At 41.4% G+C, this 57,671-nt stretch carries 52 protein-coding genes, 1 pseudogene and 1 riboswitch (2 of these 54 cut by a window edge); of the genes and pseudogenes, 37 read left to right on the top strand and 16 right to left on the bottom strand.

Annotated elements, in window-relative coordinates; genetic code table 11:
• From C509_RS0102620 to C509_RS0102595, 6 genes and pseudogenes are all read left to right on the top strand, one after another.
• A protein-coding gene (locus C509_RS0102620) for an Nramp family divalent metal transporter (protein ID WP_018705349.1) crosses the window boundary here: on the top strand, positions 1 to 1,068 show its 3' portion. Its footprint begins 210 nt before the window's first position; 1,068 of the gene's 1,278 nt are visible here — the last part of the coding sequence; the start codon falls outside the window, past its left edge; it ends in the stop codon at positions 1,066 to 1,068.
• A gap of 458 nt (positions 1,069 to 1,526) precedes the next feature.
• Positions 1,527 to 2,407: pseudogene (locus tag C509_RS27415) on the top strand (DUF3100 domain-containing protein).
• A gap of 1 nt (position 2,408) precedes the next feature.
• The gene (locus C509_RS0102610; RefSeq protein ID WP_018705348.1) at positions 2,409 to 2,858 is read left to right on the top strand and encodes a hypothetical protein; all 450 of its coding nucleotides are present in this window, start codon (positions 2,409 to 2,411) and stop codon (positions 2,856 to 2,858) included.
• Positions 2,859 to 2,903: 45 nt separating this feature from the next.
• Entirely contained in the window at positions 2,904 to 4,241 is a 1,338-nt protein-coding gene (locus C509_RS0102605) for an amidohydrolase family protein (RefSeq protein ID WP_018705347.1), read from the top strand.
• A gap of 86 nt (positions 4,242 to 4,327) precedes the next feature.
• Entirely contained in the window at positions 4,328 to 5,113 is a 786-nt protein-coding gene (locus tag C509_RS0102600) for a sulfite exporter TauE/SafE family protein (RefSeq protein WP_083934511.1), read from the top strand.
• A gap of 31 nt (positions 5,114 to 5,144) precedes the next feature.
• Complete coding sequence (locus C509_RS0102595) at positions 5,145 to 5,885, top strand: GntR family transcriptional regulator (RefSeq protein WP_018705345.1); 741 nt, start codon at positions 5,145 to 5,147, stop codon at positions 5,883 to 5,885.
• A gap of 64 nt (positions 5,886 to 5,949) precedes the next feature.
• On the opposite strand, the gene C509_RS23240 is transcribed toward C509_RS0102595, so the two are convergent.
• The 3 genes from C509_RS23240 to C509_RS27320 form a co-directional block, all read right to left on the bottom strand.
• Positions 5,950 to 7,440, bottom strand: a complete 1,491-nt coding sequence (locus C509_RS23240) for an APC family permease (protein ID WP_018705344.1) — start codon at positions 7,438 to 7,440, stop codon at positions 5,950 to 5,952.
• Positions 7,441 to 7,696: 256 nt separating this feature from the next.
• Positions 7,697 to 9,052: an APC family permease gene (locus tag C509_RS24590; protein ID WP_306419632.1), complete on the bottom strand. Its 1,356-nt coding sequence runs from the start codon at positions 9,050 to 9,052 to the stop codon at positions 7,697 to 7,699.
• Positions 9,049 to 9,216, bottom strand: a complete 168-nt coding sequence (locus C509_RS27320) for a hypothetical protein (RefSeq protein ID WP_306419631.1) — start codon at positions 9,214 to 9,216, stop codon at positions 9,049 to 9,051. Before C509_RS27320 ends, C509_RS24590 begins: the two co-directional genes overlap by 4 nt.
• Positions 9,217 to 9,902: 686 nt before the next feature.
• On the opposite strand from C509_RS27320, the gene C509_RS0102570 reads away from it, so the two are divergent.
• The 7 genes from C509_RS0102570 (at position 9,903) to C509_RS0102535 (ending at position 22,118) form a co-directional block, all read left to right on the top strand.
• Positions 9,903 to 11,213, top strand: coding sequence for an FAD-binding oxidoreductase (locus tag C509_RS0102570; protein ID WP_026319644.1), 1,311 nt, complete (start codon positions 9,903 to 9,905; stop codon positions 11,211 to 11,213).
• Between the two features lie 50 nt (positions 11,214 to 11,263).
• Positions 11,264 to 12,568 carry a (Fe-S)-binding protein gene (locus tag C509_RS0102565; protein ID WP_154654323.1) on the top strand — a complete coding sequence of 435 codons (1,305 nt, stop codon included), beginning with the start codon at positions 11,264 to 11,266 and terminating at the stop codon, positions 12,566 to 12,568.
• Positions 12,565 to 14,016 carry an FAD-linked oxidase C-terminal domain-containing protein gene (locus C509_RS0102560; protein ID WP_018705340.1) on the top strand — a complete coding sequence of 484 codons (1,452 nt, stop codon included), beginning with the start codon at positions 12,565 to 12,567 and terminating at the stop codon, positions 14,014 to 14,016. Before C509_RS0102565 ends, C509_RS0102560 begins: the two co-directional genes overlap by 4 nt.
• A gap of 132 nt (positions 14,017 to 14,148) precedes the next feature.
• Positions 14,149 to 15,942, top strand: coding sequence for an L-lactate permease (locus C509_RS0102555; RefSeq protein WP_018705339.1), 1,794 nt, complete (start codon positions 14,149 to 14,151; stop codon positions 15,940 to 15,942).
• A 143-nt stretch (positions 15,943 to 16,085) separates the two neighbouring features.
• A complete protein-coding gene (locus C509_RS0102550; RefSeq protein ID WP_018705338.1) occupies positions 16,086 to 17,663 on the top strand; it encodes a peptide chain release factor 3 in 1,578 nt (525 codons plus the stop codon).
• A gap of 337 nt (positions 17,664 to 18,000) precedes the next feature.
• Positions 18,001 to 21,081: an efflux RND transporter permease subunit gene (locus tag C509_RS0102545; protein WP_018705337.1), complete on the top strand. Its 3,081-nt coding sequence runs from the start codon at positions 18,001 to 18,003 to the stop codon at positions 21,079 to 21,081.
• A gap of 65 nt (positions 21,082 to 21,146) precedes the next feature.
• Positions 21,147 to 21,252: riboswitch (yybP-ykoY riboswitch) on the top strand.
• Between the two features lie 95 nt (positions 21,253 to 21,347).
• Positions 21,348 to 22,118: a TerC family protein gene (locus C509_RS0102535; protein WP_018705335.1), complete on the top strand. Its 771-nt coding sequence runs from the start codon at positions 21,348 to 21,350 to the stop codon at positions 22,116 to 22,118.
• A gap of 45 nt (positions 22,119 to 22,163) precedes the next feature.
• On the opposite strand, the gene C509_RS0102530 is transcribed toward C509_RS0102535, so the two are convergent.
• On the bottom strand, positions 22,164 to 22,364 hold the full coding sequence (locus C509_RS0102530; protein ID WP_018705334.1) for an alpha/beta-type small acid-soluble spore protein: 201 nt from the start codon (positions 22,362 to 22,364) through the stop codon (positions 22,164 to 22,166).
• A 179-nt stretch (positions 22,365 to 22,543) separates the two neighbouring features.
• Between C509_RS0102530 and C509_RS0102525 the strand changes: the two genes are divergently transcribed.
• Complete coding sequence (locus C509_RS0102525; RefSeq protein ID WP_018705333.1) at positions 22,544 to 23,905, top strand: TrkH family potassium uptake protein; 1,362 nt, start codon at positions 22,544 to 22,546, stop codon at positions 23,903 to 23,905.
• Between the two features lie 31 nt (positions 23,906 to 23,936).
• Positions 23,937 to 24,923, top strand: a complete 987-nt coding sequence (locus C509_RS0102520; RefSeq protein WP_018705332.1) for a diaminopimelate dehydrogenase — start codon at positions 23,937 to 23,939, stop codon at positions 24,921 to 24,923.
• Between the two features lie 173 nt (positions 24,924 to 25,096).
• On the opposite strand, the gene C509_RS0102515 is transcribed toward C509_RS0102520, so the two are convergent.
• Together C509_RS0102515 and C509_RS0102510 are read right to left on the bottom strand one after the other, a co-directional pair.
• Positions 25,097 to 26,866 (bottom strand): B12-binding domain-containing radical SAM protein, encoded by a 1,770-nt coding sequence (locus C509_RS0102515; RefSeq protein WP_018705331.1) that lies wholly within the window; start codon positions 26,864 to 26,866, stop codon positions 25,097 to 25,099.
• A 161-nt stretch (positions 26,867 to 27,027) separates the two neighbouring features.
• Positions 27,028 to 28,050 carry an acyltransferase family protein gene (locus C509_RS0102510; RefSeq protein ID WP_018705330.1) on the bottom strand — a complete coding sequence of 341 codons (1,023 nt, stop codon included), beginning with the start codon at positions 28,048 to 28,050 and terminating at the stop codon, positions 27,028 to 27,030.
• A gap of 141 nt (positions 28,051 to 28,191) precedes the next feature.
• Between C509_RS0102510 and C509_RS0102505 the strand changes: the two genes are divergently transcribed.
• Both C509_RS0102505 and C509_RS24990 read left to right on the top strand, forming a co-directional pair.
• Complete coding sequence (locus tag C509_RS0102505; RefSeq protein ID WP_026319643.1) at positions 28,192 to 28,677, top strand: methylated-DNA--[protein]-cysteine S-methyltransferase; 486 nt, start codon at positions 28,192 to 28,194, stop codon at positions 28,675 to 28,677.
• Positions 28,674 to 29,066 carry an aspartyl-phosphate phosphatase Spo0E family protein gene (locus tag C509_RS24990; RefSeq protein WP_018705328.1) on the top strand — a complete coding sequence of 131 codons (393 nt, stop codon included), beginning with the start codon at positions 28,674 to 28,676 and terminating at the stop codon, positions 29,064 to 29,066. The genes C509_RS0102505 and C509_RS24990 overlap by 4 nt, the downstream gene beginning before the upstream one ends.
• Before the next feature lie 26 nt (positions 29,067 to 29,092).
• Here the strand turns inward: C509_RS24990 and C509_RS0102495 are convergent, their stop codons facing one another.
• Positions 29,093 to 31,249 (bottom strand): ATP-dependent Clp protease ATP-binding subunit, encoded by a 2,157-nt coding sequence (locus tag C509_RS0102495; RefSeq protein WP_018705327.1) that lies wholly within the window; start codon positions 31,247 to 31,249, stop codon positions 29,093 to 29,095.
• A gap of 205 nt (positions 31,250 to 31,454) precedes the next feature.
• On the opposite strand from C509_RS0102495, the gene C509_RS0102490 reads away from it, so the two are divergent.
• The gene (locus C509_RS0102490) at positions 31,455 to 32,492 is read left to right on the top strand and encodes a YkvI family membrane protein (protein WP_018705326.1); all 1,038 of its coding nucleotides are present in this window, start codon (positions 31,455 to 31,457) and stop codon (positions 32,490 to 32,492) included.
• A gap of 31 nt (positions 32,493 to 32,523) precedes the next feature.
• On the opposite strand, the gene C509_RS0102485 is transcribed toward C509_RS0102490, so the two are convergent.
• From C509_RS0102485 to C509_RS0102475, 3 genes are all read right to left on the bottom strand, one after another.
• Positions 32,524 to 33,237, bottom strand: a complete 714-nt coding sequence (locus tag C509_RS0102485) for a hypothetical protein (protein WP_018705325.1) — start codon at positions 33,235 to 33,237, stop codon at positions 32,524 to 32,526.
• 43 nt (positions 33,238 to 33,280) lie between these two features.
• On the bottom strand, positions 33,281 to 33,877 hold the full coding sequence (locus C509_RS0102480) for a CPBP family intramembrane glutamic endopeptidase (protein ID WP_245542411.1): 597 nt from the start codon (positions 33,875 to 33,877) through the stop codon (positions 33,281 to 33,283).
• 210 nt (positions 33,878 to 34,087) lie between these two features.
• Positions 34,088 to 34,279 (bottom strand): YkvS family protein, encoded by a 192-nt coding sequence (locus tag C509_RS0102475; protein ID WP_018705323.1) that lies wholly within the window; start codon positions 34,277 to 34,279, stop codon positions 34,088 to 34,090.
• Between the two features lie 657 nt (positions 34,280 to 34,936).
• Here C509_RS0102475 and C509_RS0102470 point away from each other — a divergent pair.
• Entirely contained in the window at positions 34,937 to 35,722 is a 786-nt protein-coding gene (locus C509_RS0102470; protein WP_018705322.1) for an SDR family oxidoreductase, read from the top strand.
• 24 nt (positions 35,723 to 35,746) lie between these two features.
• Positions 35,747 to 36,610 (top strand): NAD(P)-dependent oxidoreductase, encoded by an 864-nt coding sequence (locus C509_RS0102465; RefSeq protein WP_018705321.1) that lies wholly within the window; start codon positions 35,747 to 35,749, stop codon positions 36,608 to 36,610.
• A gap of 710 nt (positions 36,611 to 37,320) precedes the next feature.
• On the opposite strand, the gene C509_RS0102460 is transcribed toward C509_RS0102465, so the two are convergent.
• Entirely contained in the window at positions 37,321 to 37,782 is a 462-nt protein-coding gene (locus tag C509_RS0102460; protein WP_018705320.1) for a YkyB family protein, read from the bottom strand.
• Positions 37,783 to 38,002: 220 nt separating this feature from the next.
• On the opposite strand from C509_RS0102460, the gene C509_RS0102455 reads away from it, so the two are divergent.
• The 8 genes from C509_RS0102455 (at position 38,003) to C509_RS0102420 (ending at position 44,670) form a co-directional block, all read left to right on the top strand.
• On the top strand, positions 38,003 to 38,224 hold the full coding sequence (locus C509_RS0102455; RefSeq protein ID WP_018705319.1) for a hypothetical protein: 222 nt from the start codon (positions 38,003 to 38,005) through the stop codon (positions 38,222 to 38,224).
• A 190-nt stretch (positions 38,225 to 38,414) separates the two neighbouring features.
• On the top strand, positions 38,415 to 38,669 hold the full coding sequence (locus tag C509_RS0102450; RefSeq protein ID WP_018705318.1) for a YkuJ family protein: 255 nt from the start codon (positions 38,415 to 38,417) through the stop codon (positions 38,667 to 38,669).
• A 167-nt stretch (positions 38,670 to 38,836) separates the two neighbouring features.
• A complete protein-coding gene (cbpB, locus tag C509_RS0102445; RefSeq protein ID WP_018705316.1) occupies positions 38,837 to 39,265 on the top strand; it encodes a cyclic-di-AMP-binding protein CbpB in 429 nt (142 codons plus the stop codon).
• A gap of 74 nt (positions 39,266 to 39,339) precedes the next feature.
• On the top strand, positions 39,340 to 40,554 hold the full coding sequence (locus C509_RS0102440; protein WP_018705315.1) for a multidrug effflux MFS transporter: 1,215 nt from the start codon (positions 39,340 to 39,342) through the stop codon (positions 40,552 to 40,554).
• A 32-nt stretch (positions 40,555 to 40,586) separates the two neighbouring features.
• Complete coding sequence (locus C509_RS0102435; protein ID WP_018705314.1) at positions 40,587 to 42,092, top strand: MDR family MFS transporter; 1,506 nt, start codon at positions 40,587 to 40,589, stop codon at positions 42,090 to 42,092.
• Between the two features lie 30 nt (positions 42,093 to 42,122).
• Complete coding sequence (locus tag C509_RS0102430) at positions 42,123 to 43,004, top strand: transcriptional regulator CcpC (RefSeq protein WP_018705313.1); 882 nt, start codon at positions 42,123 to 42,125, stop codon at positions 43,002 to 43,004.
• A 328-nt stretch (positions 43,005 to 43,332) separates the two neighbouring features.
• Positions 43,333 to 43,881, top strand: a complete 549-nt coding sequence (locus C509_RS0102425) for a peroxiredoxin (protein ID WP_018705312.1) — start codon at positions 43,333 to 43,335, stop codon at positions 43,879 to 43,881.
• A gap of 333 nt (positions 43,882 to 44,214) precedes the next feature.
• Positions 44,215 to 44,670, top strand: coding sequence for a TlpA family protein disulfide reductase (locus C509_RS0102420; RefSeq protein WP_018705311.1), 456 nt, complete (start codon positions 44,215 to 44,217; stop codon positions 44,668 to 44,670).
• Between the two features lie 103 nt (positions 44,671 to 44,773).
• On the opposite strand, the gene fdhD is transcribed toward C509_RS0102420, so the two are convergent.
• The 4 genes from fdhD to C509_RS0102400 form a co-directional block, all read right to left on the bottom strand.
• Positions 44,774 to 45,559, bottom strand: a complete 786-nt coding sequence (fdhD, locus tag C509_RS0102415; protein ID WP_018705310.1) for a formate dehydrogenase accessory sulfurtransferase FdhD — start codon at positions 45,557 to 45,559, stop codon at positions 44,774 to 44,776.
• Between the two features lie 12 nt (positions 45,560 to 45,571).
• Positions 45,572 to 47,923, bottom strand: coding sequence for an FdhF/YdeP family oxidoreductase (locus C509_RS0102410; RefSeq protein WP_018705309.1), 2,352 nt, complete (start codon positions 47,921 to 47,923; stop codon positions 45,572 to 45,574).
• 126 nt (positions 47,924 to 48,049) lie between these two features.
• On the bottom strand, positions 48,050 to 48,412 hold the full coding sequence (locus tag C509_RS0102405) for a Na-translocating system protein MpsC family protein (protein WP_026319641.1): 363 nt from the start codon (positions 48,410 to 48,412) through the stop codon (positions 48,050 to 48,052).
• A gap of 70 nt (positions 48,413 to 48,482) precedes the next feature.
• Entirely contained in the window at positions 48,483 to 49,751 is a 1,269-nt protein-coding gene (locus tag C509_RS0102400) for an L-lactate MFS transporter (protein ID WP_018705307.1), read from the bottom strand.
• Positions 49,752 to 50,233: 482 nt separating this feature from the next.
• Between C509_RS0102400 and C509_RS0102395 the strand changes: the two genes are divergently transcribed.
• Positions 50,234 to 50,686 (top strand): general stress protein, encoded by a 453-nt coding sequence (locus C509_RS0102395; RefSeq protein WP_018705306.1) that lies wholly within the window; start codon positions 50,234 to 50,236, stop codon positions 50,684 to 50,686.
• 139 nt (positions 50,687 to 50,825) lie between these two features.
• Positions 50,826 to 51,695, top strand: coding sequence for a CvfB family protein (locus C509_RS0102390; protein ID WP_018705305.1), 870 nt, complete (start codon positions 50,826 to 50,828; stop codon positions 51,693 to 51,695).
• Here the strand turns inward: C509_RS0102390 and C509_RS0102385 are convergent.
• The gene (locus C509_RS0102385) at positions 51,692 to 52,393 is read right to left on the bottom strand and encodes a TrkA C-terminal domain-containing protein (protein WP_018705304.1); all 702 of its coding nucleotides are present in this window, start codon (positions 52,391 to 52,393) and stop codon (positions 51,692 to 51,694) included. The genes C509_RS0102390 and C509_RS0102385 overlap by 4 nt on opposite strands.
• Before the next feature lie 125 nt (positions 52,394 to 52,518).
• Here C509_RS0102385 and C509_RS23225 point away from each other — a divergent pair, with 125 nt between their 5' ends.
• The 7 genes from C509_RS23225 to C509_RS0102350 form a co-directional block, all read left to right on the top strand.
• Positions 52,519 to 53,466 carry a magnesium transporter CorA family protein gene (locus C509_RS23225; RefSeq protein WP_018705303.1) on the top strand — a complete coding sequence of 316 codons (948 nt, stop codon included), beginning with the start codon at positions 52,519 to 52,521 and terminating at the stop codon, positions 53,464 to 53,466.
• A 183-nt stretch (positions 53,467 to 53,649) separates the two neighbouring features.
• The gene (locus tag C509_RS0102375; RefSeq protein WP_018705302.1) at positions 53,650 to 54,009 is read left to right on the top strand and encodes a lmo0954 family membrane protein; all 360 of its coding nucleotides are present in this window, start codon (positions 53,650 to 53,652) and stop codon (positions 54,007 to 54,009) included.
• A 20-nt stretch (positions 54,010 to 54,029) separates the two neighbouring features.
• Complete coding sequence (locus tag C509_RS0102370; RefSeq protein WP_018705301.1) at positions 54,030 to 54,683, top strand: PspA/IM30 family protein; 654 nt, start codon at positions 54,030 to 54,032, stop codon at positions 54,681 to 54,683.
• Between the two features lie 110 nt (positions 54,684 to 54,793).
• Positions 54,794 to 55,516 (top strand): cell wall-active antibiotics response protein LiaF, encoded by a 723-nt coding sequence (gene liaF / locus C509_RS0102365; protein ID WP_018705300.1) that lies wholly within the window; start codon positions 54,794 to 54,796, stop codon positions 55,514 to 55,516.
• Positions 55,513 to 56,553, top strand: coding sequence for a sensor histidine kinase (locus C509_RS0102360; RefSeq protein WP_018705299.1), 1,041 nt, complete (start codon positions 55,513 to 55,515; stop codon positions 56,551 to 56,553). The genes liaF and C509_RS0102360 overlap by 4 nt, the downstream gene beginning before the upstream one ends.
• Positions 56,554 to 56,557: 4 nt before the next feature.
• Positions 56,558 to 57,193, top strand: coding sequence for a response regulator (locus C509_RS0102355; RefSeq protein WP_018705298.1), 636 nt, complete (start codon positions 56,558 to 56,560; stop codon positions 57,191 to 57,193).
• A 131-nt stretch (positions 57,194 to 57,324) separates the two neighbouring features.
• Positions 57,325 to 57,671: the 5' portion of a potassium channel family protein gene (locus C509_RS0102350; protein ID WP_033369606.1), read on the top strand. Its footprint extends 322 nt past the window's final position; 347 of the gene's 669 nt are visible here — the first part of the coding sequence; the start codon lies at positions 57,325 to 57,327; the stop codon falls past the right edge of the window.

Raw genomic sequence — 57,671 nt, 5'->3', positions numbered from 1 at the left:
ACTGAAGGAGTCGGAAGATGGACATTGTCTACTGGTAAAACAATTTTGGAAGGTTGGCGTTCCCTTGGAAGATGGACAATGGCATATTTTTTTGTTTATGTTTCACTTTTCGGGTTGATTTATGGAGCGGCAATTGCTACAGCTTGCGGTTTGATGATGACTATCATGTTTCCTGTTTTGCCGCTTTGGGCATGGGCGATTGTACATTCGGTGGCAGGCTTTATCTTAATTTGGTTTGGCAGATATAAAATCTTTGAAAAAGTCATAACGGTTTTGATTGGAATTATGTTCCTTGCTGTTGTCGGGTCTGCTGTATTCCTGCTTCCTAATTTATTCACATTGCCTCCGCAGGCAGTGACTCTGGGTATTCCTGACGGTGCTACATTTTTTAGAATACTGGGGCTTGTCGGCGGTATTGGAGGAACGATGGCACTTGCGGCTTATGGTTACTGGATTCGCGCAAGGGAATGGTCTGATCGATCTTGGATTCCGGTTATGCGCATGGATGTTGCGATCGCTTATATGATTACAGGTCTTTTTTCAATATCATTAATGAGTTTAAGCGCCCAGTTTTTATATGGTTCCGGCATTACGTTCAGCGGTGTGGAAGGTATACAGGACTTTCTGAATCTGTATGGGGAAAGGTTTGGCAAAGTCCCACAATTAATTTTGAACATCGGGTTTTGGTCGGCAACATTCAGCTCATTAATCGGTTCATGGAATGGGATTCCGTATTTGTTTGCAGATTTCATGAGAAACTTTAGAAAGAAAGTCGATGAAGTGAAAATCAAAAAGCCGCTTGATGAAAAAGATCCGGCTTACAGGGCTTTCCTCGCATGGCTGACATTTCCATCCCTGCTTCTTTTAATGTTTAATCAACCAATAGGTCTGGTTTTGCTGTATGCGGCACTGGGATCCCTGTTCCTGCCGTTTCTCGCTGTTACTCTTCTATTTTTGCTGAATTCAAAGGAAGTAAAGCCTGAATTTAGAAATAGATTTTGGAGTAACACAGCCTTGGTCCTTGTGATCGTTATCTTTTTAACACTTGGCGTCACTAAATTCATTTAAGTTTACTCTTTAATCGATAAGCCGGAAGATATCGGGGGAGTAATCAAATAAGTTATCGAAGAAAGAAAGCCAGCCAGCTACCCGTATCATCTATGTAGATGGAACACAACTCGCTCCACCGTTCCCAGAGATGCCGACGAAGTTCCTGGATAAGTATAAACACTTGGATTACGAAATTTGAAAGATAAATAAGATGACGAGGCACCAGCCTATTGGGTGAAAACCTAGCGGGCTGGTTTTTTGTTGATTCGTGTTTTTTATAAGAGAAGTAATTGAAAGTATTTTCTGTAAATAAACTTCTTTACTTATCTGATAAGTTGATAGTATAATAACTTATAGCTTTTTAGAAAAACTGAGTATTGACTTTTACAGCTAAAGCCACGCTAAATACTTCCATCGTTTTCGCATCACGAGAGAAAAACAGGTAGAAAAATGAAAAGTAAAAGGAGGAGAAATGAATGGAGAATGTGTCACAGCCGAATAAAATTTGGCAGGCAGTTAAAAGGGATTACCGACTCTACCTTGCAGCTTTTTTCATCGTGGTTATTGCAGAACTGATAGGAACCAAGAAAATACAATTGGGTTCAGGATTGATTGTTATTTATCCTATGCTGTTCGCGATTGTGATCGGCATCGTGCTGGGACGGGACGTACTAGGCTTTTTTAAAGAAAAGGAGTCAAAGAAGGCTTCATCACTTGTACTTGTAGCAATCACACCTTTCATGGCAAAAATCGTGTTCTTGCAGGATCAAATCTCCCCCAGTTAGTGGATGTGGGTCCTGCTTTGGCTTTTCAGGAATTGGGTCATGTAGGAACGATTTTCCTGGCTTTGCCTATTGCGCTTATGCTAGGTATTAAAAAAGAGGCAATCGGTGCGACTAGTTCAACAAATCGTGATAAAGATTACGGATTGATTTGCCACCTTTATGGAGCGGATTCTCCAGAAGCAAGAGGGTCTCTATCCATTTATATTATTGGCTTCTTAATTGGAACCGTTTACATAGGTTTTTTAGCCAGCAGCGTGGCAGCCTTGAATATTTTTAACCCATTGGCGCTTGGTATGGCTTGCGGGATCGGGAGTGGGGTGATGATGGCAGCTTGCTCAGGCACCTTGGCGACAATATATTCCCAACATTCTGACCAGATAATCATGTTGGCAGGTGCAAGTGATATGCTTGCCGCGATTACAGGGATTTATTTTACGTTATTTATTTCCCTTCCACTAACAAAAAAAATATACTATTGGCTTGAGCCAAGGATAAGTCCGAAGCACACAAGAGCTGCCGTACAGCGAAACATTACGTCCGAAAAGGGAAAAGATACGAAGGTGGGTGGATGAAATGGTGATGAGCATGCGGGATTGGACAGTGTCACTTTTATTAACTTCAGTTGTAACAACGATTATTGCCAACCTTATTGGCAACGATATGTCGGTAATAGAATCAATTCCTGGAGTGCTTATTTTATCAACCATAGCATTTTTAGGGATTTTAATAGGAAAATGTATCCCTTTAAAAATTCCTGCAATTGTTTATGTGGTATTGTTAGGGCTGATTTTGGCCAGTCCCATATCGGCTGTTTCCAAACCAATCATTGATTATACTGCGAAAATTTCCTTTATGGCTCCTATCACCGTTGTTGGGACAATGGCTGGAATTGGACTGGATTTTAAGAGTTTCCGGAGCCAAAGCTGGAAAATGATTATTATTGCTATATTGGTCTATACAGGTACGTTCCTGACACAGGCTGTTTTTGCTGAAACATTTATCCGGATAACAAACGCCTTTTAAAAAATAGAATTTTTATAAAAGAGGAGGGATGAAATAGTGTGTAGTATGAAATGTGCGGACATTCTCATTAAAAACTGTTCATTATTAACGCCGGAATTTGAAGTTATTTCTGATCAAAGTGTTGTTATAAAGGAAAAAAAAATTTTGGAGATTGGTGATGAATCCACCATTTCGAAAATATATACTGCTGATGAAGCAATCAATGGAAAAGGGAAGTTGCTTATTCCCGGTTTCATTGATGCACATACGCATATATGTCAACAGTTGTTACGCGGTCGGATTACGGACGAATATCCAATGATATGGACGCGTATTATGGTTCCTTTTGAAAGCAGTCTTTCTGAAGAGGATGTTTTTATCAGCTCCCAATTGAGTTGTCTGGAAATGATTAAATCAGGGACAACCGCATTTATTGATGCAGGGGGTCGGTATATGCATCAGGTCGCAAGATCCGTTTTAGAATCAGGATTAAGAGGCGTTATCACCTGTTCAACAATGGATAGGGGCGGTAATATTCCTGAATCGATGAAATCAAGTGCTGCTGACAATATCCGGCGTAATGAATCCTTATTTAATGATTTCCACGGGGCAGGGGAAGGGAGATTGGATGTATGGTTTTCACTTCGGTCAATTATAACCTGCTCACCGGAATTAATACAGGATGTTTTTGAAAAGGCTCGTGAGCTTGGGACGGGTGTGCATAGCCATATGAATGAATATCCAAATGAAGTTAGTTATTGTTTGGAGAACTTTCAAAAAAGGCCTTTTGAATTTCTTGAATCATTGGGTGCCCTGGGGTCAAATTTTCTGGGAGCGCACGGCATCCTTCTTTCTGAGAATGAAATGGACATTATCAAAAATTATGATGTCAAAATTGCCCACTGCCCCATAAGCAATTCCGGAAAAGGGTTTACGAAGACACCAAGCTTAATAAATAGGGAAGTTGGGATTAGTTTAGGAACTGACGGAGCAGGTCATTCCAGTTTAAGCCTGATCGACCAGATGAAAGTTTTTAAGTCATTGATGAAAGTATATTGGGGAATGCCTGTTTTTGACCCCATGGTAATGCCCTCCAGGACTATACTGGAGATGGCTACATTGGGTGGAGCTAAATCAATGCTTCGTGAAGATCAGCTCGGTACTCTGGAAGTTGGAAAAAAAGCGGATATGGTCCTCATCAACATTGATAAGCCTCATATCCAGCCTACACATAACCTAATCAATACCCTGGTAGAGTCAGTCAATAGCGGTGATATTTCTGATGTAATCGTTGATGGAAAAATGATAATGAAAAGTAGAGAGGTACTTACGCTAGATGAGGAGAAAATTAGATATGAAAGCAAATCAGCCTTCGAAGGCTTGAAAACCAAAGCAAATATCTAACTGTGTTGAATATCTCCGTCACAAAAGGGAGGACATGCTGTCCCCCTTTTAATCTTTATTTGACAAGTTAATAGGATTGGGGTCTGATGATGGTGACAATTCTTGTTTTATCAGGCATTGTATTATGTTTAAATTTAATTATTGGAATTTTATTGGGAATGACCGGGATATCAGGATTCCTCCTGCCGCTATTTTATGTGGGAGTGTTGGGAATGCCGGTTCATGATTCATTGGCCTTAAGCTTCTTATCTTTTGCAATTTCAGGTATAATCGGGGCATACGCATATTGGCGGTCAAACAATATGGATTTAAAACTTGCATTTTATTTGAATATCGGAAGCCTGCCGGGAGCTTTTCTTGGAGTCCAAATCAATGTATTGATTTCCGAGTTTTTTGTCAAGGTCCTGCTTTATCTATTTATATTGTTGGCAGGACTTTCCATATTAAAAAAGAAAAGTCAAGAAAATGAAGAATCTCTGGTACATACTGGCCGTTCAAAATTTCTTGAAAACTATCTAATCATGATTTTAATCGGATTCGTTACAGCAGCTATTTGTTCATTAACGGGAGCAGGAGGACCAATTTTGCTTGTTCCTCTGCTTGCCGGCATGGGAGTGAACATTAGGATTGCTGTTGGAGTGAGTCTCTTAAATTCTGTAATCATTGCCATCCCTTCAATATTCGGTTATTTCTCTCATGCAGCAATGGGGAATTTAACTATGTTGATTTCTTTCAGTTTGTTGGGGACAGTAATCGGGATCATTACGGGTTCGAGTTTGGCTAATAAGGTATCCATCCGCCACTTGCGCATTTTCATCGCTTATGTCACGATACTGTCCTCAGTTTATATGCTTTTCACTTTGTTTATTTAATGAGGGGTTCGTTGCCGGGAGGTTGGTTAAAATGAGGGTCAATAAGTTTCAAAAACAAACCGCAGTACAACATGCAATCAAAAACTTGAGAAAGTTTATCCTACATTTAAATGAAGAAGACAAGCTTCCGTCTGAAGCCAAATTGGCCTCAGAACTGGGCGTTAGCAGACTGACAGTTAGGGAAGCGCTAACGGTGCTGGAAATAGAGGGGTATATCACCAAAAATCAGGGAAGCAGTACCATGGTGACTACTTTTGCAAGAAAATTAACCGGTCAAATTGACAGATCCGGGGAATTGGGAAGATTTATTACGGAATCAGGTTATCAAGTAAAAGTGGATTGCATTGCATACTCGTGGGAGCCTTGCACTGCCGAACAAGGTATTGCTCTAAATATATCTCCCGGAGAAGAATTGTTAGTGATTGAAAAACGCTTCCTGGCTGATTCAATGCCGGCTGCTTACTGTATTAACCGGATTCCCGGAAGGTACATGGATCAGGTTGAATTTAGCGAGGAGAATTTGGATGAAAATATTTTTACATTCTTGGAAGAAAACTGCGACTTGGCCTTTAGTCATGATTTTATGGAAATCATACCAAGCATGACGGACGAGAAACTGAGTGATTTCCTGGATCTTAAAGTTAATACCCCATTATTAAGGTTTGATATAACGAAGTATAATCTCGATGGTCAGCCGGTAATGTATAATACGGAGTTTTATGTTCATGACCTGATTAAGTTTACAGCAGCACGGACAACATCATATGTATAGGGAGATCACTTTAGGGATTTAATAAAAAGAGAGCTGCGGCATTATCCGCAGCTTTCGCAGAAGGTTACTTTGCCTTAGGTTCGGTCCTCAAAGATCCTACAGGGATTTCTCCATCCTTGAAATCTCCCAAGATGTAGTGATCCAATTCTTTTTCGGGTATTTCTTTGTAACTTTTATATCTTGTAAGAAAAAATATGACTCCAAGAGCAATCCAGACAAGTAAAGCAATCCATGACGGCGTTCCCAAAAATCCTGGTGAGCCGGGAACTACTAATAATAGGAAGAAAGCGATGCTACTGACAACTCCGATTAGCGCAACAAACTTTCTGCCGGGAGCAACAAGCGGGATATCTCTTACTTTACAAGTACTTTGGTCGGACCATTTAAAAAGACGGTAGGCAACAAATGTGGTGTAGAAATATGCGATTGTAACTCCAAGGGCAGCCATGTCAACAACCCATAATAATGCCTGCCTTCCGAAGAATGGAGCAACAAGGCAAGCTGCCATTGTAAACCAAATTCCGAGTTTCGGAGTTCCGTATTTGGGATGCAATTTTCCAAACGAGTCAGGGATGGCTTTAGCTCTTCCCATGGCAAACAGCAAGCGGCTCGTAGAAACGTAGAATCCATTTAATCCGGTAAAAACTCCCATCATGACTGCAAAAGCCAAAATCAAGACGCCGATCTTGCCAAAGGCATTTTCCACGATAGTACCAGTACCCCACATATAGCCTGCATCAACGGCGTTCATCCAAGGCATTCCTACACCAGTGGCTATGATGAGAAAAGCATATGTCAGCCCTGCGCAGATTAAAGCCCAAAATATCAATTGAAAAGATTTTCTTGGATGGAAATCGAATTCTTCGGCTGCTTGTGGTATATTGTCAAATCCGACATAAGCCCATGGGGCAATTGCGATGATGGCAGCAATTGCAGCAATGGAAGAAGTTCCAGGTTTAAAAAACGGCTGTAAATTCTCCAGCGAACTGGAAGGATGAAAGACCATTCCAACAGTAAGCAAGACAACCGCTATGACGAGACCTACACAAAAGATGAACTGAGAAAGTCCGGAAAGGCTTGCCCCGCGAATGTTTAGATAAGCGAAAAAAATAAGTGCTAGACAGGCAATGACGACCTCACCAAAAGTGACGTCCCACCCGGCAATCGTATAAAGATGCCCTTTGGTAAAAATGGCCGGCATCGTAAACTTTGCCAAAAGAGCCAGGGCTGATGCGTTTAAGGCTACAATTGACATGTAGCCGAGCGTCAAAAACCACCCACAGAAAAATGCGTGATACCTTCCCAGCCCATAATAGGCGTACGCAAATTCTCCGCCCGAGACCGGCAGTTTTTCAACAAGATATCCATAGCTTACACCAATAACAATCATCAGCAGCGCTCCGATGGAATAACCGATAATGACACCAAGCGGCCCGGCCATAGACATCCAATCCACAGGCAATACAAAGGCTCCCCAACCAATACAGGAACCGAACGCTATCGCCCAAACCCAATGCGCCTTCAATGTTTTTGCCAGCTGTTGCCGTTGTTCCATTAAAATTCCCTCCTTCATTTTTTATATATAAAAGTCGTTACGAAGAGGAGTCGTCAAGATGTTACTTAAAATTCTATTCTTTTGATGGCTTGAAAACAATTATTTCAGTAAATTCAAATAATTAGAATGTGTGATATCGCTCATGTTTTTTTCTATATATGAAGAATCAACGACTCATCTGTTTGTTCATATTATTCTGGTTAAAAACAAATAAGCACTGCTTATTAAACAGTGCTGTTAAGGCAACAGTCTTCTCTTATCTTTCTCCTGCTCGGAAAGTAGAGGTTAGGGAGGCTGCAGATACTGGAGGTTTGGCTGATTCCGTATTGATTTCCCTATTTTTGTATTCTCCCAGAATATATTGATCCAACTCTTCGTCCGTCATATTTTTATAAAATGTAAACCTTGTCAAAAAGAAAATGACGCCAATACTGATCCAGGCAAGTAAGGCAATCCATGATGGTTTACTTAAAAATCCTGGAGAACCCGGAACAACAAGAAGCAACAAAAAGGATGCACTACAGATGACTCCAAGCAATGAAAATAGCTTTCTCCACGGAGCAACAATCAAAACTTCATTTTGACTTTTTTCTTTTGCAGACCATCTAAAAAGCCGATAAGCAACAAAGCACGCATAAAAATAAGCGATAGTAACGCCGAGAGCAGCCATATCAACAACCCACAGCAAAGCTTCCCTGCCAAAGAAGGGAGCAGCCATCGTTACAGCCATTGTGAAAAAGATGCCCCAATACGGCGTTTTATGTTTTGAATGTAACTTTGTAAAGGCCTTTGGAAGAATTTTTGCCCTTCCCATAGCAAACAGCAGTCGGCTTGTTGATACATAAAAACCGTTCAGTCCGGTGAAAATTCCCATGAGAAGCGCAAAGGCAAGCAATGAAACTCCTACTTTTCCATAGGCACTTTCAACGATCGCGCCAGTTCCCCAAACATAACCGGCATCAACGGCGCTGATCCATGGCATGCCTATACCTGTAGAGACTATGACAATTGCGTAGGTTAATCCTGCACATAGTATAGCCATGACAATCAATGCAAAAGATTTTCTGGGGTGGAAGTCAAACTCTTCCGCTGCTTGCGGAATATTGCCAAATCCAACATAAGCCCATGGAGCGATGGCAACAATTGCAAGAATAGAAGCAATGGCTGGCCTGTCCGGTTTGAAAAGTGGCTGAAGATTGACAGGTGAACTTGATGGGTGCAGGAACATAGTGATGGCAAGTAAAACAACTCCCCCAACCAATCCAATGCAAAATATGAACTGAGAGAATCCGGACAAGCTTGTCCCTCGCACATTTAAAAACGCAAAAATAACAAGTGCAGTGCACGCAAGAATGATTTCTCCGACATAAACCTTCCAACCGGCAATAGTATAAAGGTGGCCAATTTCAATGAGGGAAGGAAATATAAATTTACCCAAAAGTGCCAGGGCAGATGCGTTTAGAGCGACTATGGACATATACCCCAATGTTAAAAACCATCCGCAAAAAAAAGCGTGGTACCTGCCCAATCCATAATACGCGTAAACAAATTCTCCACCCGAAATAGGCAGCCTTTCTATCAGATATCCGTAACAGGTCCCTATGAGAATCATAAGAAGGGCCCTATTGAATAACCGATTATCACTCCAAGCGGGCCAGCCATCCCCATCCAATCGACTGGTAAAACGAATGCTCCCCAACCGATAGCCGAACCAAAAGCAATGGCCCATACCCAATGAGGTTTTAACGTTTTCGCCAACTGCTCACGCTGTTCCATTTAATAACCTCCTAAAATAAATTGATAGCGCATTCATAAAACCAGCTATCAAACTTGTAAGTACGATTGTAGTTCCCCGCCAACTTAAAATCAATCATTTCAGAATATTCATGTTATCAAAATGTTTGATAGGAAGGATGGGAAACTTCTATATAATGAACAATGTTGGTTTAATAAATAATCATGGGATAGGTTATGTCATAGAAACATCGATTTAATTAGATATTATAAAATTAGTTAAATATAAGATAATAGATAGGACGATGATGAATACAAATGAGCATATTGAGAGAGAAGGAAGAACGGCCTTTTTGAATGAGGAAAAAGTGATGGTGTTACCATTAATCCGGCATATCAAAACTTTTCTCCAATCTCATATCTTATTTGCACAGTATTATGTCGGCACATATATATTGGCGGTAATGGGTTAGATTGAACAAATTGTAGGTATTGGCTGGATGATAATGGGAGTTGTTGTACTTGGAGTTAAAACAAAAATTTCAAAAGCAATTCAACGATTGGATCCTCAAATAATGATAGAAACCGAAACCTTGCTCATCATTTTTTGCAAGGTTTTTCCCAATGTGAAAGAGTTTGTATATTCAAATAATTGCTTGAATATAGATAGGTTTAGTGATTAAATGTAGAAAAGAGGATACCTTTTTATTAATGGGGAGGTGGGTCCAATATCGGCAACGAGTATTTTATCAGAATTAAAGACGATTATCCCTGAAGAACGTCGTGCAGCCGGGGAAGTGGATCATTATCTTGGGAATGGTGGCAAAATCGTCCTATATCCACAGGTTGAGGAGGAAATTGCCAATCTATTATCCTACGCCAACCAAAACGGCCAAACCGTCTCGATCATGGGGGCCGGAACGAAGAGAGGGTATGGCGGCCTTATTGAAAATACGGATATTCTACTTTCTTTGAAAAATTACAGCGGTATCGTGGAACATGTCCCTGGTGATATGACAGTCACTGTGAAAGCTGGAACCCGTTTTGGCGAGCTCCAGAAATATCTTTCACAATTTAATCAACGGGTTTCCATTGACCCGTTCACTCCAGAATCCTCCACGGTCGGCGGTGTCATTTCAGCAAATGACAGCGGACCTCGTAGGCTGGGTTACGGCTCCGCACGGGATTCGGTTATTGGGTTGAGAGTTGTTTATCCTGATGGAAAGATTATCCGTACTGGCGGGAAGGTAGTTAAAAATGTGGCCGGATATGATATGAACAAACTATTTATCGGCTCCATGGGTACACTTGGCATCCTCTCGGAGATTACCTTTAAACTCAGGCCGCTGCCAAAGTGTGAGAGTCTGATTCTACTATCTTTTCCGGATAGCAGCATGGAGCTGATCAGGAAATTTTCCATCCGATTGCTTGATTCGATGCTTGAGCCGGTAGCGCTGGAATTGCTCAATCCGTCAATGGCTGAAAAGTTGACTGGGAGATACAACAGAACATTGGCCATCGCCTTTGAAGATGTGGAAAGTTCAGTCTTATATCAAGAAAATTATTTAAGGGAAATCAAGCCTGACGGTACGGATATCACTGTGCTTTCGGATAAAAAGACTCAAATGTTTTGGAATCAATTTTATGAAAATACGGTCAATGAATCCTCAGATGACTTTGGAGCTTCCATGAAGATCGGCGTGGTCAATATGGACGTGCTATATATGATAGAAGAAACGATCAAGCTTGAAACACCGAACCAATTGACCATCCAATCTCATGGGGGATTGGGCCATGGCTTATGCCGGGCAGTTTTAAAAGGTGAAGAAAGTTTGGTGACAGATGCAATCTTTCAATTGAGGCAAAAAGCAGAGGAGTATGGTGGATATGCAACCGTCACCCATTTACCGTTTAAGCAAAGAAAGCAAATCGATTCATGGGGAGAGAAGCCTCCTTATTTTTTCTTGATGGAAGGTATCAAGAAAGCGGTGGATCCAAATGATATTTTGAATCCACAAAGATATTTGGGAGGGATTTAACCGTGGCGACAACAGAAAAGGAGACCAATCTGGATCCGGCATGTACCACGATGCACTTGGGGAATTATCTCTGGAATGATCTGCCTGACCCGAATAAGTGGGCGGATTGTGTTCATTGCGGAATGTGCCTTGAATCTTGCCCAACATATGAAATTACAGGCCAAGAACAGCATTCTCCAAGAGGGAGGGTGCATTTAATTCAATCGGTTGCAGAAGGGCGGCTTGAAGTCAATGATGAACTGATCGATCCGGTTTTTGACTGCTTGGATTGCCGTGCGTGTACAACTGCATGTCCTGCAGATGTAAATGTGGGCGGTCTTATTGAAGAAGCAAGAGGACAGATCAGACAGGCATTGCCATTAACAGGCTGGAAAAAATCAGTTGGCAAATTATTTCTTGAAAAGCTTTTTCCTCATCCAGACCGGATGAGCACACTTGGAAGTCTGCTGAAGTTTTATCAAAAGAGTGGTGTTCAGAAAGTGGTGCGAAAAACCGGGTTAAGCAAAATCTTGCCAGACCATTTGGCTGAATTGGAAGGAATCATGCCGGAGGTTGGAAAGCCTGTCCGAAAAAAATATAAAAACGAAAAAGTGATAAAAGCTCAAAGAAATAAGAAAGCGGAAGTTGCAATGCTCACCGGATGCGTGATGGATGTGATGTTTGCGGACGTAAATGAATCGACAATCAATGTTCTGACGCGAAATGGTAATGACGTGACAATACCCAAGAACCAGACATGCTGTGGGGCCCTTCATGTCCATGCCGGCGACAGGGATATGGGCAGAAACCTTGCCAAGCAGAATATAGAAGCATTCGAAGAAGCGGAGATTGTTGTTGTCAATGCGGCGGGCTGTGGTTCCATGATGAAAGAGTACCATGAACTTTTCCGAAATGATCCTGAATGGAAAACACGTGCGGAAAAATTCTCGGCAAAAGTGGTTGATATTGCAAAATATCTTCATGATACAGGTTACGATAAGCCAAAAGCATCAATTGAAACGACAATCACTTATCATGATGCTTGCCATTTGGCTCACGGACAGGGAGTATGGCAGGAACCTCGTGATCTTCTGCTTGATATTCCTGGAGTAAACATCGTTCACATGCCGAATGCCGACAGATGCTGTGGCAGCGCAGGAATTTATAATATTACCAATCCTGGGATGGCTGAAGCAGTCCTTCAAAGCAAAATGCAAAATGTCCCAGTCGAAGTCGAGATGATTTCGATGGGCAATCCGGGATGTATGCTGCAAATGGCGCTTGGAGTCAAAAAGTACGGCCGCAATCAAAAAATTGTTCATACGGTCCAGTTATTAGATTGGGCCTATCAAAAAGAGAGCAGGGAGATGGAATGAAGGTGGCGAACAACATCAAAACAAAAGATAAACATGTTCATAATCTTGCAAAACTCCTTTCCGGCCCCCATTCTATCCTATACAAAAAAGCAGAGTTGGCTGCGTATGACTGTGATGGATTTACGATACAAAAGCATTTGCCAAAGGCCGTTGTTTTTCCGCAAAATACGGAAGAAGTTGCTGCTGTCGTCAAATATTGTTCCGTAAATAATTTGCCTTTTCTTGCAAGAGGGGCAGGCACGGGGTTAAGTGGTGGTGCCATTCCGATCAACGGTGAAGTGATCATCAGCCTGACAAGGATGAAAAGGTTGTTAAGTGTCGATCTTGAAAACAGAAGAGCAGTAGTTGAACCGGGTTTTATCAATTTGAAATTGACGCATGCCGTTTCTGACAAGGATTATTATTATGCTCCGGATCCGTCCAGTCAATATTGTTGTACAATCGGCGGCAATGTAGCTGAAAATGCTGGAGGGGCACATTGTCTGAAATATGGCGTGACAACCAATCATATATTGGGATTGGAAGTTGTTTTGCCGAACGGTGAAGTGATCGAAATGGGAAGAAATGGAATCCCTGATTCACCTGGATATGATTTGCTGGGGCTTCTGACAGGATCTGAGGGCACTCTTGGTATTGTTACTAAAATTACTGTGAGAATTTTAAAAAATCCTGAATCGAAGCAAACAGTGCTGGCTTATTTTAATAAGGTTGAAGATGGAAGCCAGGCAGTATCTGATATTATTTCGACCGGCATCGTGCCTGCTGCCCTTGAGATGATGGATAAAATCGCGATTGAAGGGGTGGAGGCTGCAGCGTTTCCTGTCGGCCATCCCAAAGATATAGAGGCTCTGCTATTAATTGAAGTTGACGGTATCCGTGCAGGTATAGAGGAGCAGGTCAATCAAATTTTGGAAGTATGCAGAAACCGGAATGTCAGGGAAGTAAGGGCAGCAAAAAATGATGAAGAAAGAGAAAGATGGTGGGCAAACAGAAAAACAGGATTTGGAGCAATGGGGGCCATCTCGCATGATTATCTTGTTCAGGACGGTGTCATTCCTCGTAGTAAGCTTCCGGAAGTCTTGAGTAAAATCAATGAAATCAGCCAAAAGTCAGGATTAAGGATTGCGAATATTTTTCATGCGGGAGACGGGAATCTTCATCCGCTCGTACTGTTTGATTCCCGTGTCCCTGGAGAAGTCGAGAAAGCCATCGAAGCGGGCAGTGCCTGTTTAAAAGTATGTTCAGATGCTGGTGGGACCATTACAGGTGAACATGGCGTCGGTATTGAAAAAAAAGAAGAGATGCGTTTTGTGTTCACCGATGAAGAAATAATGGCACAGACGGATATCAGAAAGGTTTTCAACCATGACAATCTGCTAAATGCCGGGAAGCTATTTCCTACACCTGGGAAATGTGCTGAGGTTAAACAGGAGTTAAAAAAAGCATAAAATGAAAAGGCAATCAAATATCTGTAAATGGTCATTTACAGATATTTTTTAATAGATCAACTGCAGTAGTATGGAACAACAGATCACCTCATGAAAGGGCACTGATTCAGAAGGAAAGGGGAAAATACAAATATGAGTACAGGTTTGCTTGCTATTTTGTCTCTCTTGCCCATTATTGCCGTAGGTGTATTCTTGGTTGGTCTCAGGTGGCCCGCAAGCAGGGCAATGCCTATTTCCTATGTTTTAGCTATTGTTCTGGCGCTTTTTGTATGGAAGGTTCCAGGGGTGAATGTCACGGCTGCCACCATTAATGGGGTCATTGTAGCCATTACGCTTTTGTACATTATTTTTGGAGCCATTTTGCTTTTGAACACTCTGCAGGAAAGCGGCGGGATGAAAACGATCCGTCAAGGTTTTACTGACATTTCGGAAGACAGAAGAATACAGGTAATCATAATCGCCTGGCTGTTCGGCTCTTTTATCGAAGGTTCCGCTGGGTTCGGGACTCCGGCAGCGGTGGCTGTTCCACTGCTTGTAGGTCTGGGTTTTCCCGCAATGGCTGCCGTTGTGGCCGGTATGGTAATTCAAAGCACCCCAGTTACATTCGGAGCGGTCGGTACGCCTGTTTTGGTCGGAATTCAAACGGGTTTATCGGCGGATCCAAGCATTAGCAATGATTTTCTTCAGCTGGTAACGATGATTGGCGGCAAGGCAGCCATTTTACACATGATTGCCGGGACATTGATTCCACTGTTTGTTGTTTCGTTATTGACCAGGTTTTTCGGGAAAAGCAAATCATTCACAGAAGGACTCAAAGTATGGAAGTTTGCCTTATTTGCCTCTTTTGCTATGACGATTCCTTATCTTATTGTAGCTAATACACTAGGACCTGAATTCCCGTCTATGACAGGGGGGCTTATTGGCTTGATCATTGTTGTCAGTGCAGCGAAAAAAGGATTTCTCCTGCCGTCTAAGGAAGAAACATGGGATTTTGAAGATGAATCGAACTGGGATCCGGAGTGGACCGGAAAAGTTGTTATAAAGGACATTGCTCACAAAAGCGGTTCGATGAGCATGATAAGGGCCTGGTCACCCTATGTGCTTGTTGCTCTTTTCCTTGTACTGACAAGGGTGAAATCACTTCCCTTCCTTGAGTGGACCCAATCATGGACCATTGCTTTCGAAAATATGTTTGACTCAGGTATAACGGCCAGCTTTCAGCCGCTTTATTCACCCGGTACAATTTTCATTCTGGTATCTTTCATTACGTACTTTTTGCATGGTATGAATGGTAGCGCATACAAGAGGGCTTGGGTGCAATCCGGAAAAACAGCACTGGCTGCATCCACTGCGCTTATTTTTACGGTGCCGATGGTTCAAGTGTTTTTAAATAGTGGAGGAGGTGCTGCCGGGTATGAGCGGATGCCGATAGAACTGGCAAATGGAGTAGCGGCGGTTACAGGTGAATTTTGGCCATTCTTCGCCACTTTCATTGGCGGTCTTGGCGCATTTATCGCGGGCAGCAATACCGTCAGCAACATGATGTTCTCGCTTTTCCAATTTGATGTCGGTAAGCAAATAGGTGTCGATCCCACCTGGATAGTTGCATTGCAGTCAGTAGGCGGAGCTGCCGGAAATATGATATGCGTCCATAATGTTGTAGCGGCATCGGCAGTTGTAGGGCTCCTTGGAAAAGAAGGTACAGTCATTCGGAAAACGCTGTTCCCATTTGCTTATTACGCCTTGTTTACAGGGGCGATAGGTTACTCAATAGTCTGGTATTCTCAAAAAGGATTATTTAATCTTGGGTCTGTTATCGCTTTACTTATTGTTTTTGCTGCTATCTATATCATTGCAACCAACAACAGGCGTGCCAGTTTGTTGGAAGCTCCGGCAACCGATGAGTCGATAAAGGATGTGAAATAGAATATCTAAGGAAAAGCATTCACTTGACTATCCGGTGAATGCTTTTTTGGTGCTTGAATTCCATTGTCTTAAAAATGGATGATTGCAATTCGCTTTCCGTAGGAATAAGATTAAAAAGAGATTGAAATGAAAGGATTTATGTGATGGCAAATCATTTAGCACAAGAAGTTGATTCCAGAAGAACATTTGCAATTATCTCCCACCCGGATGCCGGGAAAACGACATTGACTGAAAAGCTCTTGTTATTCGGCGGTGCAATCCGGGATGCAGGGACTGTTAAGGGGAAAAAGACCGGAAAATACGCAACATCGGATTGGATGGAAATAGAAAAACAGCGTGGAATTTCTGTTACATCATCCGTCATGCAATTTCAATATGAAGATTTCCGGATAAATATACTTGATACACCAGGACACCAAGATTTTAGTGAGGATACGTACAGAACGTTGATGGCAGTTGACAGTGCTGTGATGATCATTGATTCAGCCAAGGGAATTGAAGAACAGACGCTCAAGTTGTTCAAAGTGTGCAGGATGCGCGGAATTCCGATTTTTACCTTCATTAATAAACTGGATAGGCAAGGACGGCAGCCTCTTGAATTGCTTGCAGAAATAGAAGAAGTTCTTGACATAGAAACGTATCCGATGAATTGGCCTATTGGCATGGGAAAAGAATTTTATGGTATCTATGATCGCCATAATAAAAGGATTGAACAGTTCCGGACGGATGATGACAGCCGTTTCATTCCTTTAGATGATAACGGAGAAATTATCGGAGATCATCCGATCAAACAAAATGCTCTATACGATCAGGCGCTTGAAGAAGTTCTGCTTTTAGACGAAGCAGGAAATGAATTTTCCATTGAAAAATTAAATAAAGGGACTATGACCCCTGTATTTTTCGGCAGTGCTTTGACAACTTTCGGTATACAGACGTTTCTGGAAACGTATTTGGAATTTGCGCCCCCACCGCAGCCAAGGATGTCAAGCAACGGTGAAATCGAGCCTTCATCAGAGGGTTTTTCCGGGTTTGTCTTTAAAATCCAGGCCAATATGAATCCTGCCCACCGTGACAGAATCGCTTTTGTCAGAATATGTTCAGGCGAATTTGAAAGAGGGATGTCGGTTACACTTGCTAGGACAGGAAAGCAATTTAAGTTATCTCAGTCCACTCAATTTTTGGCCGATGATAGAAGTACGGTCAATAAGGCGGTAAGCGGGGACATCATCGGACTTTATGACACTGGCACATACCAGATTGGAGATTCCATAGCCGAAGGAAAAAGTATCATTCAATATGAAAAACTACCTGAATTTACACCTGAGTTGTTTGTCAAAGTGACAGCAAAAAATGTCATGAAGCAAAAAAGCTTTCATAAAGGGATTCATCAGCTTGTTCAGGAAGGTGCAGTCCAGTTGTTCAAAACTTACCGCATGGAAGATTATATACTTGGTGCAGTCGGCCAGCTCCAATTTGAGGTTTTTGTCCACCGGATGAAAAATGAATATCATTCAGATGTGGTCATGGAACCAATGGGTTCAAAGATTGCCAGGTGGGTTGAAGACGATCAAATTGACGAGTCACTGTCCAGCCAGCGAAGCCTCCTTGTCAAGGACAGATTTGATAATCCGGTATTTCTCTTTGAAAATGAATTTGCATTACGTTGGTTCACCGATAAAAACCCATCAATTCAACTGAAAGACCCAATGGAGATTGATTAAATAAGATACGGTTTCTCAAAATGGATGGATTAGAGTATGATTATAAAGTTTAATTATACTCCATCCTGGACTTTACTGGGAAATCACAGCTATGATTGTCGTGATTGAATCTGGCGGAAATGTATTGCTTTAAACATCACTTGATCACTATTTTTTCTAATGAACGAATCAAATTGTGGAGAGCCTAAATAGAGAGGCTCTCCTTATTTCTTTTTGAATAATGTGACAGAAGTGTTAAAAATGCTCTCTATTGCCTGTGAGGCGTTTTTTGAACATATAAAACTGCTATAATAAACTGTTAGTAAATTGTTCTTTAATTCCGAAAGGAGCTCATTTCGTGAACTTAAGCAATTTTGCTATTAGACGGCCTGTTTTTACGATAGTTACAATGTTCCTTGTCATTATCCTTGGGGTTGTTTCGTTGCTTAAAATTCCGCTCAAATTGATCCCGGAAATCAACCCGCCGATTGCCGTAGTGGTGACTACCTTTGAAGGTGCAAGCCCGACTGAAGTCGTTGAGAAAGTATCAAAACCCCTGGAGGCGAATTTATCAACGCTGCCGGGGATTAAAAATGTGCAGTCTTTCTCAGAGGAAGGCTCGAACTTAATTGTCATGGAGTTCACATGGTCGACTTTGATTGATGATGTCCAAAATGATATTTTGCAGAGGATCGATCAGACATCCGTACCTTCCGATGCATCAAAACCAAGACTATTGAAGTTCGACCCTTCTCAATTTCCAGTTATTCAGCTTTCTTTAAAATCAGATACCGACGAAGAATCGTTGAAAAAGCTTGCTGATCAATTGACTACCGAGTTAACGAGAGTTGAAGGAGTCGCAAGCGTCAATGTGACCGGTAAATTGACAGAAGAAATCAAAATTACTCTTGCTCAAGATAAATTAAAAAAGTATGGTCTTTCGCAATCCGATATTGTTCATTTGATTCAGGCAAATAATATTTCCATGCCTGGGGAAACAGTGTTGACAGGTGGAAAAGAATTAACAACAAGAATTATCAGTTCCCTTCATTCAGCGAACGAAATTGAGAAACTGGTAATTGTATCTGATCCATTATCAGGAGATAAAATCAGGATTCGTGATGTAGCAGAAGTAAAAAAACAGAAACAGAATGAAGGAATGATCACGAGGACGAATGAGCTTCCCTCAGTTCTTTTAAGTGTTTTGCAGGAGTCAGATGCCAATACGGCAAATGTATCAAAGGATTTTCAGAAAGAGTTAAAAAAATTACTGAAAAAAGATCAATTTAAAGATATTGAATCTGATATATTGTTCGACCAAGGTGACTATATTCAAATGGCCATAGGTAATATTGCTTCATCACTTGTCATCGGGGGAGCGTTGGCCATGTTGGTTCTGTTCCTGTTTTTAAGGAATATTAAGAGCCCATTAATTATTGGAATTGCCATTCCTTATTCAGTAATTGTGACATTCGTCTTGATGTTTTTTGCAGATTTTGCATTGAATATTATGACCCTTGGGGCACTGGCTCTTGGTATCGGTATGCTTGTTGATAATGCCATCGTTGTGATTGAAAATATTTACAGGCATCTTTCGATGGGGAAAGACCCGAAAACTGCTGCAAGGGAAGGCGCCGTCGAAGTTGCAGGAGCCATCACAGCATCTACGCTGACGACCGTTGCTGTTTTCTTGCCAGTTGTCTTTATAAGTGGATTGCTTGGTCAACTGTTTAAGGAATTTGCCTATACAATCTCATTCAGTCTATTCGCTTCCCTTTTTGTTGCCTTAACGGTCATCCCTATGCTTGCCAGCAGACTGCTGAAAAAGCCGGGCGGCGACTTCGAGGCCAGAAGGCGGAGGTCCAAACCGATGAATTTCCTTGATAAGACTATTCGTTGGTCTTTGAGGCACCGTTTCTTTGTATTATTCACTTCACTGCTGTTATTCGTAGGTGGTGGGCTTGGGCTGTTTACAGTTGGAATGCAGTTTCTTCCACCGACGGATGAAGGTTTTTTCAGTATTAACCTTGAATTAGAAAATGGCTCAGCAATATCCGAAACGGGGAAAGTCGTGGAAGCCATTGAAAGTGAATTGAAAGACGAGAAAATTGTTGATACCTACGTTAGTCTGATTGGGTCAACACAGGAATCCTCATTCCAGGGAACTTCAAAAAGCAATACAGCTGAGATTTATATAAAACTGAAGCCCCTGGACAAACGGGATCATTCTGTGTTTGAGTTTGTCGACGGATTGAAGCCAAAGCTGGAAGAAAAGGTAGAGGGGATAAAAAAAGGAACATCCATTAGATTCAATGTAGATGCAGCTTCGGGTATTGCCCCGCAGACGCTGACTTTTAATGTAGGTGATACCAACAAAGCCCGGTTGGACGAGAGCTCAGATAAAATATTTGCCGCTCTAGAGAAATTGAAACATGTGACAGATCTTTCCACTAGTACAAGTGATAAAGTCGATGAGATACAGATCACTGTCGATAGGGATAAAGCACTTGAAGCAGGACTTGCGCCGGCTCAAATAGCAACAGCTGTAAATGATGTGACCCGAGGGGTCCAAGCTACTCAGGTCATCAGTGATAATTCTGACGTTTACGGTGTTTATGTAGCATATGATGAAAAAATTACAAGGAATATCGACAAACTTAAAACCTTATTAATTAAAAAGCCTGACGGGGGGTATGCGGAGTTAAAGGATATGGCCAAGATTGAAATTGGCAGCGGGCCAGTTGAAATACAAAGGATTAATCAGCAGGATTCTGTTGAATTTACAATGAAATATGATACGGCAACAAATATCGGAGATATGTCAAAAAAAGTGGAGAAAACAATTGCTGATCTGAACTTGCCTGATGAAACAGAAGTAACATTCAGCGGTGAGAAAGAGTTGCTTGAGGACTCGATCAACGATATGGTTATGGCATTTGTACTTGCGATCATCCTTGTGTACATTGTTATGGCGGCACAGTTTGAATCATTCAAATACCCGTTCGTCATCATGTTTACAGTTCCGCTCATGGTGATCGGAGTTACGTTGGCCTTGGTAATTGCTCGGATACCTCTTAGTATCCCTGCTCTTATAGGGGTCATAATACTTGCTGGTATTGTAGTGAATAATGCCATTGTGATTGTCGATTATATCAACCAGCGAAAAGAAGCAGGCTTTTCCAGCTATGAAGCACTTGTCATATCGGTCAAGGACCGGGCTCGTCCTATCCTTATGACTGCATTGACAACGATATTGGGACTAGTGCCATTGGCTCTGGGTCTTGGTGAGGGAACAGAAATGAACCAGCCTATGGGTGTGGCAGTTATTGGGGGATTGATAAGCAGTACATTCCTTACTCTTTTCGTGATTCCGGTTGTGTACAGCCTGTTTGACCCGGAAACAAGAACAATGAACACGAAGAAGAAATACCGGGAATAGATTCAAATTTTCATTGCTTTTTAATCGATTATAAATTATAATGAAAAAAACAACATACAGCTTGACTTAAAGTCAAAGGGGAGTAGCATCAAATGAGCTTTTTAGGCTCATTTGAAACAAAGTCGTCAATTCGTGAAGCAATTCACCGGCTTTGTTGGCATGAACATGTCCAGCAAGACCTTTGCCCATCGGGCAAGGGTCTTTTTGATTTTCCAATTAAAGGCTGCCGATGGGGATGTTGATCATTTTCACGGGAGGGATTTAATTTGGAATTATCAATGTTGTTGGAGTATTTATGGGTGCTGATTGTACTGGTCGGCTTGGAGGGGATATTGGCAGCGGACAATGCGGTCGTCATGGCTGTCATGGTTAAGCACCTTCCTAAAGACAAGCAGAGGAAGGCCTTGTTCTACGGTTTGTTCGGTGCTTTCCTTTTCCGTTTCATTGCATTGTTTTTAATTACATTTTTAGTTAATGTATGGCAGATTCAAGCCATTGGTGCAGCCTATTTGTTATTTTTGGCAGCTCACTACCTTGTTAAAAAATATTCGGGTATCGAAAAGGCAAAAAATATAAAAGAAAAAAGCAAAAGTCAGTCGTTTTGGTTTACGGTGTTTAAAGTGGAAATTGCCGATATTGCCTTTGCAATTGATTCAATGCTTGCTGCGGTCGTGCTCGCAGTTACCTTGAAACCAACCGGATGGTTTCAAGTTGGAGGTATTGACGGAGGACAATTCCTTGTTATGCTGTTGGGCGGTCTAATCGGGGTTATTATCATGCGATTTGCCGCGAATTCTTTTGTCAGCCTGTTGTCTAAATATCCAGGTTTGGAAACATCCGCATTTTTAATTGTCGGATGGGTGGGAGTAAAGCTTGCAGTCCTGACGTTGTCTCATCAGAAGGTTGGATTATTGAACCCTCATTTTCCGGAATCGTTTGAATGGAAACTGACATTTTGGATCGTCCTTATCCTGATTGCGGTTTCTGGTTATATTACGTCAAAGAAAAAGGCCGTTCTTCAATCTTCAAATAAATAGTAATGAAACAGTCCCTGTAGTTTTATAAAACAGGGACTGTTCCATTTATTGCTGTTGATTGCCTGATAATTGAGATTGAGCTTGTTTGACGAGGCGCTTGGTAATTTCACCGCCTACAGAACCGTTTGCTCTAGCGACAGTGTCAGATCCTAGAACAACTCCAAATTCCTGGGCGATTTCAAGTTTCACCTGATCCAAATATTGTTCTATACCAGGAACGAGTAATTGATTGCTTCTCTGTCCCATTATTTTTCCTCCTTGAAAAGTTATTTTTGGGTAACCTTATTGATAGTATGTTCGATAAAAGAAAAAGTAATGCTGGAACATGCTACATGTTTTTTGGTACATTTGTACATACCTACTTTCCATTCACCGGCATTTTGCTTATGATGGAATAATGAATAAATACAGAGGAAATGAGAAAAATGAAACCATTCCATAAACGAAGACTATACAAAATGTCGCTGACACCTTTTCGAGTATTGGTCTCTTATTACTTTTTGACGGTCGGGGTCGTAGCGCTTCTTCTCAGCCTGCCGGTTGCCAGGCAGGAGGGTGCGGATTGGTCTGCGATGGATGCTATTTTTGTGGCAGCCAGCTCGGTCAGCGTTACCGGTTTAACGACTGTTGATTTATCTGAAACGTTGTCGGTCGTCGGGATTTTTATTTTGATATTCGCCCTCCAGGTTGGAGGGATTGGAATTATGACCATCAATACTTTCTTCTGGCTATTGTTCGGCAAGAAAATTGGATTAAAGCAACGGCAATTGATTCAAACTGATCAAAATCAATTAAATTTGTCCGGGTTGGTTAACTTACTTAAACAAATTCTTTATTTGATTATATTGATTGAAGCAATTGGAGCCCTCGTTCTGGGGACTTATTACATGAAGTATTTCCATGATCCAAAGGAAGCTTTTCTCCAAGGGGTGTTCGCTTCTGTCAGCGCAACAACAAATGCCGGCTTTGATATTACCGGTGAATCTCTGATTCCTTTTGCACATGATTATTTCGTTCAATTTGTAACTATGATATTGATTATTCTTGGGGCAATCGGATTTCCGGTTTGGACAGAAGTGAGGAAATTTTTATTTTATAAGGGGACCAAGACCAGGTTTCGTTTTTCTTTGTTTACAAAAATTACCACTGCTACATATTTCATTTTGCTTGTTGCAGGGACAGTAGTTATTTTCTCACTTGAAATCAATGGATTCTTTGCCGGAAAGTCATGGCATGAATCTCTCTTTTATTCACTGTTCCAATCAACAACGATGAGAAGCGCAGGGTTATTAACGCTTGATATCAATGATTTTTCAACTCCAACTATTCTGTTTATGTCAGCACTGATGTTTATCGGGGCATCGCCAAGCTCTGTCGGAGGCGGAATCAGAACTACTACATTCGCTTTGAATATTTTGTTTCTGATTCATTATGCGAGGGGACGAAGGACAATCAAAGTGTTCAAGAGGGAAATCCATCATGATGATGTGATTAAATCTCTTGTGGTATTAATGCTCGCCGTCATACTGTACGGATCATCTGTTGTGATATTGTCGGCAACGGAGAACGTCAGTCTGATATCAATTATTTTTGAAGTGGCTTCCGCTTTCGGAACCTGTGGAGCTTCCATGGGGATCACTCCAAATCTGACAACATTTGGAAAATGGATGCTTATTATTTTGATGTTTATCGGCAGAATAGGCATATTGTCATTTTTGTTCATTTTGTCGAGCAATGACAAAGCACCTGACTTCCAATATCCGAAGGAACGAGTCATAATAGGTTAGAACCAAATATTTTGTCAAGGAGGATGAATATATGAACCAAAAAATTAGAGTAGGCATCAATGGTTATGGTAACTTGGGTAAAGGGGTAGAATTCGCCCTGAAGCAAAATAATGACATGGAGCTTGTCGCCATTTTCTCGCGCAGGGACCCTGAAAGTGTCGAAACATTGGATCCTTCTGTTAAAGTTTTACATATATCTGAGGCGGAAAAATATAAGGATGAAATCGATGTAATGATTTTATGCGGGGGCTCAGCAACGGACCTTCCAGAGCAGGGGCCAAACTTTGCCAAATTATTTAATACGATCGATAGCTTTGACACGCATGCAAAAATACCTGAATACTATGCTGTGATGGATGAGGCGGCAAAATCCGGCAATAAAACAAGCATAATTTCTGTCGGATGGGATCCAGGGATGTTTTCCATAAACCGTCTGCTCGGAGAAGCGATACTCCCTGAAGGTGAAACATATACATTCTGGGGGAAAGGGCTCAGTCAGGGCCATTCCGATGCAATCAGGAGAGTGGAAGGTGTAAAGGCCGGTGTTCAATACACCATTCCGATCGAAGAGGCGGTTAACCGTGTAAGAAATGGGGAGAACCCGGAGCTTTCCACGAGGGAAAAACATCTGCGTGAATGTTTCGTTGTTGCCGAAGAAGGGGCAGACAAGGAAAAAATTGAAAATGAAATCAAAACGATGCCCAACTATTTCGCGGATTATGATACAATTGTAAACTTCATTTCTGAAGAGGAACTGAAAAAGAACCATTCTAAAATGGTCCATGGCGGTTTTGTCATCAGGAGTGGAATCACAGGGAACAAAACAAACCAAATTGTGGAATACTCTTTAAAACTGGATAGCAACCCAGAGTTTACCTCCAGCATATTGGTCACTTATGCTCGTGCGGCATATAAGATGAACAAGGAGGGGCAATACGGAGCAAAAACTGTTTTTGATGTTCCAGCGGGTCATTTGTCTCCAAAGTCTCCAGAACAACTAAGGAAAGAACTTTTATAAAGACGAAAAACCGGCAAAGACTGCCGGTTTTTTTGTATGAATTCTTTTAGAGCTTTGCTATACTGTTACTTCTCCGTCATCGGGTCTACGACTCTTTCTATGCAGTTAGATGTCTATACGCCAAATACCAAAAAAACGCAAACCATGTTCGGATGGTCGTAAACGGGCATTGCTCACGCCATTTTCGATAAATTTTTCATCCTTAAAGGATAGAATGTAGGTACTCCGCTGGAAGGTTCGTAATAAATCAAACCGTAAGAATTCTGCTGAATGATTTTTCCGGATTCCATAAATTCTCCCAGTAAGAATGGGAAACTCTCAACTACTGTATGCTTATATAAATCACGCTCTCTTAGCCCAAGTTGATCAAAAGCATGACCTGCCAAAGTAGGGTTATCATTTATCTTGGAATAAATTTCCGAGCGTTCCTGTCTACTAAGCGAAGAAGATGTACCCCACCAGGCTTTCCTAGGTTTATAGCGATGATTCAACAAATAATCATACTTCATCAGACCCTCTGCCAATTCCCTATTCCGGACTTCTTTTTCATTTAAAAACTGAACGAGTCTATAATAGAGATCTTCGAGCTGATGCCCGATCCTGGACCATCCTTGCTCGTCCCAATATGTACCGAAGTTTTGGAAGAAATCAAACGGTGTATCAAAGCAGGACGAAGTGATATAGTCCACTGAATGATCCATTCTGTGGTCATTCCAGTACTTCTCCAATACATCTTCCACCTGTTTAATTTTCAATACATCTTCAAAGCTTAGGACATTATTTTGTAGTATTTCATACGGGGCATGATTCATGAATACATAGCCGAACTGTTTGGCGGAAATCCTCAGACCGGTACCCCTCAGCATTTTTAAAAATCCGAGTTGAAGCTCTTCCGGCCTTAAGGCGAAAACATCATTAAACGTCTTTCGGAAAGAATTGTAATCCTCATCTGGGAGCCCGGCTATTAAATCAAGATGCTGAACAATTTTACCGCCTTCTTTCACCATTGTCACGGTCCTTGTCAGTTTTTCAAAATTCTGCCGCCTTTTCACCAATTCATTTGTCAGATCGTTTGTTGATTGCACACCGATTTCGAATCTGAACAGACCAGGAGGTGCATTTTTATTTAAAAAGTCGATGACTTCCGGGCGCATGATGTCACCTGTTATTTCAAACTGAAAAACGGTGCCTGGTACATGTTCATCAATCAGAAATTGAAACATCTCCATGGCATAGCTCCTACTTATATTAAATGTGCGGTCAACGAATTTAATTGTTTTGGCACCGTTTGCCATCAAATATCTAATGTCATCTTTGATCTTTTCCCTATTGAAATACCTCACACCCACTTCAATAGAGGAAAGGCAGAATTGACAGCTAAATGGGCATCCTCTGCTCGTTTCAATGTAAATGACGCGCTTGGAAAGATTGTCTCTATCTTCAGGAAATCGGAAAGGGGAAGGCAGTTCACGAAGATCCACTTTGTCTCTAATCGGGTTAATGATTGGTTTTCCGTCTTGCATAAAACCGATCCCTTTGATATCAGTGACAGCTGACCCATTTTTCAGAGCATCGAGCAGCACCTTGAAAGTTTCTTCACCTTCACCCACAACAATAAAATCGATTTCGTTCAAGCGTTGCAGCCAATATACGACATCATATGAAACTTCCGGACCGCCCAGTACAATTTTGACATTAGGCATTATTTTACGCATAATCTGTATCACTTTCACTGTTTGTTCTATATTCCATATATAACAGCTGAATCCAACGACGTCCGGCTTTTTTGCAAATAGGTCCGTTACTATATTCAATATGGGGTCATTGATGGTATATTCCGCTATTTCTATGTCATGGTCTGGCGCGGCATATGCCTTTAAATAGCGTATGGCCAGATTTGTATGGATAAACTTTGCATTAAGCGTACTTGCGATTACTCTCATTTGTTGTCGCAACTCCTTTTTCTTCACTACCTCATCTATTTTAGCGAAGAAAAAAGAAAACTACAATTTGAGATAAAAAGAAGCAGGAACTATTCGAATTATGGCGAATATAGGTAAAAGGATATAGTGCATAAAAAAAGAGCGGAACTGCGCCCGCTCTATCAAGATGAACTGTATTCATTTCGCTGTTGATTCGCAGCATGTTTCAGCTTTGACCACTTCAATTCTATAATCGGCTGAGTGATGCTTGTTATAAATTTACTTGAGAGGAGGGCGGTCAATAGAAGACTGACTACCAATAATAAAGGAAATGCCTGCACTTGATCAACGTATCCCTCTAGATCACTTCCCCTAAATGTACGTACAATGAATCCGTGCAGCAAATAGACGTACAATGTATTTTTCCCCCATCTTGTAAAAAAGAATTGGCGGCGAGGAACGAATGCAAAAAAGCATGCAGTCATCGTAAATTGGACAATATAAATTCCCGCTCGTTGTAACATTCCAAACATCTCTGCATTTTCAAACTCACTATATGCCTTTGAGCCAAAGAACCATTTTTCATTCAAATCCGGGAAAACAAGGATGCCGGTGGCAACGATTAACATGACAAGGAGCGACGCCACTTTTGCTCTTGATTGTACAAGCTCTTTAAAATGTTTTTTGCTCAAAAAATAACCGGCTAAGAAAAACGGAAAGAAGACAACGGTTCTCGACAAGCTGAAATAAGTTGATATCCAGTCGAAGTAACCTGCTCCAAGCCCAGCCAAAAGCGCAATAGTCAAGGCAACTCTGGGTTTCAGACGACTGAATGCCAGCAACATGATATTCCAGCAAAATAGACTGATTAAAAACCAGAGTGACCAATGCGGTTGAAAAAGTTCCAGCTTAAAGGTGTCCTTGCTGTGTAAAAAATAGTAAAATACTGCATAGACGATTTGGAATAAAATATAGGGTATGATCAGTTTTTTTGTTATTTTGGCAATATATCCCTTTTCATAAATGCCTTTGGCGAAAAAACCCGAAATCAGAATGAACGCCGGCATATGGAATGTATAAATGAATTTATACAAAAAGGAAATGAACGAACTAGTTTCAATATAGGATTGAAGAAAATGCCCAAATACCACAAGGAAAATCAACAGGATTTTAGCATTGTCAAAGTAATAATCTCTTTTTTTCATCAATGGTCCCCCGCATACTAAGTTAGTCACTTTGCATTTTCCCCTTGCATGTTTTGACAAACATTACGTTTATATAACAAATGAGAGAAAATAATGAAAGTGATGAAGGAGTCTAATACAATGGATAGGGAGTCTATGATAATGAAATTTTATTATACTGAGATGGACAGTGCAATAGGTAAACTATTTCTAACCACTACAAATTATGGAATAACCGGAATTTATTTTAATACGGAAGATGTTCCGGAATCGGTAAAAAACAACATGGAGGAAGGAAGGGATCATCCGATCCTTCGTGAGACTGTCAACCAACTGTCTGATTATTTCCATAATAAAAGGCGAGAATTTTCTGTTCCTCTATCTATAGACGGAACAGACTTCCAGAAAGCAGTCTGGAATAAGCTGCTTCAAATCCCTTTTGGAGAAACCCGAACATATGCTGACATTGCAGCTTCCATACAAAATGAAAGAGCAGTGAGAGCGGTGGGACAGGCAAACAGAGCCAACCGTCTGCCAATATTGATTCCATGCCATCGGGTGATTGGAAAGAATAACAAATTAACAGGTTACGCGGGGAATCAAGTCGACAAAAAGGAGCTCTTGTTAAAATTAGAAGGTATTCTATGATCACTTTCATAGAATCATATTGTTTTTTTGTCCGAACGGTGTCAATTTCTGGATATTTATTTACATTGCTGGATAATTTTGAGACAATGGTAGAGTTGAAAAGAATGGATGGCGGAGGTAGGCAATACATGTGCAACAGCAGTAAGGATCAAAGCTCTTTTTTGGCAAAGATTCAACAAAAACGGGAAGAAATGTTCATTCTAGGCGAAAAATACGGATTGGGCGCAGATGAAACGATTACTTGCAGCCGTGAACTTGACCAACTTTTAAATGATTATTATCATATCTATCAATCGACATCCTCTGCTAAGACAACAAATCAAAGCCGCAAACAATCGTTTGTTTTATTCTCTAAACCGTATCCTGCAAGACATGTACAATCCTCGTAAGACTAAGTTATAAAAAAAGGGCTGCCTTAGGCAGCCTCTCTTTGTGTTACGATGATTTTATCGTTTTCTAAGACAGCTTGAAGATGCTTGGCACCTTCATTGTCCAATATGAAATCTGCGATTTGGTCTTCGAGTTGCTCCTGGATCGAGCGGCGGAGCGGACGTGCACCAAATTGTGGATGATATCCAAGTTCCGTCAATTTTTCTTTTACTTCGTCAGGAACATCTATAGACACCCCTTGTTCAGCTAAAGTATCGGACATCTCATTGAGGAGAAGATCCACAATTTTTAATAAGTGTCTTTTTTCTAATGAATGGAATTCTACAATTCCGTCGAAACGGTTTAGAAATTCCGGTTTAAAGAAGGATCCAAGAGAATCAAGAATGCTTGTCTCTTTAAGTGCATCGCTTTTATCAAATCCAACTTGGATCTTTTTTACGCCTGTTCCGGCGTTGCTTGTCATAATGATGACAGTATCCTTGAAACTCACTGTTCTGCCTTGGCTGTCTGTAAGGCGACCGTCCTCCAAGATTTGCAAGAACATGTGTTGTACGTCAGGGTGTGCCTTTTCAATTTCATCAAGTAAAATGATGCTATACGGATTCCGGCGTACTCTTTCAGTCAATTGTCCGGCTTCCTCATGACCTACATATCCTGGGGGAGAACCAATTAACTTGGATACACTATGTTTTTCCATATATTCGCTCATGTCAAGGCGGATATAGGCATCTTTCGTTCCAAAAAGTTCCTCAGCCAACACTTTTGTCAGTTCTGTTTTACCTACCCCAGTTGGTCCTACGAAAAGGAATGATCCGATTGGACGGTTTTTTGCTTTCAAACCTGCTCGACTTCTGCGGATGGCTTTGGCCACTTTTTGGACCGCTTCATTTTGGCCGATTACTTTGGAAGATAGGTTGTCAACAAGGTTTTTCATTTTCTTTTGTTCATCGGACTCCAGCTTTCCAACTGGAATACCTGTTTTCGCAGAGATGATGTTCTGAATATGTTCAACATCCACAACCATTCGTGGTCCAGATGATTCCTCATTCAATATTTTCTCCAATTTCATTTCTTCATCACGAAGTTTTGCGGCAGTTTCATAATCTTCCTTGGCTAGTGCCGCTTGTTTTTCTTTTTCCACTTCTGCGTAACGCAGCTGAGCATCTTCCTTGCTTGGTTCATTGATCATCAAATTTAACTTTGAACCGGCTTCGTCCATCAGGTCGATGGCTTTATCAGGAAGGAAGCGATCCTGGATGTACCGGCTTGACAAGTCTACGCATGCCTTGATTGCTTCGTCTGTGAAAGTCACTTCATGGAAACTTTCATATTTGTCTTTCAATCCTTTTAAAATTTCCAAGGCTTTTTCTTTGCTTGGCTCGCCAACTTGCACTGGCTGGAATCGTCTTTCCAGTGCTGCGTCTTTTTCAATTTGACGGTACTCTTTTAAAGTAGTCGCACCAATGACCTGCAATTCACCTCTGGCTAACGCGGGTTTTAAAATGTTTCCGGCGTCCATGGAACCTTCAGCGGAACCTGCTCCAACAAGCAAATGTACCTCATCGATGAAAAGCAAAATGTTTTTCCGTCTTTGAAGTTCGGCGATCAGCTGTTTCATCCGTTCCTCGAATTGTCCCCTGACTCCAGTATTGGCAACTAGAGAAGCAACATCAAGCAAATAAACTTCTTTATTCCTCAATTTGGCAGGGACAGCGCCATCGATCATTTTAAGTGCCAGCCCTTCTGCGATGGCCGTTTTACCGACTCCTGGTTCACCAATCAAAACAGGGTTGTTTTTGTTCCTGCGGTTTAATATTTCAATAACCCGATTAATTTCTTCTTCACGTCCAATGACAGGGTCGATCAATCCAGCTTTGGCTGCGTCATTCAAATTTCGGCCGAACTGATCCAAAAAGCCTCCGCCCTGTCTTCCAGCGGTTTTTTCTTGGACATTTCCATTCGCGTTTGGATTAAATGCATTTTCTCCTGCACCTGGAAGTCCTTTGAAGAAATCGTCGAATCCTCCGAATTGATTCCCGAAAGGAGATCCTCCCATCGCACTCAGTTGTTGTTTTTCATCGGCATAGCAGGTGGAACATAATGCCAAGGTTTGTTTTTGTCCGTTTATATTTACGTGGAGATGAACGTTAGCATTTCGTTGATTACATTTGCTGCAAAGCATATGCACCTAACCTCCATTATACATTTTAGAATTTGATCAATTTTGACCAATTTGTTAATAAAAAAGGTCTGTTGTTTTGACCAACTTTGACCTTGTGGTTTTATTATACACTGACCTTTTTTGACTTTCAACCCATTTGATCAAAAAATATATTTTTTTGAGGCATGTCTCATAAGGATAAAAGGAGGGGAAAGGGGCGCATCTGTTGAAAAAATGGTCAGAGGCTTTCCAAGTCGCTTCGGTTTACGTAGGAACAATTGTAGGCGCGGGATTTGCAACCGGACGGGAGATCGTTGAGTTTTTCACACGTTTTGGTTTCTATGGAACTGCCGCTATTTTTCTGGCAGGTATCCTGTTTATTGTGTTGGGATCAAAGATTATGCTGGTTTCGATTGATCTTGAGGCGAAGTCCTTTGAGCAATTGAATGAGTATTTATTTGGACGTCGGCTTGCTATGGTCATGAACTTATTTTTAATGGTCATGCTGACGGGAGTATGTGCTGTAATGCTCTCCGGTGCGGAGGCATTATTTATGGAACAGCTTCGGCTTCCTCCGCGGACAGGATTAATGGTTACGGTTATACTTACACTTATTGTCATGACTGCCGGAGTGAAGGGGCTGTTTGCAGTTAATACTTTTGTAGTCCCCATGATGGTCATTTTCAATTTTCTTGTCATGCTTCTAGTTCTAAAAACGGAAAGTCGAATATTCGTACCAATACATGTTTCAGGCTGGAAAGAAGGCGGGAAAGCGGTTTTGTCGGCTTTTTCATATGCGGCCTTTAACCTGGCATTGGCACAGGCTGTTTTGGTGCCTATGGCCGCAGAGATCAAGGATCGGTCCGCTGTAAAATTGGGAGGGATGATCGGTGGTCTGTTACTGACTGTTATCCTTTTAGCAAGTCACATCTCTCTTGGAACCTTACCTGATCCTGCAGGATATGAAATCCCAATGGCGGTCATTGTAAAAGGATTAGCTGGAACGTTCCACTTCTTATATCTACTTATCATATACGGGGAAATTTTCACATCGGTGATTGGAAATTTGTACGGGCTGGAAAGGCAGATTCGCGGCTATTTAATGATAAACAGCTTTTGGATCCATATTGGCCTGTTAGCGGTTGTTTACTTGATCAGCCATGTGAAATATGGAACCTTGCTGGAATTCTTATATCCTTTGTTCGGCTATATCAGTATCGGCTTTTTGTTTTTGCTGCTGATCAAACCGACTAAAGCCCGGTAAATAAGACTAACCGGGCTTTATAATGTCAGATTCACTTTTCTTCAATAGTCTCAGCCATCGTCAAGAATGGGTCTTCCATATCCTCTTTGGTTGGCGTAAAAATTGTCAGTTTCAGAAGTCGATCCTTTTGCGGGACGAGAAATACACTTACTTTTTCATTTCCGTTATCAGCCGTAAAGCCGGCTGCGCCTTTCAGCCACTTGTATCTATCTGGCTTGGCATGTTTAATTTCGGAACTGACAGACTCAAGCTGGGATTTGGCAGTTTCAATTTCAACATTTAAATCTGTTTCAGCCGGGAGAATCTCAATCCGCATAAACAATGTGTCATTCTCTTTAAGGTAGAGTACATCTTTTTGTGGTTCCTCACCGGTCAGTTCATATCCTGGAAGTACGTACAGGGAAAAATCCTGATTGTCACTTTCCTTTAAAAATGCCGTCTCTTCTTTTTCTTGGCCGTTCATTTGATATGTAAGGTTTTGCTCCAACAGTCGGACATTGTCTGATTCACTTTCCTCTTTATCTTCACCGAGTTCATTTTCCGTTTGATCTTGTCCATCAGAGGTTTGATTTTCAGGTTGCTGTTCACCGTTTTCTTGTTTGTTTTTGTCATCACCTACAGTTTCGGTTTTTTCCTTTCCATCCACAGTCTCGTTTCCGGCATTTTGCTCTTTTTTCGTTGAACCGCAGGCTGCGAGTAAGGAAGCGGCAAGGAGGAAGGTGAACAAAGACTTCATTTTTTTCATTTTTATAGCCTCCCATATTAGTGTTTTCAATCTATTTGTTTGCCTAATATAAAGGAAAGATGATCAATAACAATAAATCAAATGTCAAATGCGAAAAAATAACAAGAGGGATACTGCGTTTCCACATATACAAGGAACCCCAGACAAGTCCGCTCACAAAAGCGGCTAAGGCCAATACGGGGTATCCTGAGAGGATAAAACCCGCTCCATTGAGCACAGCAGCGGCAACTATGGCTGTGGCCGGGCGGAGCAGTCTTGCCATTCTTTTAAGGACAAAACCTCTCCAAAAGATTTCTTCTCCTGGAATGATGATAAAAATAAGGACAAGGTAATGCCAGATGAAAGTAAAAGAAAAATGTTTGAATATCGAAGCAACCTGGTCATTCAATGACCCCGGCATCATGGAAAATATCCAATTCCCTGCAAAAAACAGCAAATAAAGGGAAATCCCCGACCAGAGTCCATGTTTGATATAGTCCTTAGCCGGCACTTCATCGTCAAGATGTTCATTTATAATAGTATAGCTTATTAAAAATAAAAGTGTGGCTGTATATAAATACCAAAATACATCTTTTCTGTCGAAAGTGACATAGATGAGCAGAAAAGCAAAGAATATACCGCCGATTAATTTAAAGTCCATCCATTTTTTAAACATAAAACAGGTTCGTTTCCTTTCTTCATTCATAACCTTATGAGAATATGAATTCATTCTAACGGAAAAAAGGTTAATCATCCATTTATATTCTGACAAAGCTGTGGTATTTCAATGACCTCCTAAAAAGAGGGAGTCAGCCAATCTAAAAAAGCAAGCATGTTCGCTTGCTTTTTTAGATTAGTTTCTTCGCCTTTCTTATAACTTGATTGATTCATTTATAATCTTATAGTTTTTATGGTTAATGACTGTTTTTTCCTCCAGTTCAAGGTCACGGTAATTATCCATATATGTCAAGTCCACAATTACCGAGTTTTCATTTACTTTTTCAACTATACCCCTAAGGCCGTCTTTAAATTCAATGAGGTCACCGACTTTAGCAATTTTCATTGGCTTCTCCCCTTTATTTTTTTATCTAGTTTGCACTATTTTCTGTGAAAGTGCAAACTAGATAAAAAAACGGTTTCTTTTATGTGAAAGAATCTGTACAACGAGTGATAACTACTAATCATAAGGTTAATCACGATTACAAATAATTTTTCATCATCATTATGTAATTAAAATGAAATAAAAAATTATTAAAAAAGGGTTATTTGTCCAAGTTTTGGGTAATAGAATACTAATCATGACTGAATGGAATTTTCTAGTAGTCATGTCAATCTCATTTTTCCCCCTTTTTATTGGAAGACTTGTGTCTTCCTTTTTTTTGTGTCCTTTCAAGTATAACTATGTTGCCCGGGATTTCTAAAGTAGCTGTCACGCGACTTTTCATTCTTTTCATTCCGTTTGAAGACAAATGTCTGGCCGTTAAGCCTACATGGGAAAAGGTCAGGAAGGTGCCCTCCTGGGGTAGGGCTAATTCTGTGTCGAAACAGAAACATTTCAATGAAGTTGTATACGGAACCCGTTGAAAGAACTAAAATTTAGATGTTAAGACAACTCTGAATGAAGGAATCTCTCTTCTGTTTGCCGAGCTTGCACTTGGGCTTGCAAGCTAGTTCTTGTGCTATACTTGTGACAGGAATAAAGAGAAGAGGGGATGAAAAAATGGATTTGGGTTTGAAAGATAAAAGAGCCCTTGTCATGGCTTCCAGTCAAGGTTTGGGAAAAGCCATCGCTGAACAACTTGTCCGGGAAGGAACAGACGTCATGATTGCCAGCCGGAACGAACAACAATTGAAAAAAGTGGCGGAGGAGCTAAATGGCATTAATGGCGGCAAGGTGAAATACATACGTTGCGACATTACAAATTCTGCCGATATCACCCGTACAGTAAAGCATACGGCTGATGTGTTTGGAGGAATCGATATATTGATAAACAATGCAGGCGGACCTCCAGCCGGAAGTTTTGAAGATATGAAGGATGAGGACTGGCAGCGTTCATTTGAGTTGAATCTACTTTCTTACATTAGGGTAATTAGGGAAGCGCTTCCGTTGTTGAAGGAAAAAGGGGGCAGAATCATAAATATTGCTTCTTCCTCGATCAGGGAGCCCATTCCAGGGTTGATTTTATCCAATACATTCAGGTTGGGCATAGTCGGGCTTTCAAAAACGATAGCAAATGAATTTGCGAAATACAATATTCTTGTAAATACCGTAGGCCCTGGAAGAATAGCAACCGAAAGAGTGGAGCACCTTGATGAGGCGCATGCCCAAATGGAAGGAGTTTCCGTTCAAGAGATTAAAACGCGGTCACAAAAGAGCATCCCTCTTGGAAGAGACGGAACGCCGGAGGAATTCGCGAAGATTGTTGTTTTTCTTGCTTCAGAGGGGAATACATACATGACAGGCAGCACATTTGTGGTAGATGGCGGAAAATTAAGGTCCATTTAAATGGAGGAGGCTGGTTTTAAACAAATGGAGAGGAAAATCGGTTTTATTGGAATTGGAGTAATGGGGAAGTCAATGGTCCGCAATTTAATGAAGAACGGGTACCCCGTCTTCATCTATACACGCACAAAAGAAAAGGCAGAAGAATTGCTGGCTGAAGGAGCAAATTGGAAAGCATCTCCAAAAGAAGTTGCTCAAGAAGCCCATATCATCATTACAATGGTAGGGTATCCACATGATGTGGAAAGCGTGTATTTTGACGATAATGGAATTTTTGCAGGAGCTGGGAAAGCCAAAGTTGCCATTGATATGACAACATCTACCCCGACGCTGGCCAAAAAAATCTTTGCAGAAGCTGAGGAGCTTGGAATGGATGCTCTAGATGCACCTGTTTCAGGAGGGGATATAGGGGCTAAGAATGGAACCCTATCCATCATGGTAGGTGGAAGTGAAAGGGTATTTAACGAGGTGTATTCTGTGCTATCGGTACTCGGGAATAATATTGTATTTCAAGGAGAAGCAGGAGCAGGGCAGCATACTAAAATGTGCAATCAAATCGCTATAGCTTCCAATATGATTGGTGTGACAGAAGCGCTTGTCTATGCGAAAAAAGCCGGCCTTGATCCTGAGAGGATGCTCACTTCCATCAGCACCGGAGCTGCAGGCAGTTGGTCCATGTCAAATCTACTCCCAAGAGTATTGAAGGAAGACTATTCGCCCGGGTTTTTCATCAAGCATTTTATAAAAGATATGGGAATCGCACTTGATGAAGCGAAAAAAATGGGGCTAGAGCTGCCGGGCCTTGCGCTTGCAGAAAAAATGTATAAATCTTTGGCGGAAAAGGGCGAGGAAAACAGCGGAACACAAGCTTTGATAAAATATTGGAATTGAGAAAATTAAAATGGCCTACAAGCTCGAGGAGAATATTGATGAGGAAGATTTATCCATTACGGCAAATTGATTGATCCTTACGTCGGTGGCATCTGATAAACAACACGTACTAATTTGATTGGGTCACTTCGTCTAACTCTTGTTCATGTAAAGATCGGGCCACATGTTAACTCTCCAAAACAAAATTAGATCCTTTATTCCGGTGCCTGTGTTGGAAAACAAATAGCCTGATTTATGTCCTAATGATCAATTAAGCCTAATATGGTTCAATTGTTTGCTTTTGATGTTTTCTTCAATTACTCGTGCTTTATTTTAAAAGTATGTTGAACATATATTGCTAAAATAAGTATGTCGCATACCCTGTGGAAAGAAGGAGTTGGAATGATGGCCGCAGGCTTGTGCAGTGGGAATAATATTGAATGTTATGGAAGCCGCTGATGAAAGTCAGCGGCTTTAAGGTTTAGTAAACATTTAATTAGCATGCTATCAATATATAATTTGATTGAAAAAACTCTTCCTGGCTGCATTGTCAACTTGTTTCTTATCCCCGAACGAAGCTCCATCCAGTCTGAATGGTCGTTTCGAAGGACATTATACCACCAAAAAGAGTGCGGATCTGTTCAAATGATTGTATATTAAGTTCTTTAAACTCCAATGGAGTATCGGAATCAAGCTGTCATGCATGACTTTACACACAGACATGGAACCCATCAAAAAAAACTGTCCCCCAATTTTTTAAACACTGGCTTCTGCTGCGACCTTTTTTGATGTTCTTGTCTGGGTTCTTTGAGACCGGTATAATCTTGAAGGAGTTGTTTCGCTTTACTTAGCGACATGCGAGTTTTTGGATTGCGGGAATGTTGATCAAGATGGCCTAAATGAGGTAATTGTTCAAAATCTTCCTTTGTAGGCGGGATATGAAATGTGTAATCTCCGCATTTGACTAATACATCTGATTGCTGCTGGCTGAATTTCGGGTTTCTTGAAAAATGCAGTCCGGTTTTTGACGCTTTTCCTTCCCTGATCATTTTTTCAAGTGCCTGTTTCTTCAGGTTATATAGGAATTTCGGATTAATGGCTGTTTTTGCGTGTCTGTTGACCGTGAAAATAGCCTGAGACAGATTCTCAATGGTCGGTACTAGTGGAGTAGTTCTTCTGTTATCCGGATCCACAAGTCGGTTCTCCTTTCTTTAATTGATAGAAATTTATTAACAATTATATCATTATGCAATTGGAATGAAAAGACGTGCCTTGTTTAAAGATGAATAACAACTTAATTTTTACTTGAAAACCGAGCATGCCAGGTGTATATTAACTGTGTCGGTGATAGAGGAATTTACAACGATTAATTGACATATAGCTAAGAAAGCTTGCAGGGAAGGAGATGCAGGAATGAAAAAAAGTAAAGATTATGAAGCTGTTTTCCTGCCTTCAAAATCAGGTGTTATCAAAATTTATATTTACGGATTTAAGCCCTACGGTTCATGGGGTCAAGTATTTACTAGCATGAATGGAGTTTCCGTAAACGTCAAAGGGTATAATCGAAAGAAAACAATTATCAGATCGTTAAAGAAATTGAATGAGTCATTGTTGAATATTAAGGAAGATCAATAGACGATTTTTTCACTAGTGATATATCAATGAGTGGTTTTAAAAAGGTCTTCCGGGGGAAATAGTTTTAGGCAGGTTCATCCTGTCTAATTTTTTTGTGTAAATTTGCGGTAACGCAAAAAATAAACGATTTGCATTGTTTGAGGGGCTTCTTTTATAATAAGTGTGTCTTCCCAAAGAAAGGGGTTAAAACATGTCACAATTATTAGGTATAATTCAAAGACTGCAAACAATGCAAAGTATGGAGGGCCAAGAGGAAGTTCCTCAAAGACAATTTGAAGTGAACGGGAAAGTCATCTGCCAGGTGAAATACTTTTCGGGTACAGGAACATTCGAAGTGGAAGAATACGATAAGGATAAAAATAAGCAGACATATCAATTTGACGACATTGATGCTGCAGCTATAGAAATATTCGATATTGTACAAGAAGAAAAAGCGTATCGTTAAACTTTTTGCCTTCCGCTTGCTCCTTGAAGCGGAAGACTTTTTAACCTTGAAGGCGGTCTCACATTTTCTTTAAAATGATTTTTCATATGACAGATTTGTTTCCCTTTTCTAAATTTATGGTAAAATGATATTAGAACGATTTTGTAAAGAGATGAGGGAGTTTAAAGATGATTTCCTTGAAAAGTCAGGCGTTTACAGAACCGAAGATCAGTGACTACATGATTCCGTCTGAAAAAGTGGCCCACGTGCAAATAGGAAATAATTTAGAGCATGCTTTGCTCGTTTTGACAAAGAGTGGCTATTCTGCTATACCGGTGCTTGATGCCCGTTTTAAATTACACGGTTTAATTAGTTCTGCCATCATTACAGAATCGATTCTTGGACTTGAAAGGATTGAATTCGAGAAGCTTAGTGATAAAAAAGTCGAGGACGTCATGGCTGTAAATATTCCGATTGTTATGCTCCGTGATCATTTTAAAAAAGCAGTTGGTCTGCTTATCGACCATCCTTTTTTATGTGTTCTTGACGAAGAGGGATACTTTGAAGGCATTGTTACAAGAAGAGCCCTTTTAAAAGAGCTGAAATTGCAACTTTAATGTAAAAGTGTTCAAGAAGGCGGCTCCCTTTTTCGGGAGCCTAATTTTATTGCCAGATTTGGAGGGGGGGAGTCATGAAGGGTTCTGCTCTACATCATTATTCTGTTGTTTCACATCCTAAAATGAATCGCTTATGGGCCGCTGTCATCCTTGGTTCGTTGACAGCTTTTGGACCGCTTTCGGTCGATATGTATCTTCCTGGCTTGCCTGATCTGGCTGCTGGTTTTCAGACGAATGCTTCCTCGGCTCAACTGACACTCACTGCTTTTTTGTTGGGTATGGCTGCCGGGCAGCTTATTGTCGGCCCGCTAAGTGACGCCAGAGGACGAAAAAAGCCTTTGGTGGCAGGGTTGATTGTTTTTACGATCGCCTCTTTACTTTGCATGGCCATGCCGAGTATTTGGGGATTAATTGCCATGAGATTTATACAGGGTGCCTCTGCTGCTGCGGGTATCGTGATTGCCAGGGCAGTGGCACGTGATCTGTATTCAGGAGTTGAGCTTACAAAGTTCTTCGCTTTGTTGATGCTCGTCAATGGAGCTGCTCCGATTGCAGCCCCTGTAGCGGGAGGACAGTTGCTGTCCATCATGCCGTGGCAAGGGATTTTTGGGGTTCTTTCTGTCATCGGAGCTGTTATGTTGATCTCAGTCCTCTGGGGTCTCCCTGAAACGCTGCCGGAATCCAACCGTTCTGAAGGCGGCATCGGAAATATGTTCAGTACCTTTTCTTTTCTTATAAAGGATAAAGTTTTTATGGGTTATTGTTTGGCGCAAGGGTTCGTTATGGCTTCCATGTTCGTATACATAGCCGGCTCACCGTTTTTGCTGCAGGAACACTTTAAATTATCCCCACAGGCCTTCAGTCTGTTGTTTGCCCTGAATGGGGCTGGAATTATTGCTTCTGCACAAATAACCGGATGGCTTGCAGGCAGGGTCCATGAAAAAAAGCTATTAGCGATAGGTCTGATAATGGCTGTAGCTAGCAGCATAGCCCTTTTTCTGATGCTTATGTTCAATGCGGGCCTGATCTTTGTTTTGATTCCACTTTTCTTCTCAGTATCGACCGTCGGAATTGTCGGAACAACATCATTTTCACTTGCCATGTCCGATAAGGAGAAAACGGCCGGCAGTGCCGCTGCGCTCCATGGACTTATGCCTCATGTATTTGGAGCAGCGGCTGCCCCGCTTGCAGGCCTAGGCAGCGCCAGTATATTGCCGATGGGCATTATTATGACCGCCTGCCATATATTTGCCTTATTCTTTTATTGCCTTCTCAGCCGGACCAAGTAGACGATGACACAGATAAAAAAGGAGATGGAATAATGGGGGAGTTGGCAAAGAATATCCCAAGCCGTACCAAACGCCCATATGTACTTGCTGCTGTTATGCTGGCAATGTTCATAGGTGCTGTCGAAGCGACAATTGTTGCCACCGCCATGCCAGCCATCATTGGGGATTTGGGAGGATTTGCCCACTACAGTTGGGTTTTCTCCGCATATTTATTAATGAATACAATTACAGTTCTTATCTATGGGAAATTGTCAGACCTTTATGGTAGAAAGCCAATTTTAACAATAGGAATCAGTATTTTCCTTATCGGATCAATTTTATGCGGCCTCTCGAGTTCTATGGAGCAGCTTATAATCTTTAGGCTCATCCAAGGGTTGGGTGCCGGGGCGGTGATGCCGATTGCAACAACAATCGTTGGAGATATTTATACAGCAGAAGAACGTGCCCATGTACAAGGGTATTTATCAAGCGTCTGGGGAATTTCTGCTATCATGGGACCGGCAGTAGGCGGGCTCCTTGTAGAGTACATAAGCTGGAGATGGGTATTTTGGGTAAGTATTCCGTTAGGTGTCCTGTCCATTATCGGCATTTGGCTTTTTTTGCATGAAACAATTGAGAAAAAGAAGCCGGATATCGACTATGCTGGTGCAGGCCTTCTGACTGTAACCATTTCCTCTTTCATGATTATTTTGGTGGAGGGCGGCGTCCGGTTCTCTTGGTCCTCTCCTCAGGTGCTCACACTTGCCATCATTGCAACAGCAGCCTTCCTATTGTTTATTTTACAAGAGAGCAGGGCGGCTGAGCCTATGGTGCCTTTGAAGATTTGGAGGCTTAGGCCCATTTTGATTGCCAACCTAGTCTCTTTTACAACAGGCTTGATGTTAATTGGAATTTCAAGCTTTTTACCTGCATATGTTCAAGGCGTAATGGAAAAAAGTGCTACTATTGCTGGTTTTACATTAACTGCAATGTCCATCGGCTGGCCACTGGCATCAACAGCTGCCGGTAGATTGATCGTAAAAATTGGCTATCGTTCCACATCCTTTGTCGGCGGCATTTTTCTTGTTGCCGGGGGTGGACTGTTCGTTACGATTGTACCGTCAGCCGGACCTGCGGGAGCTGCCTTATCCTCCTTTTGTGTAGGAGTCGGAATGGGGCTGACAAGCACTTCATTTATAGTACTCATACAAGGGTCTGTGGATTGGAAGCAGCGTGGTATCACAACTGCATCAAATATGTTTATGAGAAATTTGGGCAATACTGTTGGTGCTGCTTTGCTTGGTGGAATTCTCAATGGCCAGATCCTCCGTTATTTTGCGGAGCACGGGGGAAAGACAGGTCAAAACCTCACGCTGGATTCCACCAATATGCTACTTACGGAGGAACATCGGGCCGAATTGGGTGAATCGTTTAAAAGTCTGCTGCAGGAGGGGCTATCATACTCCTTGCACTCTGTTTATATAGCTGTACTTATGTTCGGTATCATCAGTTTCTTTTTGGTACTTCTCCTCCCCAAAAAAAGCAGAGCGGAGGCATAAGAATAAATACTTGAATCAAGAGGTTTTTATATGTCCAATACAGATCTACGGTTTTTAACCGTGCTTGCCGAAGAAATGAATATGCGAAAGGCAGCGGAGAAGCTTTTTGTTTCCCAGCCTGCTTTGTCCCAACGGCTGCAAAATATCGAGAAGCAATGGGGGACGAAACTATTTATCCGCTCACAAAAAGGTTTGATCCTTACTCCGTCCGGAGAGATTGTCGTTAAATTTGCAAAAGAGATGCTTGAGAAGGAAGAACGGGTAGTCGAAGAAATACAGGCTCTTGAAACGCATGTGCATGGGACATTAAAAATAGCATGTGCTTCGATAGTTGGTCAAAATTGGCTTCCGAAAGTCCTGAAGAAGTTTGTGAGTTTGTACCCCAATGCGAAGATTTCCCTTATAACCGGATGGAGCAGTGAAATCCTTAAGGCGCTTTACGGAGGGGATGTACATATCGGCATCATCAGAGGAGCGACGGATTGGAAAAGTTCAAAACATCATTTGTTCGAGGATAGCCTCTATCTAGTGGACAGGGAAATCAAAAAAGTTGACCAGGTACTCCAAACCGACCGTCCTTTCATCCAGTTCAAAAGTGATTCGAATTATTACCAGGAAATCCAGGATTGGTGGCACCGCCAATTTCAGACTGCACCGAAAAGAACCATTGTTGTAGACCAGATCGAGACATGCAAGCAAATGGCATACAATGGAATCGGGTATGCCATCCTGCCGGCTATCACACTGAATGGCCCAGATAAAAACATGTATCAAATTCCTCTCATGGATGAAAAGGGGATGCCTATCAAACGTGACACTTGGCTGCTTGGTTATGATTCCGCTTTTGAATTGAGACAGGTTCAGGCATTTTTGGAAGTTGTCCGTGAATTTAATGATGCCCACCCGGAATGATCGATAGCCTCCGCCTTTTGAAGCGCATTTTTTATAAAATAATATAGCGATTCCCTGCTTCTTTTGCGGAGCATTTTGTTTTGTTGTCGATATAAGTCATGGTAGACTGAAGATAGAGGAATATTTATCCGTTTTTATGGGATACATAATAAAGTGAAATAGAGTAAACGCATTAATTAGTAATGATTTTTTATTTAAATTTATTATAATTAATGTTGACTTGGCTTACTGATTATCCTATAATAACAATTGTGATGAGGTTGTACACTGAGAACATACATAGGTTTTTCTCAGTTAAATATTATATTATTTACGGAGGGATTTTACTGTGGCAGAACGTATGGTAGGAAAACAAGCACCACGCTTTGAAATGGAAGCAGTAATGCCAAACAAGGAATTTGGTAAAGTAAGTCTGGAAGAGAACATGAAGAACGACAAATGGACAGTTCTATTTTTCTATCCAATGGACTTCACATTTGTTTGCCCAACAGAAATCACGGCACTTTCCGACCGTTATGACGAATTCGAAGATCTGGATGCTGAAGTGATTGGAGTTTCCACAGACACAATCCACACTCACTTGGCTTGGATTAACACTGATCGCAAGGACAATGGTCTTGGCGATTTGAAATACCCGCTTGCTGCGGACACTAACCATATTGTTTCCCGTGAATACGGAGTACTGATCGAAGAAGAAGGTATTGCACTTCGCGGATTGTACATCATCAACCCGGAAGGTGAATTGATGTATTCTGTTGTCAACCACAACAACATCGGACGTGACGTGGACGAGACTCTTCGCGTACTTCAAGCTTTACAAACAGGCGGACTTTGCCCTGCAAACTGGAGACCTGGCCAAGAAACACTGAACGTTTAATATAGAAAAGCGAAAGCGCCTTGACCGGCCCCGACAAGCATAAGTCGATTCCCGAGGAGGCAGCTTTTCAGCCACCACAGGGAATGGACTTATGACCTCGAGGGGCTAGGCGCTGGAGCTGGACATTAGAAAAGCGTAAGCGCCCTGATCAACACTGAAAGGCGCAGCCCGATTCCTGAAGAGGCAGTACTCCAGCCGTTACAGGCAATTGGTTTGTGACCCCGTGAGATTAGGTTAGGCGGTGTAGCTTAGCATTGAATAGGACAGGCACTTTTCGTGTCTGTCTTTCTATATCAGAGCTTAAAATTTTCCAAAGAAGAGAGGGATCGCTTGATGAAATTGCGTGAACCTATGCCCGAACTGGAAGGTGCAACCGAATGGCTTAACGGCCAGAAGACAAAAGAAGACTTGATAGGGGAGAAGCCTACATTAATTCACTATTGGTCCATCAGTTGTCATCTCTGTAAAGAAGCCATGCCGCAGGTAAATCAATTCCGTGACGATTATAAAGATAAATTGAATGTAGTTGCTGTCCATATGCCAAGATCCGAAAACGATCTTGATATTGAAGAAATAAAAAAAGTTGCGAATGAGCATGGCATTACGCAGCCTATCTTTATAGACAGCCAATTGAAACTGGCTGATGCATTTCAAAATGAATATGTGCCTGCATATTATGTGTTTGATAAAGACGGACAATTACGCCATTTCCAAGCCGGAGGCGGCGGAATGAAAATGCTTGAAAAACGGGTGAACCGTGTGTTGGGCGAATTGGAGAAAAAAGAATAAAGTTAAGGAAAGACGCTTTCAATGAAGGGCGTCTTTTTGGTTTGAAAAAAGAAAGAACCGGGGGGAGGGACCTCCCCCGGCTCGATTGTGGAACACACTCCGCCTAGACAATCCGTTCAGGGTGTGTGTAAATGTTCAATTGGTTGTTCCTTGCAAATCCTATCGCAGTAATGCCTAGGTCATGCGCTAAATCAATTCCTAAGGTCGTTGGAGCTGATTTTGAGATCAGTATGCCTGCTCCGATTTTGGCAACCTTCAATACGATTTCGGACGAAATTCTTCCGCTAAAAACGATTATTTTATCTTTTAAGGATATGTTGTTAATAATGCAGTAGCCGAATATTTTATCCAAGGCATTATGACGGCCTATATCGGAATAACTAAAAAGCAGCTCATCCTCAGTGCATAAGGCTGCATTGTGTACACCGCCTGTACGCTGGAACTCTTCTGAACTTTTCTGCATTTTTTCCATCAGTTTCAAGCACTGCCCAGCAGAGATTTTTTGCCTGGTCATGATTGTTTTGGCCGTTTTAGCATCATTGTAGAAGTAAAATTGTCGGCTTTTACCACAGCACGAACCAATCATCCGTTTCGAGTAATATTCTTTGCTGATCACTTGCTTTACTTTTAATTCTACATAGGCAAATCCCTGATGTTCATCTATATCAAAGGAAGAGATGTCTCCGATATTTCTGATCATTCCTTCGGATGCCAAAAAGCCGATTACAAGCTCTTTCAAATTTGCAGGAGTGCAGACGACTGTTGCGAATTCTTCATTATCGATATGGATTGTAAGCGGATATTCTACAGCAGCCTGATCCTCTATTTCTATAAGTTTTTCTCCGTTGTATCTCAGTACTTGCAGACGATCTCTGACGATAGGCTCCATTAAACCACCTTCTTAGCTAATTTCTTGTTCGAGATCATCGATTCGCTTTTCCAAATAATTAATGTCTTTCCGGGCATTGTACGTATCTGCTTTTTCAACAATGACTCCGATATTATATTCCGGAATTCCAGCGAATTGTTCATAGATGCCTTTTTGCAGTAAAACATTCCCTTCAGGCCAGTATACGGAAATGTTGCCTCTGCGTGTATCAGCAAACTTTGCTTTACCTTGGAAGGTCCCATATTGATTGTATACAACAATGGCATCGCCTTCCACTATTCCATGTTCTTTGGCATCTTCGGGATGTATTAAGACATCGTATCGATCTGCTGCATTAAAGGGATCCTTCTCGCTGTAAATCATCGAATTGAATTGTTTGCCCCGTCTAGTCGTAACATAGAAATGGCCTTCAGGCTTGCGTAATTCGGGAAGCTCGATTGGCAGAAGGGAGGCTTTTCCGTCTTCGGTCGGACATATGCCGTCCTCGCACAGCCAAGCTCCACCCCATTGGAAAACATCTCCCTGGTTTTTTAAATGTTGGATGCCATCATAATTGGGGTTTGCAACGGCTATTTCAGCTCTTATTTGTTCCGCCTCTATAAAATTCATTAAATGTTTTTTCTCAGGTTTAATACGTGAAGCCAAATCTACGTAAATTTCCCATTCGGAACGCGCTTCTTCTATTCTTGGCCCTTTGATCTCAGGAGAAAAATAGACCATCCGTTCAGTTGAAGTGGATGTTCCCCCGCCGCGCTGTTCATATCTTGTTTGTGCAGGCAGGACAATGACTTCCTCTTTGGCATCCACAAGAGTGGATGTATTCAGAATAATATCCTGGTGTACCCTTAAGTCGACACTGCTCAGACATTCTTCCATAAATGTCGGGTCAGGCATAGTTTCAAGAAAATTTCCACCTGAAGTATAAAAGACTTTCAATTTTTTCTCATGATCCTCAGGAAGTACTGCATTTTCCAGGGAAACGCCAACAATATCGCCTTGCCATCTAGGGATGTCAAAACCCCAAACCTTTTCCATTCGCTCAATGTTTTCCGGCTCGAAATCTCCTCCGGGAAGAACAAATGGATCGGCTCCCATTTCGCCTGAACCTTGGACACCGGAGTGCCCTCTAATCGGCATTACTCCACAATGTTTCCTTCCAATGAACCCTCTTAAGATTGCCAAGTTGGCCACCTGAGAAATATTATCAGTTCCAAATCGGTGCTGGGTCAAACCCATGGACCAGACAAATACGCCACTTTTGGATTTGGCGAGTAGTTCCGCGAATTCAAGCATTCTTTCTTTTTTGATTCCGGATGATTTTTCAAGCTGCTCCCAGCTCTGTTTCTGTACGTGTGCCTTCAAATCTTCAAAGCCGTTGGCATGCTTGCTTACAAAATCATGATCTATCGCTGATCCTGGCGTGTTGTCCTCCATTTCAAACCAATGCTTCATGATGCCATTCATAAAGGCGATATCCCCTCCGATATTCACTTGATAAACATCATCGGCTATTTTAGTTCCGAAGAGTGCGGATTCTGCTATTGAAGGTACCCAATAACCCTCCATAGCCGGTTCTTTGTATGGATTAATGCATATGATTTTTGTACCTTTTCTTTTCGCGGCATACATATATTTGGTTGAAACAGGTTGGTTATTGGCAGCAACAGATCCCCAGAAAATCAGAACATCAGTACCAATCCAGTCCTTATAGTTGCAGCTGGATGCTCCGATTCCAAGTGATCTTTTTAAAGCAGTCTTACTGGGCGAGTGGCAGATTCTTGATGCATTGTCAATATTATTTGTGCCTATGAACCGGGCAAACTTACCGGCTGTATAATATACTTCGTTCGTAATTCCCCGTGCTGTTAAAAACATTGCCATTTGTTTTGGGTCGATGGACTTAACCTTTTTTGCAATTGAATCAAGCGCCTCATCCCATGATATTCTGCGGAATCTATTTTCTCCCGGCTTTCGTGAGAGCGGATAGGGAATCCGGCCCAGTTTCCTTAATTCAGTGCTTCCCAACTTTCTTAGTTCTTTAATATCCGAATGAAGAACTTCCTCTTTTATGGCGGGCATCGTGTTTAACCGCAGTACATTTAACCGGGTAGTGCATAGATGCGGACCGGCCAAGGTCTGGTCATACAGACCGGATACTCCCAGTGCACAGCCATCGCACACTCCCTGTGTCAGGATTCGGTATGCATAAGGCAGATTATCGCTGTTTTCAAGCACTACTTTCATCGTGTCCCGGATATGCTTCGGTTTGACTTTGCCGAGCCCGAATGGCACTGGACTTACCCAATGTTTGGGATCAGGTTTTTTCGGCAATTTGATAGGGCCGTCGTGTTTTGTTTTTCCCATTTTCAATTCTTCCTTTCTATTATTTATACATAAAAAACCACCGCAAAAATGCCTGAAATGGGCATTTCTTTGCGGTGGTTAGTCTTTAGCAGGTTCGCTGCCAAGTGCCAACTCACTGATGGCTTATTATTTAGTATTGAATTTCTCTTCCAGGTTCTGGTCAAAGATGAAAATCGACATTCCCAAGTCTTTTTCGATGTCTATATCAACAAACAGATCAAGGAACTTTGCGCCAAGCAGTTCTTCCATTTCGATAGGATGGTTTTTTCGGTACATCTCTTTCACCATCTCAGTCCTGGCAGCCCGGACCATCTGTTTTCCATCTTCTGCGCTTGCGATAAATTTCTCGACTGGCGATAAATTGCCTTCCATTTCGCAAATCGCCCAGTTTTTGCAAAAAGTTGTCTTTATTTTGCTGGGCCCTTTACCCATATGGCGTTTTCGAAAAGATCTTACTAAATTACTGAACTCTGCCTCATAATTTCTCATCATCCAACAACCTCTTGTCCTGATGCTTACTACCATTCTACCATGTTTACAGGATATCTCAAATACCAGTTTAATTGGTTACGAAGTCTTTTCGGCTGCCTTCGGAAGCTTTTGCCTTTTTAAGCTTATTAATGTCAAGCCGGATAATAAGTGAAACGGCAAAAGCGACAACAAAGAAGGCTGCAAAGAATAGCAGGCTGTTTCCATAGCTTCCGGTCACATCCTTGATTTTTGCCGCAAACATGGGCCCTGCTACACCAGCGGCGGACCACGCTGTCAATACATAACCGTGGATGGCGCCCAATTGTTTTGTCCCAAAAATGTCTCCGATATAGGCGGGAATACAGGAAAAGCCTCCTCCGTAGCACGTCAGGATGACAGCAAGCATGATTTGGAACAATATAGATACGCTTGTGAATGGAAGAAGGGCAAATAAAGCGATTTGGATAATAAAGAAAACTGTATAAGTGTTAGGGCGGCCAATATAGTCGGAGGCGGTTGCCCAGCCTATTCGCCCGAGTCCATTAAAGATGCCGAGCACTCCAACCAATGCAGCAGCTTCGATGGATGAAAGACCAATGCTTTCCTGAGCCAGCGGACTAGCCGCGGATAAAATGGCAATACCGCAAGTTACGTTAATAAACAGCATGATCCATAAATAATAAAACCGAGGGGTTTTTATCGCTTCATTTGCTGTTAGCTGGGACAGGTCTGCTGATACTTTCCCTGATTCCACTTTTTCCTTGAAGCCTTTGGGCATCCAGCCTTCAGGCGGTTTTGCTAGATAAAGGGAGGATGAAGTCATAATAATGAAATAGATTGCTCCCAAAATAAAGAAAGTATTGGCGATCCCTACAGTCTTTATAAGGAAATCCATGACAGGACTGCTGATGGCTGCCGCAAATCCGAATCCCATAATAGCCATGCCGGTAGCCATACCTCTTCTGTCAGGAAACCATTTGACAAGTGTCGAGACAGGGGCTATGTAGCCGACACCCAAACCTATTCCGCCAATTACCCCATACGATATGTAGAGCAATGGTAAGGACCCCATTTTTACTGCGAATCCTGAACAAAAAACACCAATGCCGAAAAAGATAGAAGAGAGGAGACCAGCTTTGCGCGGACCGTGTTTTTCAACAAAATGTCCTAAAAAGGCTGCTGAAAGCCCCAAGAACAAAATAGCGAGACTGAATGTCAACTGCACCTGGCTGGCAGTCCAATTGAATTCCTCCATCAGCGGGTTGGTAAAGTTGCTCCATGCGTAGACTGATCCAATTGAAATATGTATGCCAACCGCGGAAACAACAATCAGCCACCTGTTTTTCAGTTTCTCCATTGTTTTTACCCCCTTAATGAAATAGTACCCGGATAAATGAAATCGTTAACATAGATGAAATATCAAAATTATGAAGGAATGAGTTATTACATAATACGACTTTAGGTGCAATACGCTCATTTATAAAGTCTACCAAACAAAAAACCACCGCGAAATAAAGCCTTTCCAGGAGATAAGGCGATTTGCGGTGGTTAGTCTTTAACAGGTCCGCTGCCAAGTGCCAACCGTTCGGATATTATGTTCATTACTCAAGTTTCTACATGAATATTGATATTTCGATATATATGTTAACATATTTGTCACATTTTTAATAGAGTAAAAGGTTATAAAATTCACAATTTGTTGGTTGTGAACGAAGGGGGTGGGACATGCGAATATACCAGATAGGCAAGGCTTCATAGTGCAAGACCTCTAAACGGTGTTTACAATCATTTCCCAGGGGTAATCCAATAGTATAAAAAGAATAGAAGGAGGATTTTCCCATGGAAGAAAAATATGTGGTAGGTGCCTATGATACGGAACAGGAAGCGGTAAGTGCAATCGAGCAGTTAAAACGGGATGGCTACAACCAGGATGATATTTCTGTTATTAGTAAAAACAGGCAAGAAGTGGATCACATTACTCACGAAACAGATACAAAAGCTCCTGAAGGTGCTGCAACCGGTGCTGCGACCGGCGGTGTACTTGGAGGCTTGGGAGGAGTGCTTGCTGGGCTTGGTACATTAGCGATCCCGGGAATTGGACCGGTAATTGCAGCCGGGCCGATTGTGGCAGGTTTGTCAGGAGCTGCAGCAGGAGCGGGAGTAGGAGGGCTGGCCGGTGCTTTGATCGGAATGGGAATACCTGAGGACGATGCACACCGGTATCATGATGAAGTGAAGGAAGGAAAAATACTTGTACTTGTTGACAAAGCCAAAAGGGAAATCTTACCTTAAAGAAAATATGTTTAAAATTATCTTCCGTCTGAATGGCGGAAGATTTTCTGTAAGAAGGGAGCGATCGGGCTTTTCGAATAGTGAAGTGGTATAATGGGCATTATTGTAAATGGTTATTATTCGAAGGAAGGTAGATCAAATGTCAAGATTGGAAGCTGGGACGGTTGTTCAATTATTTGGAGCACGCGAAGTGCCGTTTGGATATTTTTTGACTGATGGGGAAGAGGATGTCTTGCTTCATCATACAGAAGTTCCAGATAATTTCGACCCTCATCAGGAACAGACCGTCTTTTTATATCAGGACCACGAAGGAAGACTAGCTGCGACATTAACAATTCCTGAAATTAGGAAAGGGCATTTCGGTTGGGCAGAAGTAGTGGAAGTCAAAGAGAATTTGGGTGTTTTCATACATATCGGTTTATCAAAAGACGTCCTTGTTTCTAAAGATGATTTACCCGAATTGTCCAGGCTGTGGCCCGCAAAGGGTGACAAGCTTTATTGCTCTTTGAAAACAGATAAAAAAAACAGGCTCTTTGGAAAGCTCGGAACCGAAGAAGATTTCCGAAGGCTGGCAATCTCCGCCGAAAAGAAACTATTAAATAGAAATGTAAAAGGAACGGTTTACCGCCTTCTTCTCGAAGGAACAAATATTATGACTGAAGAGGGGTATCTTGGTTTTATCCATCGTTCGGAAAGAGTAAAAGAGCCCCGTCTCGGCCAATTGGTGGAAGGGAGGGTGATTGGTGTCAAAGAAGATGGATCAATCAACATATCGCTTCTTCCGAGGGCTCACGAAGCCATTGATGAGGATGCGGAAAGGATATACAGCTACCTGGTCAGCCGCGGCGGAAATATGCCATACTGGGATAAAAGCTTGCCGGAAGATATAAAAGGAAGGTTTCAAATGAGCAAAGGATCCTTCAAACGTGCGTTGGGCAAGCTAATGAAAGAGGGGAAGGTTATCCAAAAGGATGGCTGGACTCATTTAACCGAAAAAGAGAATCGTTAAGACCCTGAAATACCATGATTGTTTTTTTCTTTTCTGTGAAGTTCGTTTCTGAACTTATATTTAATAGTTTTTTCATCCCCCAGGACAAACAGGAGGTCTCCTTCATGCAATTGCTCTTCATCCAAATGAAGCCGGATGACCTCTTCCCCTCTTCTGATAAAAAGTAGCTTTATGTCTTCGTCATCGTCCCACACATCTATCCATCTTTTATTAACATAGTGAGATTCTTCTGAAAGAGGGATATCAATCAGCAAGTCGCTCTTATTCATATAAAGTGCCTCCCGTATAGGAAGTTCGTCAAGTTGGTATTGATCTTGGAGGGAATCATTGAGTTTTTCTTTTAAAAATCTCCGAATTGGACCCGTCTTCAATAAACATAAAGTGATGCCAACAATACACAGGATTAATCCCAATTGTTTAAAATGTATATCATCCGATAAATAGGAGCTGAGAATGGAAATGATGACTGCGAGGGAAAATGCTCCAAACAATATAAGGAATCCACTGATTTTTCTGCGAACAGGGTGTTCCAGGATCAATCTTGCTTCATCTGTGGTGAAACCTGTGTTAGTCAACATAGAGATTACCTGATATCTGGCAACTTTTCTTTTCAAACCGGTGATCACCAACAAGGTAGAGGAAATCTCAATAATGACTGCAACAAAAATGAAATAACCAAGCATTAAAAGCAATTCCATCAAATCACCCCCGTTTTGAAAAAATTCCCTGTTGTTGATTGCTTTAAACTATCTCTCTTTATAACGAATAATTTAGCGCTAAAAGGGAATACAAAAATGATTAAAACAGAATAGGGGTAAAGTGAATGGTAATCGAAGAAAAGAAAACAGCTCATTATTTTCAACACGGGTGGACATGGATAGACTTGGATTTTGAAGATGAGGATGAAATTGAACGACTACAAGACAAGTCTGCGGAATTTGGCCTTTGGGTGAAAAATGCCAAAAATATTCAATCGACTTCATTAAAGATCTTGCCGGTGGAAAAGGGTGGAAGCACAGCACTTGTCGGCTCGTTGAATTACCTATGTAATCCTGAAAATGCAGATTCCTACGAATTACTACACTTTTATATATCAAAAGATACTTTAATTACATTTGACCTGGATATAGATTCTATTTTTGACTATGGTAAAGAGGTATTGTTGGAGCAATTTCAAAAATGTGATAATGCGATCGAGGGCTTTCTCCTGACGATAGGGGAAGTACTAAAAAATTTCCTTGATGGTATAGATGATTTTGAAGAAAAACTGTTAAGACTTGAAAAAGTGATCAGAGAACGGAGTCACGGCAATATGCTGGAAGAAATCTTTGAATGCCGCTCGGAGATGTTATTTTTAAAACAGCTTACAATACCAGTTGAAGAAATGCTTCTGGCCATGCAGGAGGCATATTTGGACAAAGTGGAAGAGATGGATGCTTACCGGAAAGTGGTCATCCGTGTGGAAAGAACAATGAAACTTCTCTATCATTACGACAACCAGATTGAAACGCTATTGAATATTAACATGAATGTCTATACATATCGAGGAAATGAAATTATTAAGGCTTTGACCGTATTTACAGTTCTTGTCACACCGATTACTGTATTAGGTGCGCTCTGGGGAATGAACTTCAAATTTATGCCCGAATTTGACTGGAAATATGGGTATGGATTTGCTTGGGGAGTGATTTTGTTGTCTACCGGATTGATCTATTGGTGGCTGCATGAAAAAGGGTGGACTGGGGATGTAATGAAGGGAAGGAAGAAATAAATCGGCCAGGAGGTATAAGGAGTGCTAATCCGACGTGTTCAGCGTCGGATTTTTTATTTAGCATGTTCGTAACTTTTCGGTGTCTCAGTCTCAGGTCTTAGAGAAAAACACGGCTTAGGGTCGTTTGGTAATTTTGATTCATTATTTAAGATAAAGTCAACAGGTATGAAAGGAGAGAAAAAAATGAAAAACTTGCTTGCTTTCACATTGGCTGTCATTTTGGCAATAATTGCCTTTGCAAGCCTAGGAAACATAGTTGGATTGGCGATCAGTCTGATCATTGTTTATTATTCGCTTAAACAATTTTTAAAAACCAGATCCACATGGCAAAAGATTGCTTGGGGGATTATCGGAGTGATCGGGCTGTCAGGTTTACTTGGCAATTTGCCGGCATTGGCAGGAATAGCGGCCATTTATGTCCTGTACGTCGGATATAAAAACTGGAAAAAAGAAAAAGTAGAGAAAGTTGATACAGAGCAAGATCCGTTTGCGAGCTTTGAACGCCAATGGAAAGACCTAGAAAAAAGCCGCACAAAAATTTGAAAATTAAAGGAGACTGAAAAATGAACACTTTATTTGAAAAAATTAAACAAGCCATAAAAGATGACTTTTATGACGTAGCCGAGAGACAAAAGCAGGCGAATCCCATCTCTCTTCTAAATCAATATTTGCGAGAAAGCGAAGCGGAAGTGAAAAAAGCAGCAAAGCTGATTGAAAGGCAGAAGCTTTTGAGGGATGAATTTTACAAAGAATGGCAGCATGTAGACAAAATGGCTGAAAAGAGAAAAGAACAAGGGGAAATTGCTTTGAAAGCAGGAGCTGAGGACTTATCAGAAATCGCATTGCGTGAACAGGCTGAATATGAGGAACGTGCAGAACGATTGAAGCTTGCCTATAACAATTCAGTAAACCAATTGGAGGAGCTCGAGTACAAGTATCGGGAAATGAAGTTAAAGCTGAAGGATATGCATATGAAACGATTGGAGCTTATGGGGCAGGAAAATGTAGTATTAATGAAAAATAAAATGAACAGGGTACTGAAGGAAACTGAATTCGGTATTCCCGCCGAAAACATGGAGAGCGTTGGAAAGTTATTTGAACGGGAGGAAAAGAAAGCAAATGATGAATATGAAATCAGCATTTTCGATGCACGTATTCAGCAGCTTGCAAAAGAAATGAATAAACAAGATACAGGCGAATTAAGAGACAACTCGTGATAGAATAGAAGAGGATGTTCAAAAATTCTGCTGCTCGAGCCAATAGCTTTTGATTGGAACTTTTTGAACACATATTATTATGGCTAACATACCGATGAGGGGGGACACCAATGAAAAACATTAGTAGAAACAGCAAAATTGGCTGGGTCATGCTGTTTGCGGGATTTGGAATGGCGCTTGAGCTTCTGCTCAATTGGAGGCTATTTGTCCCTCTCCTCATAGGTTGTTTCATCATATATTACTGGAAAAGCCAAAAGTTTAGAGATTCAAAGAAAATGTACTTAATAATCGGGGTATCACTTGTTTTTATTCCCCTCATTTCTACGGCCGTCTTTAAAATTTTCATCATTTCGGCAGCGATTTACGCACTTATCCAATATTCAAAAACGAAAAATCAGCCAAAGAAAATAATCGTAGATACAATTCAGCCCAACCAACAGACAAAAATCAAGAAGAAAATACCTTTTATTAAGAACATGCTTTCTGGAAATCGAAGGGTTGTCAACGAAATATTCGAATGGGATGATATTAATATACAGTGCGGGTTTGGAAATACGATTATTGATCTGGGAATGACTATGCTTCCACCGGGAGAAAGTGTCGTTCTCATACGCGGATTAGTTGGTAATATACAGCTAATTGTGCCTATCGATGCTTCCGTAACCATTAATCATTCAGCAATTAGCGGCAAATTAAATATTTTCAATCAGGAAGAAGAGCTATTGAATTCCAACGTCATTTACTATACAGACGGAGATGACGAGACAGCATCCCGGAGAATAAAAATTGTAACAAGTGTAGTTTTCGGAGATGTTGAGGTGAGACGCACATGAAAATGGCCAGAACATTGTCATTTTACTTTGCGTCCCTGGCCCTCTTCGTTTTTCTATTTGTCCTTTTGATATTTTTATTTACTGTTGATACAGATTGGTATCAATCATTGATGCAAAAAAGTTATTTGCTTGTTCCAAATGTCTTCTTTATCCTCGCCATATGTTTATTGGTGGGTTCGATTGCCGGTTACATAGTCGGAATCTCTATTGACAAAAAAGTAGAAAAGATTGAATGGAGTCTTCTGGAGCTGGAAGGTGGAAATTATGACCGGGTAAGTATTCCGCCGGCAAAAAACGATAATTTCCCGTCAATCTGGCAAGGGATCGAAAACATCAGGGTCCGGCTAAGAGAGCAAACGATGTTGTATCAAAAATTCACCAACGAACGGGTGAAATGGAACAGGGAGTTAAAAGAAGAGGTTCTAACCAAGGAAAGAAATCGGCTGGCAAGGGAGCTTCATGATTCTGTCAGCCAGCAGCTTTTTGCTGCCACGATGCTTTTATCAGCAATCAATCAAAGTCCTGATCCAACAAGTGATGCTACTACAAAACAACGGATTTTAGTCGAAGGGATCATTAATGAAGCCCAATCTGAAATGAGGGCATTGCTTCTTCATCTTAGGCCAATTCAGTTGGAGGGCAAAAGCCTTAAAGACGGCATGCAGGAACTCTTGTCCGAATTTACAGCCAAACTTCCTTTGAAGGTAACATGGAACTTACAGGACGTTCAATTGGAAAAAGGAATTGAGGATCACTTATTCCGTATATTGCAGGAGGCGGTTTCAAACACTTTAAGACACGCAAAAGCAAAAACACTTGAAGTCCATATGATGGAAGTGGATCAATTCGTATTTTTAAAAGTGATTGATGACGGCAAAGGCTTCAAAATGGACGATCAAAAGGCCGGTTCCTATGGATTAACAAATATGAAGGAAAGGTCTTCAGAAATTGGAGGAAATATCAAGATAGTCAGTTTGCCGGGAAGGGGAACAAGCATCGAAGTTAAAATTCCTCTGCCAAATCAGGAGGGAGGATAAAAGAATGATCAAAGTTCTGTTAGTCGATGATCATGAAATGGTTCGAATTGGTGTTTCGGCTTATTTATCTGTTCAAGAGGATATAGAAGTGATCGGTGAGGCGGGGGATGGAAAACAGGGAGTTGACCTTGCCTTGTCGCTCCGCCCGGATATCATTTTAATGGATTTGGTCATGGAGGGCATGAACGGTATAGATGCCACAAAAATGATTCTGGAAGAATGGCCTGAGGCGAAAATATTGATAGTAACGAGCTTTTTGGATGATGAAAAAGTATATCCAGCGCTGGAGGCTGGTGCTGCCGGCTATATGTTAAAAACGTCCAAGGCCAGTGACATTGCGGATGCTGTCAGATCCGCATTTAAAGGCCGGAAAGTGTTAGAGCCTGAAGTTACGGATAAAATGATGAGAAAGTTTCAGTATGAAACAAAGCGTCCGCTCCATGATGATTTAACAAACCGGGAAATGGAAATCCTTAATTTGATGACAGAAGGTAAAGCAAATAAAGAAATTGCCGATGAACTTTTTATTACTTTAAAAACAGTTAAAACACATGTCAGTAATATTTTGAGCAAACTGGAGGTTCAAGACAGAACGCAGGCTGTTATATATGCATTTAAAAATGGGGTAATTAAAAAGTAAATTCGTCTATAACGATGGATTTGCTTTTTTTTTTGAGGTTCCGGAGAGAAGTTTTTACATACTACTTCCCTGTTTTTAATGTGTGAATGGTCTCTAGTATGCTAAAATGACATCATATCGAAAGTGGAGGAATGAAATTGAAAAAAGAATTTGCGGTCATCGGCCTTGGGCGTTTCGGAGGGAGTATTGTCCGTTCCCTAACCGAACAGGGTATGGAAGTGATGGCCATCGATATGAACGAAGATCGTGTGAACGAATTTGCTACTACAGCAACGCAGGCAGTCATTGCCGACACAACGGACGAGAATGTTCTAAAAAGTTTAGGCATACGCAATTTTGATCATGTCATCGTTGCTATTGGAGATAATATTCAATCAAGCATCCTGACAACGATTATTCTGAAGGAATTAGGTGTTGAACACATAACCGTTAAAGCGCAAAATGACTACCACGAAAAGGTCCTTCGAAAAATCGGGGC

This window comes from Siminovitchia fordii DSM 16014 = CIP 108821 (genome assembly GCF_000374565.1).
Taxonomy (GTDB): domain Bacteria; phylum Bacillota; class Bacilli; order Bacillales; family Bacillaceae_C; genus Siminovitchia; species Siminovitchia fordii.
This window is presented reverse-complemented; position numbering and strand designations above follow the sequence as displayed.

Excerpts from the sequence above, each read along its gene's own strand:
- C509_RS0102610 (WP_018705348.1), top strand. The coding sequence starts at position 2,409 with ATGGTGATGAGCATGCGGGATTGGACAGTGTCACTTTTATTAACTTCA.
- C509_RS0102605 (WP_018705347.1), top strand. The coding sequence starts at position 2,904 with ATGAAATGTGCGGACATTCTCATTAAAAACTGTTCATTATTAACGCCG.
- C509_RS0102600 (WP_083934511.1), top strand. The coding sequence starts at position 4,328 with ATGATGGTGACAATTCTTGTTTTATCAGGCATTGTATTATGTTTAAAT.
- C509_RS0102595 (WP_018705345.1), top strand. The coding sequence starts at position 5,145 with ATGAGGGTCAATAAGTTTCAAAAACAAACCGCAGTACAACATGCAATC.
- C509_RS23240 (WP_018705344.1), bottom strand. The coding sequence starts at position 7,440 with ATGGAACAACGGCAACAGCTGGCAAAAACATTGAAGGCGCATTGGGTT.
- C509_RS24590 (WP_306419632.1), bottom strand. The coding sequence starts at position 9,052 with ATGATTCTCATAGGGACCTGTTACGGATATCTGATAGAAAGGCTGCCT.
- C509_RS27320 (WP_306419631.1), bottom strand. The coding sequence starts at position 9,216 with ATGGAACAGCGTGAGCAGTTGGCGAAAACGTTAAAACCTCATTGGGTA.
- C509_RS0102565 (WP_154654323.1), top strand. The coding sequence starts at position 11,264 with ATGCACTTGGGGAATTATCTCTGGAATGATCTGCCTGACCCGAATAAG.
- C509_RS0102560 (WP_018705340.1), top strand. The coding sequence starts at position 12,565 with ATGAAGGTGGCGAACAACATCAAAACAAAAGATAAACATGTTCATAAT.
- C509_RS0102555 (WP_018705339.1), top strand. The coding sequence starts at position 14,149 with ATGAGTACAGGTTTGCTTGCTATTTTGTCTCTCTTGCCCATTATTGCC.
- C509_RS0102550 (WP_018705338.1), top strand. The coding sequence starts at position 16,086 with ATGGCAAATCATTTAGCACAAGAAGTTGATTCCAGAAGAACATTTGCA.
- C509_RS0102530 (WP_018705334.1), bottom strand. The coding sequence starts at position 22,364 with ATGGGACAGAGAAGCAATCAATTACTCGTTCCTGGTATAGAACAATAT.
- C509_RS0102525 (WP_018705333.1), top strand. The coding sequence starts at position 22,544 with ATGAAACCATTCCATAAACGAAGACTATACAAAATGTCGCTGACACCT.
- C509_RS0102520 (WP_018705332.1), top strand. The coding sequence starts at position 23,937 with ATGAACCAAAAAATTAGAGTAGGCATCAATGGTTATGGTAACTTGGGT.
- C509_RS0102515 (WP_018705331.1), bottom strand. The coding sequence starts at position 26,866 with ATGAGAGTAATCGCAAGTACGCTTAATGCAAAGTTTATCCATACAAAT.
- C509_RS0102510 (WP_018705330.1), bottom strand. The coding sequence starts at position 28,050 with ATGAAAAAAAGAGATTATTACTTTGACAATGCTAAAATCCTGTTGATT.
- C509_RS0102505 (WP_026319643.1), top strand. The coding sequence starts at position 28,192 with ATGAAATTTTATTATACTGAGATGGACAGTGCAATAGGTAAACTATTT.
- C509_RS24990 (WP_018705328.1), top strand. The coding sequence starts at position 28,674 with ATGATCACTTTCATAGAATCATATTGTTTTTTTGTCCGAACGGTGTCA.
- C509_RS0102495 (WP_018705327.1), bottom strand. The coding sequence starts at position 31,249 with ATGCTTTGCAGCAAATGTAATCAACGAAATGCTAACGTTCATCTCCAC.
- C509_RS0102485 (WP_018705325.1), bottom strand. The coding sequence starts at position 33,237 with ATGAAAAAAATGAAGTCTTTGTTCACCTTCCTCCTTGCCGCTTCCTTA.
- C509_RS0102480 (WP_245542411.1), bottom strand. The coding sequence starts at position 33,877 with ATGGACTTTAAATTAATCGGCGGTATATTCTTTGCTTTTCTGCTCATC.
- C509_RS0102475 (WP_018705323.1), bottom strand. The coding sequence starts at position 34,279 with ATGAAAATTGCTAAAGTCGGTGACCTCATTGAATTTAAAGACGGCCTT.
- C509_RS0102470 (WP_018705322.1), top strand. The coding sequence starts at position 34,937 with ATGGATTTGGGTTTGAAAGATAAAAGAGCCCTTGTCATGGCTTCCAGT.
- C509_RS0102465 (WP_018705321.1), top strand. The coding sequence starts at position 35,747 with ATGGAGAGGAAAATCGGTTTTATTGGAATTGGAGTAATGGGGAAGTCA.
- C509_RS0102455 (WP_018705319.1), top strand. The coding sequence starts at position 38,003 with ATGAAAAAAAGTAAAGATTATGAAGCTGTTTTCCTGCCTTCAAAATCA.
- C509_RS0102450 (WP_018705318.1), top strand. The coding sequence starts at position 38,415 with ATGTCACAATTATTAGGTATAATTCAAAGACTGCAAACAATGCAAAGT.
- cbpB (WP_018705316.1), top strand. The coding sequence starts at position 38,837 with ATGATTTCCTTGAAAAGTCAGGCGTTTACAGAACCGAAGATCAGTGAC.
- C509_RS0102440 (WP_018705315.1), top strand. The coding sequence starts at position 39,340 with ATGAAGGGTTCTGCTCTACATCATTATTCTGTTGTTTCACATCCTAAA.
- C509_RS0102435 (WP_018705314.1), top strand. The coding sequence starts at position 40,587 with ATGGGGGAGTTGGCAAAGAATATCCCAAGCCGTACCAAACGCCCATAT.
- C509_RS0102430 (WP_018705313.1), top strand. The coding sequence starts at position 42,123 with ATGTCCAATACAGATCTACGGTTTTTAACCGTGCTTGCCGAAGAAATG.
- C509_RS0102420 (WP_018705311.1), top strand. The coding sequence starts at position 44,215 with ATGAAATTGCGTGAACCTATGCCCGAACTGGAAGGTGCAACCGAATGG.
- fdhD (WP_018705310.1), bottom strand. The coding sequence starts at position 45,559 with ATGGAGCCTATCGTCAGAGATCGTCTGCAAGTACTGAGATACAACGGA.
- C509_RS0102410 (WP_018705309.1), bottom strand. The coding sequence starts at position 47,923 with ATGGGAAAAACAAAACACGACGGCCCTATCAAATTGCCGAAAAAACCT.
- C509_RS0102405 (WP_026319641.1), bottom strand. The coding sequence starts at position 48,412 with ATGAGAAATTATGAGGCAGAGTTCAGTAATTTAGTAAGATCTTTTCGA.
- C509_RS0102400 (WP_018705307.1), bottom strand. The coding sequence starts at position 49,751 with ATGGAGAAACTGAAAAACAGGTGGCTGATTGTTGTTTCCGCGGTTGGC.
- C509_RS0102395 (WP_018705306.1), top strand. The coding sequence starts at position 50,234 with ATGGAAGAAAAATATGTGGTAGGTGCCTATGATACGGAACAGGAAGCG.
- C509_RS0102390 (WP_018705305.1), top strand. The coding sequence starts at position 50,826 with ATGTCAAGATTGGAAGCTGGGACGGTTGTTCAATTATTTGGAGCACGC.
- C509_RS0102385 (WP_018705304.1), bottom strand. The coding sequence starts at position 52,393 with ATGGAATTGCTTTTAATGCTTGGTTATTTCATTTTTGTTGCAGTCATT.
- C509_RS23225 (WP_018705303.1), top strand. The coding sequence starts at position 52,519 with ATGGTAATCGAAGAAAAGAAAACAGCTCATTATTTTCAACACGGGTGG.
- C509_RS0102375 (WP_018705302.1), top strand. The coding sequence starts at position 53,650 with ATGAAAAACTTGCTTGCTTTCACATTGGCTGTCATTTTGGCAATAATT.
- C509_RS0102370 (WP_018705301.1), top strand. The coding sequence starts at position 54,030 with ATGAACACTTTATTTGAAAAAATTAAACAAGCCATAAAAGATGACTTT.
- liaF (WP_018705300.1), top strand. The coding sequence starts at position 54,794 with ATGAAAAACATTAGTAGAAACAGCAAAATTGGCTGGGTCATGCTGTTT.
- C509_RS0102360 (WP_018705299.1), top strand. The coding sequence starts at position 55,513 with ATGAAAATGGCCAGAACATTGTCATTTTACTTTGCGTCCCTGGCCCTC.
- C509_RS0102355 (WP_018705298.1), top strand. The coding sequence starts at position 56,558 with ATGATCAAAGTTCTGTTAGTCGATGATCATGAAATGGTTCGAATTGGT.